Here is a 57,671-nt window from a genome sequence, read left to right as displayed (position 1 = left end):
GTGCCGGACGCCCAGGTAGACCGCGCCCATCAGCCGGGCAGCAGGTGTCGGGCCTGGTGCAGCTCGGACCACTGCTCGCCCTTGCGGCGACCGGCCTGCTGCTCCAGGTAGCGGCGCAGCTTGGCCAGGTCGTCCGGGCTGTCCTTGGCCGCCGTGCCCGCCAGGCACTCGACCACGTCGGCGGCCGTGCCCGCCTCACCGCGCAGGTACCAGCCGCGCAGGCCCACCGCGTGCGCCACCGACACCGCCTCCGCCGTGCTCATCACCGTGCTCAGCCGGTCCGCCTGCCCGCTGCCGCCCTCGCGCAGGTCGCGGAACGTGCGCACCAGCACCTCCAGCACGTCCCGGCGCGGCGGCACGCCCACCCCGGACCGCTCCAGCAGCTTCGCCGACTCCTGCTCGACCAGCTCCAGCTCGGTGCGCAGGTCCGCGATCGGGAACACGGTCTCGAAGTTGAACCGCCGCTTCAGCGCCGCGCTCATCTCGTTCACGCCCCGGTCGCGGGTGTTCGCCGTGGCGATCACGTTGAACCCGGCCTTCGCGAACACCATGCTGTCGCGCCCGATCAGCTCCGGCACCGCCACGACCCGCTCGGACAGCAGCGACAACATGCAGTCCTGCACCTCGAGCGGACAGCGGGTGATCTCCTCGAACCGCACCACCTTGCCCTCGGCCATGCCGCGCAGCATCGGCGCGGGCACCAGCGAGCGCGGCGACGGGCCCTCGGCGACCAGCAGCGCGTAGTTCCACGAGTACTTGATCTGGTCCTCGGTGGTGGCCGCGCCGCCCTGGATGGTCAGCGTCGACTCGCCGCACACCGCCGCCGCGATCAGCTCGGACAGCAGCGACTTGGCCGTGCCCGGCTCGCCGACCAGCATCAGGCCCCGGCTGGTGGCCAGGGTGACGAGGGAGCGGTCGACCAGCGACGGGTCGCCGACGAACTTGCGGCTCACCCCGAGCCTGTCGTCGCCCACCACGAACCGGCGGGCGGCGTCCAGGCTCAGCGCCCAGCCCGGTGGCCGGTGCGCCCGGTCGGACTCGCGCAGCCTGGCCAGCTCGTCGGCGAAGCGCACCTCGGCAGGGGGGCGCTGCAGGTCGTCGGGGAAGTCGGTGTCGGACACGGCGGAACCCTCGGTCTCCTCGGTGCGGACGGGTGGTCTTCGTGCGGGGCCTGCGGTGGGACGGGTGCTGCGCTTGGGGAAAGTACCTGGTCAGGCGGGTTCGAACGGGTCAGCGGATCAGCAGGTCAGCGGACTAGCCGGGCGAGGTCGCCCAGCACCTCGGACACCGCCACCGGGTCGGCGGTCCCGAACCGGTGGACGTGCTCGCGCTCCGACTCCGGGGAGCCGTCGGTGATCCACACCCCGGTGATCCGCTGCTCGTCCTGCGTGGTGGCGGGGTCGCGATCCAGACCGGGGTCGAACTCGAGCACGACCGCGCGCCCGTCCGGCAGCGGACGCCGCACCCGGTCGACCACCCCGCCGTTGCCCCGGCTGTCCTGCTCCCACCCCGACCGGAGCAGGCCGTGGAACAGCCCGGACTGCCCCAGCCGGTCCTGGAACCGGACCAGCGCGGTCGCCCCGGCCTCCTCCTCGGTCAGCCGGTGCACGGGTCTGCTGAGCTGGCGGAACGGTTGCAGCACCTCGTAGTCCGCGAGCAGCGCCGTCCAGGCCGCGAGGTCCGCGCCCAGCCGCACCGGGTGGGCGAGCAGCACCCGCTCGTCGGCGCCCAGCTCGACCGGGTTCTCGTCCAGGTCGCTGAGGGTGCGGTCCTCGGCCAGGCGGAACGCCACGCCCGACTCGGTGATCCAGACCAGCCTGCGGGCCAGGTGCCACACCAGCGGGTGACCGGCGAACAGCGTGGTGAACTCCTCCGCGCTCCACGTCCGGCCCGTCACCATCGCCTTCTCCAGGCGGGCGATCTGCCCGGTGGCCGCCGTGCGCACGTCCTTCTTCAGCGCCGCGAACCGCGCGTGCGCCTCGGGCGCGAGCACCCGGTTGTCGCGCGCGCCGGGCTTGGGCAGCGCCTTGAGCCGCTTGCCGTCCCCGTCGACCACGTACGGGGTGAGCTGCTCGTCGAACCCGACCGTGAACCGCCTCGGCCCGTAGTCCAGCACCAGCGTGCCGTCCGGGGACAGGTCGAAGTCCGGCACCAGCCGGTCCGACAGCTGCTCCGACGTCAAACCCCGCCCGGTCGCCACCTCGTCCAGCCTGGCCTGCGCCCTGGCCCGCACGCCCTTGTGCTTGACCCGCCTGACCAAGGAGTCCAGGTGCAGCAGCGCCACGTCCGTGCCGAGCCGCGCCAGCACGTCCAGCGCGGTCGCCGCCCGCGCGTGCCCGCCATCGGACGGCCACATCCGGATCAGCGGGCTCAGCTCGCGCACCACCTCGTCGTCACCGACCAGGCCGAGCCCGGTGAGCGCCCAGCCCTCCTTGGCGGGCATCCCCGACAACCGCCACAGCTCGAACACCTCCTGCGCGAACCGGGCCAGCGACGTCGGGTCGCACACCTGCCGCACCTGCTCCAGCCCCGCGTACGGCTCGTCCGGCGTGGACAGCGCCAGCACCACCAGCACGTTCCGCACCGCCTGCGTCGGCAGCGCCCGCTCCCCGCCGCGCAGCAGCAGCTGCGGCAGCGCGTCCTCGTCCACCCAGTCCGGGAGCGCGGGGACCTTCGCGGGCAGCACGTCCAGCGGGTCCACCGCCAGCGACGCGGCCACGATCGTGGCCACCCGCTCGCCGTGCTCGCGCGCGGCGGTCAGCGCGTGCTCGGGGATCTGGCGGAGCGCGTTCTCCGCCGCCCGCCGCCTCGCCCCGGCGGGCCCGACCGCGACCGGCACCAGCAGCCGGGCCGCGACGACCCCGTGCCGCTCCAGCCAGTGCCGCGCGACCGGGCGGACGGTCCGCACCCGCACCAGCCAGTCCGCGACCAGCTCGGCCACCTCGGGCGTCGCGCACGGCAGCACCAGCTCGGCGAGAGTCGCGGGCCGCGCCCTGGCCAGCGCCAGCGCCTGCGGCAGCGCGTCCAGCCCGTACCGGGCGACCAGCGGCCTGCCCCACCGCTCCGCGCCCCTCGGGTCCGGCGTCCAGTCCGCCAGCAGCGGGCGGACCTCGTCCTCGGGGCCGCCCACGAACAGCGGCGGCTCCTCGTGCCTCCAGCGCAGCTCGCCCGCCCGGTAGTCCCGCACCAGGGCCGCCCACTCGGCCGGGGTCCGAATCCCGAACCCCACCGCCGACCAGGTCTCGCGCTCACCCGGCTCCCACACCAGCGCGTTCTCGGCCACAGGCTCCAGCCCCGGCACGACCTCCGGCTTGGCGGCCCGCCCCCGACGAAGCCACGGCGGCGACACCAGCACCGGTGGCAGCTCGTCCACCCCGGCCTCGGGCGCGCTGCGGTGCGCGGCCCGGACGCGCTCCAGCGCCACCAGCACCCGCTCCGGCACCCCGGCCAGGTCCACCTCGCGGAACTTCACCACCAGCGCGCGCAGCAGCCGCGCGGCCTCGCTGGTCGACGGCCTGCCCTCGGCCTCGGCGTGCAGCAGCCGCAGCGCCCGCTCCGGGTCGCGCAGGGACATCTCCAGCAGGACGGCCCGCGCGTGCCGCTGCTTGACCCTGGGCAGCAGGAACTGGAACGGCTCGTCACCCGGCATCGACGCGATCACGTCGAGCACGTCCCGGTGCCCCCGCACCGGCAGGTCCAGCAGCCGCTCCAGCACGGGCAGCAGGTCGTGGCCCATGACGTCCAGCGCGGTGTGCAGCACCACGGGCGTGGTCACGTGCCAGAGCACCCAGTCCAGGCGCAGCAACCGCCGGAGCTGGTCGGCCGTCGCGACCGACAGCAGCACCGCCCAGCCGTTCGCTGAGTTCCGGGAACCGCCCAGGACCTCGGTGACGACCTCCTCCAGCCAGTCCGCCTCGCCCGGCACGAGGTAGCCGACCACCAGCCTGGTCTCGGGGGTGACCCGAAGACCGGCCAGCGCGGCGACCACCTCGGCGTGCTCCTCGTCCGGGCACACCGCCAGCAGCGACCGCACCAGGAGCCCGCCCACCACCTCGGACGGCCGCCCACCGCCCGGCACGTCCCGGCGCAGCCGCCTGCGGGGCACGCCGTCCTCGTCCGGGTGGCCGAACACCGTGATCCGGGACAGCTCCACCACCGCCGCCGCGGCGAACACCAGCCCGTGCGCGTCGACCCAGGCCGCCACCAGCCCCTCCGCGCCGGGGTGCCCCTGGTCCAGCAGCAGGCGGGCGACGGCCGCCGCGCCCAGCGGGTTCGGGTCGCCGTCCAGGTGCGCGTTCGCGGCGTCGACCAGCTCGGGCACGCTCCCGCTCACCCTGGTCGTCCAGGAGCCGCCCCCGGTCTCCGCGATGAGCAGCGCGCCGAGCGCCTGGGCGGACAGCTCCTCGCGCCGGTCCACCCGGCCCGCCGCCGCGCCCGCCACCACCACGTCCTCGGGCCGCGTCCGACCGCCCCGCCTCGGGCGCGCCTCGCTCCGCACGCCCGAGGGGAGCCGGAACTCCCCGATCACGCCCCCCGCAGTCCCCACTGCCGTCCTTCCGAAGTCCTCCGACCGAATCACGGAGAACCGTACGACGGCGGTCTGACAATTCCGGTTCCCGGACCGGTCGCGACGGCGGTCCACATCGGACGAGCGGTCCGGTCGCTCAGGGGGCCAGTCCCAGCAGGTCCGCCACCACCTCGGACACCACCACCGCGTCGGCCGTCCCGAACGGGCCCCGCTCGCCGATCCGCACCCCGGTGATCCGCTGCCCGGTCCCCACCGGGACGCGCCCGCGCGGCAGGGCCGGGTCCAGCCCGACCACCACCTCGCGCCCGTCCGGCAGCGCCCGCCGCACCCGCCCGATCGGACCGCCCAGCCCGCCCGCCTGCCTCCAGGGCCCCCGGTCGAGCAGCGCGACCACCTTCCCGTTCAGCACCGGGAAGTCCCGGAACCGGGCCAGCTCGTCCGAACCGGCCTCCTCGGCGGTGAGCCGGTGCACGGGTCTGCCCAGCTGCGGGAACGGTTGCAGCACCTCGTAGTCGGCCAGCAGCTCCGCCCACGCCTCCAGGTCGTCGCCCAGCCGCAGCGGGTGGGCGATCGCCACCCGCTCGTCCGGGCCCAGCTCGACCCGGTGCTCGCGCAGGTCGCCCAGCGTGCGGTCCTCGGCCAGCCGGAACGCCACGCCCGCCTCGGTGACCCACACCAGCCGGTGCGCCAGGAGCCACAGCAGCGGGTGGCCGGTGAACAGGCGGGCGAACTCCTCCGCGCCCCACGTCCGGCCCTCCACCATCGCCCGCTCCAGCCGGGTGATCTGCTCGGCGGCGCAGGCGCGCAGGGCCTTCCTCAGCGCCGCGAACCGCTCGTGCGCCCGCGCGGCCAGCGCCGCGTCGTCGCGCGCCCCCGGCTTGGGCAGCGACTTGAGCCGCTTGCCGTCCGGCCCGGTCACGTGCGGCCTGAGCTGCTCGTCGAACCCGACCACGAACCGCCTCGGCCCGAAGTCCAGCACCAGCGCGCCGTCCGGGGAGAGCCCGAAGTCCGGCACCAGCCGGTCGGACAGCTCCTCGGCGCCGAGCCCCCGCGCGGTCGCGATCGCGTCCAGCTCCCGCTGCGCCCGCTCCCGCAACCACTTGTGCCTCAGCCGCCGCGAGGCGTCGTCCAGGAAGGCCAGTGCCAGGTCCGTGCCGATCCGCGCCAGCACCGCCAGCCCGACGTCGGCCTTGGCGCACCCGATCGGCCACACCGGGATCAGCGGGCTCAGCGCGCGCACCACCTGGTCGTCGCCGACCAGGCCGAGGCCGGTCAGCGCCCAGCGCTCCTCGGGCGGCGCCCCGGCCATCCGCCACCGGTCGAACACCACCCAGGCGAACCGGGCCAGCGACGCCGGGTCGCACGCCTCCCGCGCCTGCTCCAGCCCGGCGTGCGGGTCCTCCGGGGTGGACAGCGCCAGCACCACCAGCAGGTGCCGCACCGCCTCGTCCGGCAGCGCCGTCCCGCCGACCCGCAGCACCTGCGGCAGCAGGTCCACGTCCAGCCACGACGGGATGGCGGGAACCCGGACCGGCAGCACGTCCACCGGGTCCAGCGCCAGTGACGCGGCCACGATCGCTGCCACCCGCTCGCCGTGCTCGCGCGCGGCGGTCACGGCGTGCTCGGGGATCTGCCGCAGCGCGTGCTCCGCCGCCCGCCGCTCGACCCCGGCCGGTCCGACCGCGACCGGCACCAGCAACCGGGCCGCGTCCACCCCGTGCCGCTCCAGCCAGCCGCGGGCGATCGGCCGCGCGTGCCTGTACCGCACCAGCCAGTCGACCATCACCGCCGCGACCTCGGGCGTCGCGAACGGCGCGAGCAGCCTGCCCAGCGAGGTCGGCCGGACCCGGCCCAGCTCCAGGGCCTGCGGCAGCACGGCCAGGCCGAACCGGGCGACCACCGGCCTGCCCCACTCCTCGGCCGCCCACGGCTCCGGCCGCCAGTGCGCCAGCAGCGGTCGGGCCAGCTCCTCGGGACCCCGCGCGAACAGCGCCGAGCCGTGGTTGGTCGGCTGACCGGACGCGCAGGCCCGCGCCAGCTCCGCCCAGTCGGCCGGGTCCGAGCCCGTGCGGGGCTGCTTCGCCAGCCAGGCCTCCCGCTCACCCGGCTCCCAGACCAGGCGCGGCTCCGCAGGCGCTTCCAGCCCCGCCACGACGACCGGCTCGGCGGCCCTCCGGCGCTCCTGCGCCCACGGCGGCGCGGCCAGCACGGGCGGCAGGCCGTCGGCGGACGCGGGCGCGGCCCGGTGCGCGGCGCGCTCCCGCGCCAGCACGGCCCCGGCGGGCCCGGCCGCGTCCAGGTCGGCCGACTCGACCGCGAGGGAGCGCAGCACCAGCGCCGCGTCCGACAGCGCGTGCCCGTCCTCGGCCTCGGCGGCCAGCAGGCGCACCGCCCGCTCCGGGTCGCTCCCGGCCAGCGCGCGGACCACGGGGCGGACCTCGCGCTCGCCGAGGCGGGGGAGCAGGACCGCGAAGGCCTCGTCCCCCGGCAGCGCCGCCAGGACCGCCGCGACCAGGTCGCGGGTCTTCGCGGGCAGCTCCGGCGTCCCGAGCAGCCGGTCGAGCGCGGGCAGCAGGTCGTGGCCCAGCGCGTCCAGCGCGGTCCACAGGACGTCCGGGGCCGACAGCTCCCCGAGCACCCAGTCCAGGCCCAGCAGGCGGGTGAGCTGGTCGGCGGCGCCGATCGAGGTCAGCAGCGGGGCGTTCGCGGCGGACCCGCCCTCCCGCACGACCTCGGCCACCACCTCCTCGACCCACGCCCGCTCGGTGGGCAGGAGGTAGCCGACCAGCAGCCTGCCCTGCGGGGTGTCCCGCGCCCCGGCCAGCGCGGCGACCACCTCCGCGTGCTCGGCGTCGCCGCACGCGGCCAGCAGCGAGCGCACCCGCAGCGCCAGGTCCCGCTCCTGCCAGCGGATCGGGCGCGAGTCCGGCCGGAGCTCGCGCAGGTGCCAGCCGTGGCCGCCCGCCGGGCGCGAGCAGTGCACCGCCTCCACCCGCGCCAGCTCGGCGATCGCCCGCGCGGCGAACACCAGTCCGTGCGCCTCCACCCAGGCGTCCGCGAGCCGCAGCACGCGAGGGTGCTCCTGGTTCGCCAGCAGCCGCAGCACGGCCGCCGCGCCCAGCGGCGTCGGCGAGCCGTCCAGGTGCTCCTCGGCTGCCCTGACCAGGTGCGGCAGGCTCCCGACCGGCCTGCGGGCCGCGCCGTCGTCGGTCCCGACGCCGGTGAGCGCCGCGCGCGAGCCCTCCGACAGCTCCGCGCGGACGTCCGCCCGGTCGGCAGCCGCGCCCCGCAGCGGAGCGGCGTCCACCGCGGTCCGACCGCCCCGCCTCGGGTGCACGTGGACCCGAGCCTGAGAGGGGAGCGCGAAGTCCCCGCCGCCGTCGTGCACTGCCGCCCCCTGAAGTCGTCCGTCCCGAGTGGAGCGAACCGTACGTCAGGGGTCCGACAGCTCAGCGGGTCAAACCGACCAGATCCCCCAGCACCTCGGACATCGCCACCGGGTCGACCGTCCCGAACCGGTGCGACTGGGCCCGCCACGACCCCGGCTCGTGGTCGGTGATCCACACCTCGGTGGTCTTCTGGTCCAGCTCGGAGTAGTCGTAGCCGCGCGGGACACCGGGGTCCAGGCCGACCACGACCGCGCGCCCGTCCGGCAGCGGTCGCTGCACCCAGTCGACCACGCCGCCGTCCGACGCGTCCTGGTCCCAGCCCTTGTTCAGCAGCCCGAACACCTTCCCGTACGGCACCGCGAGCCCCTCGAACCTGCTCAGCCGGAACGCCCGCGCCTCCTCGGCGGTGAGCCGGTGCACGGGCCTGCCCAGCTGCGGGAACGGTTGCAGCACCTCGTAGTCGGCCAGCAGCTCCGCCCACGCCTCCAGGTCGTCGCCCAACCGCATCGGGTGGGCCAGCGCGACCCGCTCGTCGGCGCCCAGCTCGACCGGGTTCTCGTCCACATCGCCGAGGGTGCGGTCCTCGGCCAGGCGGAAGGCCAGTCCCGCCTCGGTGATCCAGACCAGCCTGCGCGCCAGGTGCCACACCAGCGGGTGACCGGCGAACAGGGTCGTGAACTCCTCCGCGCTCCACGACCGACCCGCCAGCATCGCCTTCTCCAACCGGGCGATCTGCGCGGTCGCCGCCGTGCGCACGTCCTTCTTCAGCGCCGCGAACCGCTGGTGCGCCGCCGGGGCCAGCTCCGCGTCGTCGCGCGCCCCCGGCTTGGGCAGCGACTTCAGCCGCTTGCCGTCCCCGCCCACCACGTGCGGCTTGAGCTGCTCGTCGAACCCGACCGTGAACCGCCTCGGCCCGTAGTCCAGCACCAGCGTGCCGTCCGGGGACAGGTCGAAGTCCGGCACCAGCCGGTCGGACAGCTGGTCCGCGGTGAGCCCCAGCGAGGTCGCGACCTCGGCCAGCCGCTCCTGCGCCTTGTTCCGCACGCCCTTGTGCTTCACCCGCCGCGCCACGTCGTCCAGGTGCACCAGCGCCACGCCGCTGCCGATCCGCGCCAGCACGTCCAGCCCGACCACCGCCCTGGCGTGCCCGCCCTCGGCGGGCCACGACCTGAGCTGCGGGCTCAGCGCGCGCACCACCTCGTCGTCGCCGACCAGCCCCAGCGCGGTCAGCGCCCACCCGTCCTTCGACGGCGTGCCCGCGAGCCGCCACTGGTCGAACACCGCCCAGGCGAACCGGGCCAGCGACGCCGGGTCGCACGCCCGCCGCACCTGCTCCAGCCCCGCGTACGGCTCGTCCGGCGCGGAGATCGCCAGCGCCACCAGCAGGTTCCGCGCCGCCTCCTCCGGCAGCGCCGCCGCGCCACCGCGCAGCAGCACCTGCGGCAGCAGGTCAGGGTCCAGCCACGAGGGGGTGGTGGGGATCTTGACCGGCAGCACGTCCAGCGGGTCCAGCGCCAGCGCCTCGGCCACGATCCCGGCCACCTGACCGCCGTGCTCGCGCGCGGCGGTCAGCGCGTGCTCGGGGATCTGCCGCAGCGCGTTCTCCGCCGCCCGCCGCTTGACCCCGGCGGGCCCGACCGCGACCGGGACCAGGAACCGGGCCGCGTCCACCCCGTGCCGCTCCAGCCAGCGCCGCGCCACCGGCCGCGCCGACTTCAGCCGCACCAGCCAGTCCGCGACCAGCGCCGCCACCTCGGGCGCCGCGTACGGCAGCACCAGCTCGGCCAGCGTGCCCGGCCGGGCCTTGGCCAGCGCCACGACCTGCGGCAGCACGTCCAGCCCGAACCTGGCGATCAGCGGCCTGCCCCACCGCTCGGCCGCCCACGGGTCCGGCTTCCAGTCCGCCAGCAGCGGGCGGACCAGCCGCTCGGCGGCGTGCACGAACATCGCCGGGTGGTCGTAGGACGAGCGCAGGTGACCGGCCACGTAGGCCCGCACCGTGGCCTCCCAGTCCGGGAAGCGGCGCGGCCGGTAGTGCTCGGACCGCCAGGCCTCGAACTCCCCCGGCTCCCACACCAGCCCCGGCCGGGCCAGCGGTTCCAGGCCCTTCACGACCTTCGGCTTCGCGGCCTTCCTGCGCTCCCGCGCCCACGGCGGCGAGGCCAGCACCGGCGGCACGCCCTCGGTGGACGCGGGCACGGCCCGGTGCGCGGCCCGCTCCCGCTCCAGCGCGGTCCTGGTCGCCTCGGGGAGGGCGCTCACGTCCAGGTCGGTGAACTTGACCGCGACCGCGCGCAGCACCTTCGCCGCGTCCGAGGTCGCCTGCTTGCCCGCCGCCTCGGCGACCAGCAGCCGCAGCGCCCGCTCCGGGTCGCGCCCGGCCATCGAGTGCGCGGCGAGGCGGACCGGCCGCTGCTTGAGCCGGGGGAGCAGCAGCGCGTACGCCTCGTCGCCGGGCAGCTCCGCCAGCACCTCCAGCACGTGGCCGTGCGCCTGCGCGGACAGGTGCTCGACGTCGAGCAGTCGCGCCAGCGCGGGCAGCACGTCGTGGCCCATCGCGTCCAGCGCGGTCCACAGCACCTCGGGGGAGGGCAGGTACCACATCACCCAGCCCAGGTGCATCAGGCGGACGAGCTGGTCGGGGGTGCTCACCGAGGTCAGCACCAGGGCGCTGTCCGAGGAGTGCGCGGGACCGCCGAGGGTCTCGACGACGACCTCGTCCACCCACGCCCGCTCACCGGGCGCCAGGTAGCCGACCACCAGCCTGCCCTGCGGGGTGTCGCGCGAGCTCGCCAGCGCGGCCACCACCTCGGCGTGCTCCTCCTCCGGGCACGCCGCGAGCAGGGCGCGCGTCCTCCGCAGCAGCTCCAGCTCGGGGGAGGAGACGTCGCGCACGTCGGAGGAGCGGTGGCGCAGGGTCCAGCGGGGCTTGGCGCCGTCGGCGGGCCGGTGCAGCACCACGTCCACCCTGGCCAGCTCGGCCACCGCCCGCGCGGCGAACAGCAGGCCGTGCGCGTCGACCCAGGCGTCCACGATCGCGGGCACGCGCGGGTGCGCCTGGTGCAGCAGCAGCCGCAGCACGGCCGCCGCGCCCAGCGGGGTGGGGGAGCCGTCCAGGTGGGCGTTCGCCGCGGCGGCCAGCTCGGGATCGCCTGCCGGGCCGGTGACGGCGTCGGACCTGACGAGCGCCCAGCGCGCGCCGCTGGACAGCTCCTCGCGCACGTCGGGCCTGCTCGCAGCCGCGCCCGGATCGACCGCCGCGTCCGGGCGCACGTGCCCACCGCGCCTCACGTGCACGTGAGCGCGCTTGCTCGCGGGGATCCGGAAATCCCCGTCCCCGACCCCCGTGGTGCGCACTGCGGTCCTCCCGAAGCGGTCCGTCCGAATTGCGGCGAACGGTACGACGGGGGTCTGACAGTTCCGGTTCCCCGCAGGTCAGGGCACCTGCGGTCCGTCCACGGAGGACCCGGCGCCCCCGCCGCCGCGCCCGTGGCGGCGGGGGCGCGAGAAGCCCGTCAGGTCGCCTCGGCGACGATCTCCGGCCCCACTCCCAGCTCGACGCCCGCCGCCTGCGCGCACACCTGGGCGACCTCGTGCGCCACCCGCTCCCACGCGTAGCGCACCCGCACCCGGTCCGCGCCCGCGATGCCGTAGGCGTCCCGGCGCGCGTCGTCCACCAGCAGCGACCGCAGCACCCCGGTCAGCGCCTTCCGGTCGCGCGGCGGCACCAGCACGCCGGTCACCCCGTCCACCACGGTGTCCGCCAGGCCGCCCACCGCCGTCGCCACGACCGGGACGCCGCAGGCCATGGCCTCCAGCGCCACCAGCCCGAAGTCCTCCGCCCACGGCACCTGCACCACCGCGTCGGCGGAGCGCAGCAGCGCGGGCACCTCCTCGCGCCGCACCCGGCCGGGCAGCCGCAAGCGTCCGGCCACGCCCAGCTCGGCGGCCCGCGCCCGCGCCCGGTCCACGCCGAGCGCGTCACCGCCCAGCACCACCAGCTCCGCCTCGGGCAGCGCCCGCAGCGCCCACATCAGGTCGTCGACCCCGCGCTCGGGGGCCAGGTCGTTCACCGAAACCAGCCGCTGCGGCGCCCTGCGCGGCGCGACCGGGCCCTCCGGGGCGAACCGGGCGCGGTCCACCCCGAACGGCACCACGGAGATCCGCTGCCTCGGCACGCCCAGCCGGACCAGCGCGGTCAGCTCCGCCGAGCTCGACGCGATCACCGCCGAGGCCTCCCGGCCCACCAGGCGCTCGGTGTTCGCCCGCTGCTGATCGGTTCCGGGATCGGCCAGGGTGTGGAAGCTCTGCACCACGGGCGTCCCGGTCCGGCGGGCGCCCAGGAGCGCGGCGAGGCCGGAGGTCCAGTGGTGGGCGTGCACGACGTCGGGGGCGTCGTCCTGCCAGCGGCGGGCCAGCGCGCGGGCGAAGTCGCCGAGGTGCGCGGACGGGTCGGCCGCCCTGCGGGACACCGCCGACAGCTCCACCACCTCGTAGCCGCGCGCGCGGGTCGCCTCCCGACCGGCCTCGCCCGAGGTGTGCACCACGACCTCGTGGCCCGCCGAGGCGAGGGCGGCGGCCAGTTCCGCCACGTGCACCCGCAGCGCGCCACCGGTCCCGGCGTGCAGTGGGTTGGCTGATTCGGAGACCAGGGCGATCTTCACGGGTGCACCTCTCGGTTGCCGGTCGGCTGGCGAGCACGGCTGGGCGCAGAGGTGCCACTACGGAGAGGGCAGCGCTCACCCAACCGGGAAAACGGCTGCTGGGCTGAACCGTCCGCAACCTCACCGTAACCGACCGTCCGGTTGGTGCAACTCGCACACGGGTGGCATGACGCACGGTTGCGATCATCGCTGGACGGGGTAACCCGCGCGCACCACACGGAGGGAGCGACGCATGACCAGCGCAGGCATGACCGCCGCCGAACTGCACACCTCGATCGCCACCGCAGCCGAGGCCGGGGTGGTGGTCGACGGCGCCGAGGCGGGCGAGCTGCCCATCGGCCTGCCCGCGCACCTTGGCGGCCGGGGCGGCGGGTGGGCGCCCGAGGACCTCTACGCCGCGGCCCTCGCCTCCTGCCTGCACCAGACCGTCGTGCGGATGGCCGCGAGCGGCGGGCACAGCACCACCGGCAGCTCGGTGAGCGCGGCCGTCGGGCTGCGGCACGACGGCGCCGAGCGGCAGGACTTCGAGGTGCGGTTCAAGGTCGAGCTGCCGGGGGTCTCGGACGAGGCGGCCCGGAAGGACCTGGTCGACCTGGCCGTCTCGCACTGCCCGATGGTGGGCGGCTGGCCGGTCGACGTGGCGTGATCGGGCTTCCCCCTGCCGAGGGACACCCGGTGGGGAACCGGAGCGGCGCGGGCGCTGTGTTCTTCAACGGCCCCGCGCCGCTCCGGGCGAACCACCAGGGGTGATCCTCACCGCGATCGAACGCGCGCACGCGGCACCAGCGTGATACCCGGCAACCCCTGCGGCCAATCACCGGACCGGGAACGCGTTTCCCCCGAGGTCACCGGTGCGGCTGCTCGCCCGCCTGGCCCTCGCCGAACTGCTCGGGGCCGGGGTAGACGCCCCTGGCCCGCTCGATCGCGGTCGTCGCCACCCCGAGCAGCACCATGGCCAGGCCGAGCGCCAGGTGCAGCAGGTTGTCGGCGGCGTTGAACGGCACGAAGTTCGCCGCGCTGGCCTCGTGCACGGCCGAGCCGAACAGCCACAGCACCAGGTACACGCCGCCGCCCACGACCAGGTAGGCCCTGGACGCGCCCCGGTTCGCCGCCGCCGCGACACCGATCGCGCCGAACAGCAGGTGCACCGCGTTGTGCAGCACCGACACCTGGAAGACGCCGAGCAGCATCGCGGTCGAGTGGGTGCCCGCGAAGGCCAGGTCCGAGTAGTTCGTGGTGATGCCGGGGATGAAGCCCAGCACGCCGACCAGCAGGAACACCGCGCCCACCCCCAGCGCGACGGCCTGGCCGGGGGTTCGGGCGCCCAGGCCGGGGCGCTTGCCGGGGCCGACCTGGGCCTTGGCCCTCGCCTTCGCGGCCCGCGCGCGCAGGGTGTCGGGGTGCACCGGGGCGGCGCCGGAGGCGGCACTGGAACCGGTGGTCGCGCTGGAACCGGTGGCGCTCCCCGGAGTGGCGGTGCTGCCGGAACCGATTGCGCTCCCGGCGCCCGCCCGCGCGGCGGTCTCCCCCGGAGCGGCTGCCTGAGCAGGTCCCGGAGCGTCGGCGCGCGCGGCCCCGGTGATGGTGGGGTTGTCCACCGCAGGGTCTGCGATCCACCCGGCCCCGGCAGGCGCGGCTCCGGCCTGCGCCGGGCCTGCCCCGGCGAACCCGGTCCCCACCTGCGCCGGGCCCGTGCCGGTCGGGTCGGCCCCGATCGTCCCGGTCCCGGTCGCGTCGGCCGCCGCCTGCGCCGACTGCGCAGCCTCCGGCTCCTCCCGGTGCTGGCGGGGGACGTCCACGTCCTGCGGTGGCACGACCCCCGCCCGCTCGTCCCGCCGCGCCCGACTCGTGCCCGCGCCGGCCCGCGCGCCACCCGAGCGGCGACCGTCCTCTTCCGGCATGGCCCGACCTCCTCGCCCGTCGTGAAGTCCGACCCCCGTCACGGAGTCCGACCCCCGCCGCGTACCCGGCCCGGACGAGCGGAAACGGCCGTTCAGCCGACCGTGACCACCCCTGCGGGTGACCTCGTGCAGCGCACCTCCCGGCTCGCGGTCGCCGCCGCGCCCGCCAGGCACTCGCCCAGCACCCCGTGCCCGGCGACCGACGGGTGCCAAGACTCCTGGCACGTCTGGAAGTGGTCCACGCAGGTGCGGGCGATGCGCTGGATGGCGATCTTGTCCTTGCCCGCCAGGTCGGTCACCGGCACCCCGCTCGGCCCGTCCTGCAACCGGATCGGCGTGGCCAGCGCCCCCGCCGGGCTCACGTCGGTCTCGCACAGCCGCGCCCCGTCGAACGCCCGCTGCACGTCCAGCAGCACCAGGTCCGCGCCCGGCCGCTCGGCGGACAGGGTGGCGTGCACGTCGCGCACCAGCGCGCCCAGACCGGCCGAGAACCCGTGGCCGGGGGACAGGCTCGCCCGGTGGATCGGGCAGCCAGCCGCGTACCGCTCCGCGCCCAGCGCGCGGAACTTGTCCCTGGTGTCGTCGCGGTCCTCCTCGGAGTGGTAGCGGGCGGCGAGGTCGGTGGGCAGCGGGTTTGTGTAGTCCTGGAGCACCACCCGGTGCGCGCCGTCCGCGTCGACCTCGGCCAGCACGTCCAGCACCTGCCGCACGGCGGCGACCGTCTCGGCGGTGGCGGCGGCCAGCTGGGCCGGGGTGGCCAGGTCCGACGGGTAGCAGGGCTGCTGCGGCACGTCGCCCGCCCAGAACTCCCACCAGCCGGTCCAGGCGTCCGCGATGAACCGGTTCGCGCACAGCTCGGCGACCTGGCCGAAGGTGAACGAGCTGTTGTTGGAGCCGAGGCCGATCAGCACCAGGTCGACGTCGCCGGTGCGGGCGGTGGCGCGCAGCTGGTCGAGCTGGGAGGCGACGGAGCGGCCGTTCGGGCGGGACGCGGACGGCGCGGCGACGTCCTGGGGCCTGCCGCCGGAGCAGGCCAGGTTCACCCGCTGGGTGATGCCGGGCAGGGCGGCGCGGAACAGGGAGGCGTTCGCGGAGCGGTGGCAGAAGAACGCGTTGCTGTTCGGCGCGGACCACCCGGGAAAGGCCTGGGGGGTTCCGGTCAGGTCGGTGACGGGGAGGTAGTCGCCCGCGCCCTCACCGCTGACGAAGCTGTCGCCGAGCGCGACGGCGGTGGGTGGGAGAGCGGCTGCCCCCGCTGCGGGGCGTGCTGCGGCTGACGGGGCTAAGGCGCAGGTCAGGATGGCCGCGAGCGCTGCGGCGAGCGTGCGGGACGGGCGGTTTCGCACGGGTTTCTCCTCGGTGCGGGAAATGCATTCCCGGTCGATCCGAGCACGATTCCGGTTCGGTGGTCAAGGAAGTCGGCGGGTTTGCGGGAAAGCCTTTTCGGAGGGTTCGCGGGGTGCGGGCAGGGTTTTCCCGGATGGTGTCGAGGGCGTTCGACGGGGGCGGTCGCCGAGCGGGGCCCGTCCGATGCCGTGTTGCTGATACGGCAAAAAACTTTGCCGATGACGCACGACCGGAGGCACAGTCGTCGGCATGGAGAACACGGGTGGGACGCAGGAGCACGACGTCGTGGTCATCGGTGGCGGGGCCGCCGGGCTGAGCGGGGCGGTGGCGCTGGCGCGGTCGCGCCGCGACGTCCTGGTGATCGACTCGGGGGCGCCGCGCAACGCGCCCGCCGAGCACATGCACAACTTCCTCTCCCGCGACGGGCTCCCGCCGCGCGAGCTGCTCGCCCTCGGTCGCGACGAGGTCGTCTCGTACGGCGGCAAGGTGGTGTCCGGGCGGGTGAGCGCGGTCGAGCGGGACGGGGACGGGTTCCTGGTGCGGGCGTCCTCGGGGGTGGTGCGGGCGCGGAAGGTGCTGGTCGCCACCGGTCTCGTCGACGAGCTGCCCGAGGTGCCGGGGCTGCGCGAGCGGTGGGGGCGGGACGTGCTGCACTGCCCGTTCTGCCACGGCTGGGAGGTGCGCGACCAGCGCATCGGGGTGCTGGCGACCGGGCCGATGGCGGTGCACCAGGTCCTGCTGTTCCGGCAGCTCAGCGACCGGGTGGTGCTGCTGCGGCACACCGGGCCGGCGCTCGGTGAGCTGGCCGAGGAGCAGTTGCGGGCGCGCGGGGTCGAGGTCGTCGACGGGGTCGTCGAGGAGGTCGTGAGCGCGGACGACCGGCTCGTCGGGGTGCGGCTCGCGGGTGACCGGGACGTGGCGCTGGACGCGCTCGTGGTGGCGCCGAGGTTCGTGGCGCGGGCCGACTTCCTCGCGCCGCTCGGGCTGCACCCGGTGGACGAGGTGCGGGACGGGCACGTGATCGGCTCGGCGGTGCCGTCCGGTCCGGCCGGGGCGACGGCGGTGCCGGGGGTGCGGATCGCCGGGAACGTCACCGACCTGTCCGGGCAGGTGATCACCTCGGCGGCGGCCGGGCTGATGGCCGGGGCGGCGCTGAACGGGGAGCTGGTGAACGACGAGACGGCGGCGGCCGTGGCGGCGCTGCGGGAGCCGTTCTCGCACGAGGCGGAGCGACGGCTGGCCGAGGTCGTCGCCGGTGGTCGTCGGCACGGGCTGTGACCGGGCGTGGTGGGGGTCCGGTCGATCGCCGGACCCCCGTCCGGGTCAGATGTCGCGGAAAGTGCTGATCTCCGCGCCGAGCTGGTTCAGCCGCTCGGCGAGCTGCTCGTAACCGCGGTTGATCACGTACACGTTGCGCAGCACCGACGTGCCCTTCGCGGCGAGCATCGCCAGCAGCACCACGACGGCCGGGCGCAGCGCGGGCGGGCAGATCACCTCGGCGCCGGACCAGTGCGTGGGGCCCTCGACGTACACCCGGTGCGGGTCCATCAGGGTGACCTTCGCGCCGAGCTTGGTCAGCTCGGTCAGGTACAGCGCGCGGTTCTCGTACACCCAGTCGTGGATCAGGGTCGAGCCCTGCGCGACGGCCGCGATGAGCGCGAAGAACGGCAGGTTGTCGATGTTCAGGCCGGGGAACGGCATGGGGTGGATCTTGTCGATGGGGGCGTGCAGCGCGGAGGGGCGCACGACCAGGTCGACCAGCCGGGTGCGGCCGTTGGCGGCCGGGTACTCGTCGGTGCGGTCGTAGTCCAGGCCCATCTCCTCCAGCAGGGCCAGCTCGATCTCCAGGAACTCGATCGGCACGCGCTGGATGGTGATCTCGGAGGAGGTGACGATCGCGGCGGAGATCAGGCTCATCGCCTCGATCGGGTCCTCGGAGGGGGAGTAGTCGATGTCCTGGTCGACCGCGCCGACGCCGTGCACGGTCAGCGTCGTGGTGCCCACGCCCTCGATGCGCACGCCCAGCTCGGTCAGGAAGAAGCACAGGTCCTGGACCATGTAGTTCGGGCTGGCGTTGCGGATGACCGTCGTGCCCTCGTGGCGGGCCGCCGCCATGAGCGCGTTCTCGGTCACCGTGTCACCCCGCTCGGTGAGCACGATCGGGCGCTTGGGGGCGGTGCGGTCCACCTCGGCGTGGTAGCTGCCCGCGGCGGCCTTGACCTCCAACCCGAACGGGCGAAGCGCGACCATGTGCGGCTCGACCGTCCGCGATCCCAGCGCGCAGCCGCCCGCGTAGGGGAGCTCGAAGCGCTCCTCGTGGTGCAGGAGGGGGCCGAGCAGCATGATGATGCTGCGGGTGCGGCGGGCGGCGTCGACGTTGATGCCCGCGAGGTCGAGGCGCTTGGGCGGGATGATCTCCAGGTCGTTGTCGTCGTTCAGCCAGCGGGTGCGGACGCCGATGCTGGTGAGGACTTCGAGGATGCGGTTGACCTCCTCGATGCGGGCGAGCTTGCGCAGGACGGTGCGACCGGAGTTCAGCAGCGACGCGCAGAGCAGGGCCACTCCGGCGTTCTTGCTGGTCTTGACGCTGATGGTGCCGGACAGCTGACGGCCGCCGGTCACCCGCAGGTGGGTGGGGGCGGGCTGGCCGATCGAGACGATCCCGGAGTCGAGCGCCTCGCTGATCCGGGAGAGCATCTCCAGGCTCAGGTTCTGGCCGCCCTGCTCGATGCGGTTGATCGCGCTCTGGCTGGTCGACACCGCCGAGGCGAGCTGGGCCTGGCTCCACCCGCGCTGCCTGCGGGAGGCGCGGATGAGCCCGCCGACGCGGGTGAGGTAGTCGCGGTCAAGATCCTTGGTCACGGGAGGACGCTATCTCACATGTGAGATAGGCGTGGGGGTGGTGGGGGTTTGGTGAGGAGGGTCGCATGTCACCGGATGGTGTAACGGGTTTCGCTCGGTGGGGTGAGGGTGGTTCACCCGCGCGGGGTGGGTGGGGCGGCCTAGCGTCGGGGACGTCCGTGCCTTCGCCGTCGGGGAGGCGGTGCGGTGGCGTCGATCGGGGAGGTCGCCGACCGGCTGGCTCAGGTCGTGGAGCTGGTGGGGCGCTGCCGGGACGCCTTGGCGACGGCGCGGGCGTTGGTGGAGGAGGCGCGCGCCGGGCTGGCGCTGGCGCTCGAGGGCGCGGCTGGGCTGGAGGAGGACGCGGCGCGGGCGCTGGACGCGTTCGCGGGCGTGGCGGACGGCGTCCGGGACGAGCTGGGGCCGCTGCTGGAGGGGATCGAGGCGCGGCTGGAGGCCGTGCGGGCGGCCCTGCTGGGCGAAGGGGGAGGGGCGCGTGACGACGAGCCTCCGGCCGTCCCGTGGGACCGGGTCGAGCGGCTGCGCCGCGAACTGCCGCCGCCGGTGGTCCCCAACACGGGGCAGAAGACGCACGGCCGGTGGATCGGGCCCGACGGGCAGGCGCGGCCGATCGTCAGCGGGCGCGACGACAAGTCGGTCCTGGTGAACCCCCAGCTGGTGGAGAAGGGGATCCCCGACCTGGTGCAGCGCAGCAGCGACGTGGAGATGAAACTGGCCGCCCACATGGTCGCGAAGGGCATCCGCCACGCGACCGTGGTGATCAACCACGAGCCCTGCAAGGGGAAGTACAACTGTGACACCCTGGTGCCGATCATCCTGCCCGAGGGGAGCACGCTGACCGTGCACGGGACCAACGCGGGCGGGATGCGGATCCGGGTCCGCTACACGGGAGGGGCACGGCCTTGGTGGACCTGACGGCCTGGTACGACCAGGGGCAGGACGAACCCGAGGTCCTCTCGTCCCCCGAGGACCTGGACCGGGTGCTGGACGTCCTGGCCGGTCGGGACGCGCGGGTCCTGGTCGAGCTGGACCTGGCGGACGAGCTCGTCGCGCCCAGGCTCACCGTGGGTGTGAACGCGCGAGACCGGGTCGGATCGCTCTGCTACAGCTTCAACCGGGAGGCGTGGTTCAGCACGCGCGCGCCGGGATCACCCCAGCGGCACGAGGACCACGTCCTCTACTACTACATGATGTCCGACACCGAGTACCCGCCGGACTGCGAGATCCCGCTCGACGTCGTGCGCCGCGCCGCGCACGAGTACATGCGAACCGGCGGGGAGCGCCCGGCCGAGCCGCGGTGGCGGGACGCGCTCGCCTGGCTGCTGTGACGCGAAAGCCGCGCCCGGCTCCCGGACGCGGCCTCCACCGCCTGCTTCCTCAGCTCACCCGGCCCACGCCAGCAGCCCCCGGTTGTGCTGCGGGTCCCGCAGGAACCGCAGCGACTCCTTCTCCAGCTGCCTGATCCGCTCCCGCGTCAGCCCCAGCTCCTCGGCGACCTCCTGCAGCGTGTGCACCCGCCCGTCGGTCAGCCCGTACCGCCTGCTCACGATCAGCGCCTGCCGCGCGGGCAGCGTCTCGACCAGGGCCCGCAGCTCCGACGAGAACGCCGCCTGCTCCACCGCGTCGTACGCGCTCGCCGCGTCCGCGTCCTCGATCAGGTCGGCCACCGACGCGCTGCCCTCGTCGCCCACCGGCGTCTCCAGGCTGATCGTGGCCCGCCCGGCGTCGCGCAGCTCGGCGACGCGCGGCGCGCGCAGGCCGGTCACCCCGGCCAGCTCCTCGACCGTCGGCTCGCGGTCCAGCTCGGCGCGCAGCTTGCGCTCCGCCTTCTTGATCTTCGACAGCTCCTCGACCACGTGCACCGGCAGCCGCACCGTCCTGGTCTGCTCGGCCAGCCCGCGCTCGATCGCCTGCCTGATCCACCAGATGGCGTACGTGGAGAACTTGTACCCCTTGCTGTAGTCGAACTTCTCGACCGCGCGGATCAGCCCGAGGTTGCCCTCCTGCACCACGTCCAGCAGCGGCAGCCCCCGGAACGAGTGCTTCTTCGCCACCGACACCACCAGGCGCAGGTTGGCCCGGATCATGTGGTCCTTGGCGTCCCGCCCGTCCGCCACCACCTGGTTCAGCGCGCGGCGGCGCGCGGGCGTGGGGGCGGTGTCGGCGAGCAGGTGCTCGGCGTACACGCCCGCCTCGATGCGCCTGGCCAGCACGACCTCCTCCGCCGCGGTGAGCAGCGGCGTCGAGCCGACCTGGCGCAGGTACTGGCCGAACAGGTCGGCGTCGGCTGACTGCTCCGACGCTCGGCGACGGCTCTGGTCGGCGGTGGGCTTCGTCAGCGGCATGACCGTCTCCCTGTCTGGTCGCACCCCACGCGCGGGCGGCTGGTAGCACTGGCGCGCGGAGGTCACGGTTGGGCGCCCGATCCGGGCAACCACGGTGTCAACGCACCTGCCGTGGCGCTCATTCCACGTCAGGTTCCGTCTTCCGGGTGCAATCCCGGACCGTGGTCCGGGTCGGGGATGGGCGCGATCGGCGTCGGGCTCAGCGAGGACTCGTCCTCCCCCTCCTCCAGGAGCGTGGCGGCGGCCCCGATGATGCGCAGGTCGGGGTCGCCCACCGCCTCCCGGTCCTTGTCCGCGTAGTCGAACCTGGCGAGGACGCTGCGCATCGCCTCGACCCTGGCCCGCTTCTTGTCGTTGCTCTTGACCACCGTCCACGGGGAATACCCCGTGTCGGTCGCGCGGAACATCGCGACCTTCGCCTCGGTGTACGCGTCCCACTTGTCCAGCGACTCCAGGTCGTTGGCGCTGAGCTTCCACTGGCGCACCGGGTCGACCTGGCGGATGAGGAACCGGGTGCGCTGCTCGGCGCGCGACACCGAGAACCACAGCTTCACGAGCAGCACGCCGTCGTCCACGAGCATCTGCTCGAACTGCGGCACCTGCCGCAGGAACCGCTCGTAGTCCTCGTCGGAGCAGTACCCCATGACGCGCTCGACGCCCGCGCGGTTGTACCAGGAGCGGTCGAACAGGACCATCTCACCGGCGGTGGGCAGGTGGTTGACGTAGCGCTGGAAGTACCACTCGCCCTGCTCGCGGTCGGTCGGCTTGCCCAGCGCCACCACGCGCGCGCCGCGCGGGTTGAGGTGCTCGGTGAACCGCTTGATCGTGCCGCCCTTGCCCGCCGCGTCGCGCCCCTCGAAGAGGACGACCATCCGCTGGCCGGTGTCCTTGATCCAGTACTGGAGCTTGAGCAGCTCGATCTGGAGCAGCCGCTTCTGCAGCTCGTAGCGCGCGCGGTCCAGGCGCTCGCGGTACGGGTAGTTCTCCCGCCACGTGTCGACCTCGGAGCCGTCGGCGCGCAGGAGGACCGGGTCGTCGCCGTCCTCGTAGTCCACGACGAGCTCTTCCTCCAGCTCGGGGAAGAGGGATTTCGCGCGATCAGACTGGGCAATCACACGTTCAGGGGTACCCGCTGGCGGGGTCGGAAAAACGGCTGAAGTTTTTTCGCGAAGAGGTGTGGGAGCGCGCCCAGGGGGGCATCCTCGGTTCAGCAAGCAGCACGACGACGAAGCGCGCCGCACCATCCGTTACGGCGCGGCGGCTGATTGAAAGGAAGCAGCACAGTGGGCATCCTGGGTTGGATCGTTCTGGGTCTCATCGCCGGCGCCATCGCCAAGGCCGTCATGCCCGGTAGGGACCCCGGTGGCATCATCGTGACCATGCTTCTCGGCGTCGTCGGCGCCATTCTGGGCGGGTTCATCGGCAGTGCGCTGTTCGGCACCGGCATCGGCAGCTTCTTCGACCTGAGCACCTGGCTCCTGGCCATTCTCGGTTCGCTGATCGTGCTCGCCATCTACCACGTGGTGACCAGCCGCGGTCGCCGCGTCCACGGGTAACACCCGACGCAATCCTCCTGAAGACCCCGCCCGGTGTGGCGGGGTCTTTTGGTGTGCGCGGGTGTTCGGTGGGGTGGAATTGTTAATTCGGGGGATTCGGTTTAAGTCGGAAGGGTGAACTTCCGGGGGTGGGCGCGCGGGGGGCGTTAGAACGGTGGGGTGCCCGGAGCCGCGCTGGGGGAGGTCGTGGCCGCGCTGCGGCTCGTGGTCGACCGGGCGGGCGAGGTGCAGTCGGCGCTGCTGGTGGCGGCGGACTCGGCGGCCGAGGCGGCGGCGCTGATCGAGAGCGCGGGCGCGGGCAGCGGCCAGGAGGACGTGGTGGTCGCCTCGGCGACCTTCCGCGAGGTCGAGCACGACGCGGCCCGCACGCTCGGGCGCTGCCTGGACGCCGCGATCCAGGCGGTGCAGCGGGTCGTCGACGCCCTGGTGGGGGAGGGCGGGCCCGCGATGTCGGGCGCGGCCCCGGCGGTTCCTGCGGGGGAGAGCGAGGACGAGCGCGTCGAACGGCTGCGCCGGGAGCTCCCCCCGCCCGTCGTGCCCAAGACCCGCACCAAGACGCACGGCCGCTGGTGGGCCCCAGGAGGGCGGGGCGGCAGCCTCGTCAGCGGAGAGGAGCCCGACGCCAAGGCCGTGGACGTCGCGCTGCGTGAAACCGGCTACTGGCCGCGAGGCGTGCTCTGGGTCACGACCCACGTGGAGATGAAGCTCGCCGTCCACATGCGCACCGCCAACATCCGGCACGCGACCCTAGTCATCAACTCCGTCCCCTGCGCGGAGGTGCTCGGCTGCAAAAATCTGATCGGCGTCCTGCTGCCCGCCGGGTACTCGCTCACGGTCCACGGGACAGGCGGGTACCGGCACACCTTCACCGGAGGGCAAGAACCACCGTGGTGACACTACATGCGAGCTTCGACCGCGAGACCGCCAAGACCCCCATCCCCGTCCGGACGCAGGACGACCTCGACGCGGTCATCGAGCGGGTGCGGTCCGAGTCGGCGGGGTGGCCCTGCCCGCCGATCCTGATGATCTACAACGCCGAGAACCCCTGGAAGCACCCGATCGTGAGCGCGGGGTTCCGCGAGGACGAGGGGATCGGCTTCGTCCAGGAGAACGGGCACCGGCTCCGGGCCACTCGTGGGAACGGGACCGGGGAGGTCGTCTACGACTACCAGGCGAACGAGGCGATCGTGCCCGCCGACCAAGAGGTTCCCTTCGCGGTGGTGCGCGCCGTGCTCGGGGTGATCGTCGCCAACGGCGGGCAGGCGCCCGACGACTGCCCCGACCTGCACGACGTCCCCGTCGAGCGACCTGACCAACCCCGGTCGTAGCGAACCGCCCCCGGAACCCACTGACCGGGGGCGGTCCTCCTTGCGCACGTGGGCGCGGTCGGGGGGCGCGCGCCACGTGGGGTCTCCGCCAGGGCCCCAGGCCCCGGCCTACCTACCTCAGTACCAGCTCTCCTCGGCGTTCCACGCCAGCGTCCCGTCCTCCACCATCGCCACGAACTCCGCCGCCCCCGGCGCCAGGTCCCGCCCGCCGACCACCACCAGCGGGTTCGCCGGGCGCTCCAGGTCGAACGCCAGCCAGCCGTCCGAGCCGAGCTCGCCGACCACCAACCCCGGCCGCACCTCCCGGATCTCCTCCGGCCCGTACAGCCTCAAGTACTCGCCCGACGGCCGCAGCCCCCGCCGCAGCCACGACGTCCCGCCCAGGTACTCGACCCACGCGGCGGGCAGCCCGGCCACGGCCGAGGCGTCCACGCCCGACCGGTACTCCGCCTCCACCTCGATCCGCCCCACCACGTGCCGGTTGAACTCCTCCAGCTCCTCCGCGGGCACCCAGTGCTCGTCGATGCCGCTCCCGCCCGCCGACTGCACCGGGTACCGCCCCAGGAACTCCCCCTCCACCGCGAACCGGGTCACGTACCCGACCCCCTCCGCCCCCGAGGCGTTCCACTCGCGGGCGATCCTGGTCGCGTACTCCCGGTTCACCACGGGGTAGAAGATCGGCTGGTCCGGCAGCCGGGGCGGCCACTCCCGCCACCCCGAACCGGCCACCAGGTCCAGCTCGGCCTGCCCGGTGGGCCGCCACAGCACGACATCGTCCATTCGTGGGAACTTAATCGCCCACGCGGGGCCGGGGAATCCGGCGTCCCTCCCCTGGGGTGCAGACGACCTCGCAGCGGGTCAGGTCGTAGTGCGCGTACGCGAACTCGCCGGACGGCAAATGCCACACCGACAGCACCCGGCGCGGTCGCATCCGGTCGCTGTCCAGGAACCAGCCGTCGTCCACCGCCGCCGACCACCTGGTCCGCGCCAAGCCCTCGGGCAGCTCCGCGAAGCGGTCGTTGGAGGTGAGCTCCCGCACCGCCCCGCGCTCGTCCACCACGACCCGCGCCCGCACCGAGCGGCCATCGCCGGTCAGCACCAGGTCGAACGCCTCGTCGGACACCGGCTTCCACAGCACGTCCAGCGACAGCAGCACGGACGGCGCCAGCAGCACCGCGTCGCACAGGAAAGCCACCAGCTCGTTCGACTCGTGCTCCGGCCCGCTCTCCCGCGCGACCGTGAACACCCGCAGCGCCGTGGACCTGCGCTCCACGTGCCCGTCCCGCAGCACGTCCGTGGTCTGCACGAGCCTGCCGACCCGGTTCTCCACGACCCGGCTCAGGTCCTCCGCGCTGGCGCGCTGGTGCGTGCGGCACGGCGTCCAGTGCTGGTCCGGGCGCTGCCTGCTCCACCCGTTCAGGTGGGCCTCGAACCCGATGTCGAGCGGTCGGCCGAGCACACCGGTGAACTCCAGGTAGCGCTGGGCGGGTTCCGGCAGGTGGGCGATGTCGGCTGCGGTGACCGCCGGCTGGGTCGCTGTGCTCTGCATGGTCGTACCTCCACCACCCAGGGTGCCGATGGGCCGAACGGGCGGTCAGAGACCAAGGGGCCCTGTGCGGCGGGACCTTCGGCCGCAGGCGCGGGAGCTGCGCTCTTGCAGACTTCTGTGTCGCGGACCACGGGGGAAAGACGATGGGAGCGCGACATGAGAGCAGCGGTCGTCACCGAGTTCGGCAAGCCACTCACCGTGGGGGAGGCCCCGACACCGGAACCCGGCCCCGGTGAGGTGCTGGTGCGGCTGGAGGCGTCGGGCATCTGCCACACCGACATCCACGCCGCGCACGGCGACTGGCCGGTCAAGCCGACCCCGCCGTTCATCCCCGGCCACGAGGGCGTCGGCGTCGTGGAGGCCGTCGGCGAGGGCGTCGACGCGGCCAAGATCGGCCAGCGGGTCGCGATCCCGTGGCTCGGCACCGCCTGCGGCGAGTGCGCGCACTGCGTCTCCGGCTGGGAGACCCTGTGCGAGGGGCAGCAGAACACCGGCTACTCGGTCGACGGCTGCTACGCCGAGCTCACCGTCGCGGACGCCCGCTACGCGGTGCCCGTGCCCGACGGCGTGTCCAGCCTGGACGCGGCGCCGCTGACCTGCGCGGGCGTCACCACGTACAAGGCCGTGAAGGTCGCGGGCATCACCCCGACCGAGAAGGTCGCCGTGTTCGGCATCGGCGGGCTCGGCCACCTCGCGCTCCAGTACGCGCGGATCGCGGGCGGCGTCACCATCGCGGTCGACGTGGAGGACGACAAGCTCGAACTCGCCACCGGGCTCGGCGCCGACCACACCGTCAACGCGGCCACCGAGGACCCGGTCGCGGCCGTCCAGGCGCTCGGCGGGGCGGACGTGGCGATCGCGCTGGCCGCGTCACCGCGCAGCTTCGAGCAGGCCTTCGCGTCGCTGCGGCGCGGCGGGCGGCTGGTCTGCGTGGCGCTCCCGGCGGACGGCGTGCTGCCGGTGCCGGTGTTCGACCTGGTGCTCAAGGGCATCAAGGTGATCGGCTCGATCGTGGGCACCAGGGCGGACCTGGCCGAGGTGTTCGAGCTGCACGCGGCCGGGCGCACCGAGGTCATCGCCAAGGGGACCACGCTGGACCAGGTCAACGAGGCCTTCGAGGACGTCCTCGCGGGCAAGGTCCCGGCCAGGCTGGTCATCGAGCTGTGAGCCGCCGGTGGTGAGGGGTGACGGGCGACCGGGCCGAGCGCTGGTTCGGCCCGATCGCCCTGCGCGGGTGATGAGGTGCGATCTCCGGTTGGTTCGATGCACCTCGGGCCCGCGCGGTCTTCAGCCGGTCGTCGACCGGCGCCGCTCACCCGCCCGCGTGCCCGTTCACCTGCCCGTTCGCCTCCGGGGACACCAGCATCTCCAGCACCTCGCGCCGGGGGCTGGCCGGGATGGGGGAGCCGAAGCCCACGCGCAGCACCGTCTGCGGCACCACCGTGCCGCCGAGCGCGCGCCGCAGCTCCTCGCGGACCGGCCGCACCTCGATGGCCTGCGACATGAACGACACCGCGAGACCCAGCGTGGTCGCGGTCAGCAGCACCCGCTGCAGCGCCTGACCCGCCTGCACCTCGGCGAGCGGCCCGTCGTAGAACGAGCACAGCACCAGCACCAGCGGGTCGGACTCGTAGTCCTTCCCGGACGGGCGCTCGCCGCCGTCGGCCGCGAGGAAGTCCCGCATCGCCCACTCGTCCTGCGGCGCGGGCCGCAGCCCGGCCGAGCGCGGCGGGACGCCGTCGCCCGAGGTGCGCTCCCCGGTCCACTCGCCCAGCTCGTCCAGCACGCTCCGGTCGGCCTGCTGGATGCGGTGCGCCTTCGACACGTACCGCTGCAACCGGGCGCGCTCCTCGGCGTCGGTCACCACGTGCAGCCAGGACCGCTCGCGCTCGGCGGCGCGCAGCAGCGCCTGCCGGTGCCGCACCGGGACCGGCACGTCGTGGAACGGCTTGCGGTTCGAGCGGCGCGCGGGCACCGCGTTCAGCAGCTGGTGCGTCTCGTCGTCCAGCAGCAGCTTGCCGCCCCGCCGCACCACGGCCAGCGCGCCCGGCGCGTCGTGGCCGGGCATCAGCGTGACCAGCGGCCGGATGCCGTGGCCCTGCAGCGCCAGGCGCAGGTTGAACAGCGCAGCCCCGCAGGCCAGCCGCAGCTCCCGGTCCTCGGGGTCGGTGGCGGGCAGCCTGCGGTCCAGGTCCGCGTGCAGCTCGATCCGGTCGGCCTCCAGCCGGAACCGCCACGGCTGCGTGTTGTGCACCGACGGCGCCAGCGCCGCCGCTGTCAGCACCGACTCGACCTCGTCCTCGGAGAGCCCCAGAACCCCGGTGACCCCGCTCACCCCAACGACCTGACTCAACGTCCTCACCCCGGCACCCGCCACTCGATCGAACCAACCACGATCCACTGTCCGACCAGATCGGCGGCGGGTACACGGTCGAAGGTCCCTAGTCAGGGAGGGACCAGGGCTTTGCGGCGGCGAACGCCGCGTGACAGGGTAGGGGCGTGACAGGACCGGCTGAGGACTCCTCCTCGCAGCGGCTCCTGGCGGGCCTGAGGCTCGACGAGCTGCTGGAGGAGATGCGGGAGCGGCTCACCGAGATCGGCTCCACCAGGGACAAGATGCAGCGCCTGCTGGACGCGGTGCTCGCCGTGGGCACGGGGCTGGAGCTGGACTCCACGCTGCAGCGGATAGTGCAGGCCGCCGTCGACCTGGTCGGCGCGCGGTACGGGGCGCTGGGCGTGCTGGGCAACCGCGACGACCTCTCCGAGTTCGTCCACGTCGGCATCGACCCGCACGAGCGCGCCCGCATGGGGCACCTGCCGCAGGGCAAGGGCCTGCTCGGGCTGCTGATCAAGGACCCGAAACCGGTGCGGCTGCACGACCTGGGCGCGCACCCGGCGTCCGTCGGCCTGCCGCCGAACCACCCGCCGATGAAGTCCTTCCTCGGCGTGCCCGTGCGGGTGCGCGACGAGGTGTTCGGCAACCTGTACATGGCCGAGAAGGCGGACGGCGGGGACTTCACCCCGGACGACGAGATCGTGCTGTCGGCGCTGGCCGCCGCGGCGGGCGTCGCGGTGGAGAACGCCCGGCTGTTCGAGAAGTCCCGGATGCGCGAGCGCTGGCTGGAGGCCGCCGCCGAGGTCAACGCCGAGCTGCTGGGCGGCGCGTCCGCCGAGGACGCGTTGCGGCTGATCTCCCAGCGCACCCGCGAGCTGGCGGCGGCGTCCGTGTCGCTGATCGTGCTCGCCGAGGAGGGCAAGGCCGGGCGGCGGCTGCGGATGGCCTCGGCCGCCGGTGGCGACACCGACCGGCTGGTCGGCGCGCTGCTGGAGGGCGAGCACACGTTCGCCGAGCAGGTCCTGGACTCCGGGGTGCCCGCGCTGTTCGAGCACCTCGACGGCAGGCTCGGCCACGGCGACCTCGAACTGGGGCCGGGCGTCGCGGTGCCGCTGCGCACCGCCTCGCAGGTGACCGGCGTGCTGCTCGCGGCCCGCGACAAGGGCGCCGCCCAGTTCGGCGCCGAGCAGGTGCCGCTGCTGGCCTCGTTCGCCGCGCAGGCGGCGGTGGCGCTGGAGCTGGCCGAGACGCAGCGCAACCGGCGGCTGGTCGACGTGCTGGAGGACCGCGACCGGATCGCCCGCGACCTGCACGACCACGTCATCCAGCGGCTGTTCGCCACCGGCATGAGCCTGCAGGGCGCGCTGAACCGGGTGGAGGACCCGAAGCTGCGCGAGCGGGTCGACAGCGCCGTGCACCAGCTCGACCAGACCGTGCTGGAGATCCGCACCACGATCTTCGACCTCCAGGCGGCCGACGACGAGCCGGGGCTGCGGCGCAGGCTGCTCGACATCGTCTCGCAGGTGACCGAGCACTCCTCGCTCACGCCCGCCGTGCGGATGAACGGCACGGTGGACAACTCGGTGCCCGACCACGTCGGCGAGCACGCCGAGGCGGTGGTGCGGGAGCTGGTCAGCAACGCGGTGCGGCACTCCGGCGCGAGCGAGCTGACGGTGACCATCGAGGCCGACCGCGAGCTCACGATCTCCGTGGTGGACAACGGGATCGGGATGCCGGAGAAGGTCGCGCGCAGCGGGCTGCGGAACCTGGACGAGCGCGCGAGGCGGCTCGGCGGCAGCGCGGCGGTGGAGGCGTGCGCGGGCGGCGGGACGCGCGTCACGTGGCAGGTTCCCCTGGAGTGACCGGGGATCGGGCGGCGTCCACTGTGGACGTTCGTCGGGAGCTCGACCTGCCGGTGGACCTCGCCGGGTACGGTGGGCGTGCGCGGTCGTCGGAGCCGCCGGACCGGGGAGGGCCGCGGTGCTCGAAGCCGCCGAACCCGCGCCGTGGGGCGTGGTCGCGCTGGTCGTCGCGGGACAGCTGTTCGCCGCGTCGCTGATGTTCGTGATGGCGCGCCTCGGCGCGAGGGGGAAGCTGAAGCGGAACCCGTTCTTCGGCATCCGCACCAAGCGGTCGCTGGCGGACGACGAGTCGTGGGACACCGTGCACCGGGTCGCCGCTCCGTGGGTGTTCCTGGCCGGGGTGCCGGAGTTCCTGGGGGCCGTCGCCCTCCCGTTCACGCCGCGCGACTCGGGAACCGCCTTCCTCGTCGTGGTCCTGCTCTCGGCCGCGTTGATGATCCTGTTCTTGATCATCGGTACTGTGCTCGGCACCGGCGCGGCGGGACGCGCGCGCTGACCCGAGCGAGGACGAGCAGGAGCACATGAAGGTCAACCTGAAGATGAAGCTCGACCTGGCGCACCTGGTCTTCTCCGCGCTGGTCGTCGCGGGGATCGTCGTGGGCCAGTTCCACTTCACCTGGTTCCCGCCCGCGCTGATGTGGCTGGTCGTCGCGGGCGCCGCGGTCGGGTGGGCCTTCTACGCCAACAAGAAGCTGCTCAAGGACAAGCCGAGGCGCCCCAGGGGCAAGGTGAGGGTCGGCGCCGCGAACGAGGACTGAGCCCGACCCGGACCCGCGGGCAAGCGCTTCCCCGCGCCGTGCCCCGGACGTCCGCCGAACGTCCCCCGAACGCACGAGGGGCGCGCCACCCGGCGCGCCCCTCGCGGCTCTTCCGCTCACCCCGGCGGCCTCAGTCCGCCTCGACCCCGCCCGGCCGCTTGCGCAGCTTGCTCGCCAGCACCGCGGCCTGGGTGCGCCGCTCCAGCCCCAGCTTCGCCAGCAGGTGCGACACGTAGTTCTTCACCGTCTTCTCGGCCAGGAACATGCTCTCGGCGATCTGCCGGTTCGTCATGCCCTGCCCGATCAGGTCGAGCACGGTCCGCTCCTGCTCGGTCAGCATCCGGACCGGGTCGCCCTGCTCGCGCTCGCGGCGGATCCGGTTCAGCAGCGCGCTGGTCGAGCGCGCGTCCAGCAGCGACTGCCCGGACGCGACCGTGCGCACCGCCGTGCACAGGTCCGTGCCCAGGATGCGCTTGAGCACGAAGCCCGAGGCGCCCGCCATGATCGCGTCGAACAGCGCCTCGTCGTCGGTGAACGACGTCAGCATCAGGCACTGCAGGTCGGGCATGAGCGACTTCAGCTCGCGGCACAGCTCGATGCCGTTGCCGTCGGGCAGCCGGACGTCCAGCACGGCCACGTTCGCGCCGCTCGCGGGCACCCGCGCCAGCGCCTCCGCGACCGAACCGGCCTCGCCGACGACTTCCAGCTCGTCGTCGCTGTTCAGCAGTTCCCTCACCCCGACGCGGACGACCTCGTGGTCGTCCACCAGGAACACCCGTGCGCTCACCGCACCCACCTTCCGTCAAACCCGTGCACAACATCCCTCGCCCCGGACCCCGCCTGACAGGGTCCAAGGTCCCGGTCCCCCTTCGTAGCGCCCTCACCACGCTGCGCAGGCGCCCAGGGGCCCACCGAGAGTGTTCCAGCAGGCCGCGCGGCCACCGGCACACCGTGCCCCACCCGGCCCCCGGCCGCACCCCGGACCGGTCCGCCCGCCCCCGCCCGGCCGGGACCTACGGCCCTGACCCGACCCGCCCTGCGCCCCTCGCGGAGCCCCCGCGCGCGGGCGAGGGTGACCGCCATGAACGCAGCGGATGTGATGACCAGGCCGGTGGTCTCGGTCGAACCGGGGACCACCGTGCGCACGGCGACGGCGCTGCTCGTCGACCACGGCTTCTCCGCCCTCCCCGTCTCCGACGCCGACGGCAGGCTCGTCGGCATCGTCTCCGGCTCGGACCTGCTCCTGGCGGGCCTCGGCCGCACCACCGGCGACCTGGAGGTGCGGCAGGTCATGCGCGCGCCGGTGATCAGCGCGCCGCTCACCGCCAGCGCCACCGACCTCGCGGGCACCATGCTGGGCAACCACCTTCGCTGCCTGCCGGTCGTCGACCACGTCGGTACGCTCGTCGGCGTGGTGAGCCGAAGTGATCTGCTGCGCGTGCTCACCCCGGACGACGACGTGCTCGCGGCGCGCATCGACCGGGCACTGCGCGCCTACGACCCCGCCGGGCACTGGCACGTCGCCGTCGAGGCGGGCAGAGCGGTCGTCCGGGGCGCGATCGACGACGAGGCGGAACGACGCGCCGTGACGGCCCTGGTGCGCACTGTGCCAGGGACCACAACCGTCGACGTCTCGATCGCCACCCCCAGGTGAACCCGCTCTGACCTGCGGCAAGACCACCCGTCGAGCGCACGGCCCGAGCCCGAAGGGCCGAAGGTCCCAGCCGCTGCGGGCCCGCCGTCACTGACCGCGCGGCAGGCCCCGGAGGGACGCTCGAACCAGAGCACCGGAGGAGGAGGGAACATGGACGACAAGGCGATCGTGGTCGGTGTCGACGGCTCGCCCGCCGCCCGTTCCGCACTGCGCTGGGCGGTCGAGGAGGCCGCCCTGCGGGGCTGCCGCGTCGACGCCGTTCTCGCGTGGCACATCGAGTACGGGCAGGTCATGGCGCCCGCGCCGGTCGGGATCGACCGCGACGAACTGCGCGCGGCGCACCGGGCGGCCCTGCAGGACGCCATCGCCGGACTGGACGACGTCCGCGGCGTCCTGGTCGAGGGCGACGCGCGCGACGCGCTCGTCAACGCCTCGCGCGACGCGCAGCTCCTGGTCGTCGGCAGCAGGGGAATGGGCCTGCTGCGGACCGCCCTGCTCGGATCGGTCAGCTCGCACTGCGTCCACCACGCGGCTTGCCCCGTGGTGGTGCTCCGGGCCCCACAGCCCGAGAGCGACGAAGAACCCCGTCCCGTCATCACACCTGGACCGCTGCTGTGACCACGCACATCGAGACCCGCGCCCTGCTCTCCGACGGCACCGTCATCGCGCTGCGCGAGGCGAGCCCCGAGGACGCCCAAGCGCTGCGCGAGCTCCGCCGCGAACTGCCCGACCGCTACCCGCTCGCCGAGAACGACACCGTGCTCTGCGCGTTCTCCGACGACGAGCTCATCGGCGCCGCCGCCTACGCGCCGTCCGCCGAGGACGAGACCAGCGCCAACGTGGTGCTGGTCGTCGCCTCGGCGAGCCAGTCCAGAGGCGTCGGCACCCTCCTGCTGGAGCACCTGGTCTCGCTCGCGCGGGGCCGGGGCGTGCGCCGGTTCACCGCCGACCTGCTCAGCAACAACCCGAGGATGCTCGCGCTGTTCAGCGAGCTGGGCCTGGTCATGACCGCCACGCCCGAGACCGACGTCGTGCGCGTCGACCTCGGCCTCGACGGCGGCGAGGACTACCTGGACGCGGTCGCCAACCGCGAGCTGACCTCCGGCGTGGCGAGCCTGCGGGCGGTGCTCAAGCCGTCCTCGATCGTGGTCATCGGCGCGGGCCGCAACGCCACCTCGGTCGGCCACGCGGTGCTGGCGAACCTGGTCAAGGGCGAGTTCGCGGGCGAGCTGTACGCGGTCAACCCCAAGGCCGACGAGCTGCTCGGCGTCACCTGCTACCCGTCGGTGGCCGAGCTGCCCGTCGCGCCCGACCTCGCCGTGATCTGCGTGCCCGCCGCGGCGGTGCCCGCCGTCGCCGAGGACTGCGGCAAGCGCGGCGTCAAGGCCATGGTGGTCGTCACCTCCGGCGTCGACCCCGAGCCGCTGCTGGCGTCCGTGCACAAGCACGGGATGCGCATGGTCGGCCCGAACTGCATCGGCGTCGCGTCCACCGACCCCGAGGTGCGGATGGACGCCACGTTCACCCGCAAGGGCTCGGGCGGCGGCGGCATCGGCCTGGTGACCCAGTCCGGCGGCGTGGCCATCGCGGTGCTGGAGCAGCTCTCCGCGCTCGGCATGGGCACCACCGACGTGGTCTCCACCGGCGACAAGTACGACGTGAGCGGCAACGACCTGCTGCTGTGGTGGGAGCGCGACGAGCGCACCACCTCGGTGGTGCTCTACCTGGAGTCGTTCGGCAACCCGCGCAAGTTCTCCCGGCTGGCCCGCAGGGTCGCCAGGCAGAAGCCGGTGCTGGCGATCCGCTCGGCCACCAGCGAGGCGGGCCAGCGGGCGGCGGCGTCGCACACCGCGTCCACCGCGACCCCGGCGGTCACCCAGGAAGCCCTGTTCCGGCAGGCGGGCGTGATCGTGGTCGACGGCATCGCCGAGCTGGTCGAGGTGCTGGCCGCGCTGGAGAACACCCCGCTGCCGCAGGGCCGCTCGGTCGCGGTCGTCAGCAACGCCGGTGGTCTCGGCGTGCTCGCGGCGGACGCCTGCTCGCACAACGGGCTGACCGTCGCCGACCTGTCCGAGGACACCACGGCGAAGCTCGCCGCGCTGCTGCCCTCGGTGGCCAGCACGACCAACCCGGTCGACACCACCGCCGTGCTCGACGCCGACGTCTTCGCGCAGTGCGTGGACGTCGTGGCCGCCGACCCGGCCGTGGACGCGGTCATCGCGGTCACCGTGCCCACCGCGCTGGGCAACCCGGCCGAGGGCATCCGCACCAGCTCCAAGCCGGTGCTCGCGGTCGCCGCCGACCAGCTCGGCTCGGTCGCGATCCTGGAGAACGGCATCGCCTCCTACGCCGACCCGGTGCGCGCCGCCGAGTCGCTGGCCGCGCTGGTGCAGCGCGCCGAGTGGCTGCGCAGGCCCGCGCCCTCGGCGGTGGACCTGCCCGGCATCGACGTGCCGCTGGCCCGCAAGGTCGTGGCCGAGCACTTCGCGGTCGAGCCCGAGGGCGGCTGGCTGGAGCCGGACCAGGTGGTGCGCCTGCTGAGCGCGTTCGGCCTGCCGATCCTGGGCGGCGTGCTGGCCTCCGACGTGGAGGGCGCGGTCGCGGCGCAGAAGTCGTTCGGGCAGCCGATCGCCATGAAGGCGGTGGCGCGCGGCGTCCTGCACAAGAGCAAGGCCGGTGGCGTCAAGCTGAACCTGGGCACCCCCGAGCGGGTCGCCGAGGAGTTCACCGGGATGCAGGAGCGCTTCGGCGACCGCCTGCAGGGCGTGTTCATCCAGCCGATGGCCGAGAGCGGTCGCGAGCTGCTCGTGGGCGTCGTGAGCGACCAGCGCTTCGGGCCGCTCGTGGTGACCGGCCTGGGCGGCGTGGACACCGACCTGCTGGACGACCGGGCCGCCGCGCTGGCGCCGCTGACCTCGGCGGACGTGGACGACCTCTTGCGCGGCTTCCGGGCCTCGGCCAAGGTGTTCGAGCAGCACCCGGAGGAGCCGGTGCACGACGTGCTGCTGCGCGTGTCGCGGCTGGCGGAGATGGTGCCGGAGATCGCCGAGCTTGACCTCAACCCCTTGGTGGTCAAGGGGGAGCGGGTCATCGCCGTGGACGCGCGGGTCCGCTTGGAACCCGTCGCCCCGGTCGACCCGTACCTGCGAGCGTTGCGGAGGGCCGGGGCGTGAACATCGGGGCGATCGTGGTCGGGGTCGACGGGTCGGAGAGGTGCCGCAAGGCGCTGGCCTGGGCGATGGACGAAGCGGTGGCGCAGGGCAGGCCGCTGCACGTCGTGAACGCGTGGGAGCTGTGCGACGAGGGTGAGCGCGCTTCCCGCGCCCGCTCGGTCGCCCTGGTGGAACGCCTGCTGCGGCAGGTCTGCGACGGCCGCGACGTGGTGCCGGAGGTCGTGCGGCACAGCGTGCGCGGGTGCGCGTCGGAGGTCCTGTCCCGCAGGGCTCGTGGTCAGGCGATGCTGGTGCTGGGCGAGGAGGGCAAGGTGTCGGCGTCCGCCCCGGTGGTCGTGGCGCCCGCTCCGCGCGGCCCGGTCGACTGACGGTTCTTCCGGCGAAGGCCCCACCCGCTGCGGGTGGGGCCTTCGCCGTGCGAGGGTGTCGGCGTGGTGACGAGCACGCCCGAGGGGGCGGTGACCGGGGTGGCCGACGTGCTGGCCGTGCTGGACCTGGCGGAGGCGGCGGGCGCGCGGCTGCGGGTCGACGGCGGGTGGGGCGTGGACGCCCTGCTCGGCGAGCAGACCCGGCCGCACGGGGACCTGGACGTGGTGGTGGAGAAGCGGTTCCTCGGGGCGTTCCTGGGGGCGCTGGAGGGTGCCGGGTTCGCGCGCGTCGGGGAGCCGGGGGCGGTGGCGTGGAACTTCCTGGTGGCGCGCGGGGGAGTGGTGGTGGACCTGCACGTGGTGGAGCTGGACGCGGAGGGGCGCGGGGTGCTGGGACCGGCCGAGCGCGGGGTGGCCTACCCGGCGGGGTCGTTGCGGGGGCGCGGCGTCGTCGGCGGGCGCGAGGTGGACTGCGTCGCGGCCGAGTGGGCGGTGCGGTTCCACGACCAGTACACCGGGGACGCGGACGACCGGGCCGACGTGCGGGCGCTGTGCGCGCGGTTCGACCCGAATGGCGAGAGGTGTGGGCCAAGAGCGAAGAGCGAACCTGTTGAGTCGCACTGTGGGGCCGCAGTGCGTCATTTCGTGGTTTCGCACTGCTGCGCAGCGCGGGAGCAGTACCGGTGAGCGCGTGGATCCTGGACGGGCGCCCGGTGGCGGCCGACGAGGTCGGGGAGCTGCTGCGCGGGCGGATCGCGGCGGGCGCGCTGGAGGCGTGGTTCGCCTCGGACGGCGGGCGGTCGCTGGCGGTGGTGAGCAACGGCGAGCGCGCGATGGTGCTGCTGCTGGAGCGCGAGGGCGATCCGGGCGAGCACGCGGTCGACCCCGACGCGGACCCGGACGACTGGAGCGACGGGTACGAGCTGGCGAACGGCCAGAGCGACGAGTACCCGGACGCGGACACCGTGCCGCTCGCGGAAGCGCTGCGGATCGCGGAGTGCGTTGTGGCGAAAGGGACTTGGCCGGCCGACGCGCGGTGGGTGGTCGACCGCTAGGGGCATGAGGGCGTGAGCCGCAGAGGGGCACCACGAACCCGAAGTCCGCCGTGGACTCCGGGTTCGACCTCGTCCCGCTCCGCTCCGCTCCGCGCCTACGACCGCGACACCGCTGTCCCGTGCCCGCTCAGCCGTGCATCTTGACCAGTTGCGCCTTCAGCCTGTCCTGCAGCAGGTCCACGACCTCGATGAACGTCTCCGCGCCCGCGTCCGCGTTCACCGCGTGCCCGTCCACGTGCAGCGTCCCGTGCGCGACCAGTCTGCGCGGGCCGTCGTACGACAGCCGGACCATCGCGAACGGCACCACTCCGGGGGCGTACTTGCCGAGCCCGCCGATCTTCACGCCCGCGTACTCCCGCGCCGCCTCGGGGACCCTGCGGGCCAGGCTCAGCTGCATGTTCACGATCTCGCGCGCTTTGCTCATACCACGATCATGGTCAGCGCGCGAACCGAGACCCAGTGCCCAAGGTCCCCCACGGGCTAGGACCCTTACCGGGGACCGAATCCGCGCCACGACGGCACCCCGCAGCCGACCCCGCAGCCCACCCCGCAGCCCGTCCTGCAACCCACCCCGCAGCACCCCGGAAAGCGCCCTGGAACCCACCCCGCGCGCACGAGCGCGCCCCGGCCGGACAACCCGACCGGGGCGCTCCACCAACCCCGCTCACCCCCGCTGAGCGCTCACCACTTCACCAGCACCTCGTCCAGCGCCCGCCTCGGCGTCGGCGGCAGCGGGTCGGCGTCGAAGGACGCCCAGCCCACGCGCAGCGCGATCTGCGGGAACACCGACCCGTCCAGCACCTCGTCGCGCACCCGCTGCCTGGCCTCCGCCACCTCCAGCGGCTGGCTCAGCGGGCACGCCACCAACCCCGCCGCCGTCGCCTCCAGCAGCACCGCGCTCATCGCCTCACCGGCCTTGAGCCGCGACAACCGGTCGTCGGACGTGGTCCCCAGCACCAGCAGGGTCGCCCCGTCCTCCTCCCACGTCCCGTTCTCCGGGCACAGCAGCTCCCCGCTCGGGAACTCCCGCATCCCCACGTCCCCGTACCGGTGCTGCCCGAGCGGCGCGTTCGCCGCGGGCACCCCCTCCGGCTCGACGTGCCCGCCGCTCCACCGCCGGATCTCCCACCGGTACGCCGGGTCCGCCTCCTGCACGGCCGCCGCCCGCGCCACCGCCAGCGACAGCTCGAACCGCGCCCGCGTGCCCAGGACCTCGCGCGCCACGACGCCTTCCTCGACCGCGCGGTCCACCAGCTGCTCCAGCACCGCCCTGGGCACCGCCCACGACGAGTACCGCCTGCGGTCGGTGCGGCGCCGCTGGATCGCCGCCGCCAGCGCGATCTCCTCCGCCTGCGGCTCCTGCCGGGACAGCTCGACCGACGCCAGGTGGTCCGGGTCGGAGGGGTTCGGCAGCCTGCGCACCGAGGCCCGCAGCCCCATCGCGGCCAGCGCCACCCGCAGGTGGTGCAGCGCCGCGCCGCAGCTGAGCACCAGGTCCGCGCCGTCGGGGTCCGTCGCGGGCAGGCAGCGCTCCGGGTCGGCGTACAGGTGCACGCTGCTGTCGCCCAGCTTCCACCGCCACGGCTGGGTGTTGTGCATCGAGGGCGCGCGGCAGGCCAGTGCCACCGCGGCCCGGATCGTCTCGTCGTCGGGCAGACCGCGGTCCATGCGGCTCACCTCCATGTGTTCGTCGCCGACGACGTTGCCGGCAGTCCCAGGCCCCCTCTCAGGGCCACAAGTCCCTGTGCGACGGGGACCGGCGGACCTTCAACCGAACGGGTCGGCGCGGGAGGGTGTGGGTAGCCCCCCGTGGACATCGGACGGCAACCGCAGTCGAGGAGACCTGGATGTCAACGCAGACCGGTAGAACCGGTGCAGACCTCAAGCTGATCGATGCTTACTGGAGGGCGGCGAACTACCTGTCAGCGGGGCAGATCTACCTGCTGGACAACCCCTTGCTCAGCACACCGCTGGAAGCGGCGAACATCAAGCCGAGGCTGCTCGGGCACTGGGGCACCACCCCCGGCCTGAACTTCGTCTACGCGCACCTGAACCGCGTCATCAAGCAGCGGGAAGCCGAAGTCCTCTTCATCACCGGCCCCGGCCACGGCGGTCCCGCGCTGCTGGCCAACACCTGGCTGGAGGGCACCTACAGCGAGACCTACGCCGAGGTGCCGCAGGACGCGCGGGGCATGGCGAAGCTGTTCCGGCAGTTCTCGTTCCCCGGCGGGGTCCCGAGCCACGTCGCGCCGGAGGTCCCCGGCTCCATCCACGAGGGTGGGGAGCTGGGCTACTCCCTGGCGCACGCGTTCGGCGCCGCCTTCGACAACCCCGACCTGGTCGTCGCCTGCGTCATCGGCGACGGCGAGGCCGAGACCGGCCCGCTCGCCGCGAGCTGGCACGCCAACAAGTTCCTGGACCCGGCGCAGGACGGCGCGGTGCTGCCGATCCTGCACCTCAACGGCTACAAGATCGCCAACCCCGCGCTGCTGGCCCGCATCCCGCACGAGGAGCTGGACAGCCTGCTGCGCGGCTACGGCTACGCCCCGGTCTACGTGGAGGGCCACGAGCCGGAGGCCATGCACGCCGCGATGGCCGAGGCGCTCGACCAGGTCTTCGACGCCATCGAGGGGATCCAGTCCCGCGCCCGCTCCGGCGAGGACACCACCCGCCCGGCGTGGCCGATGATCGTGCTGCGCAGCCCCAAGGGCTGGACCGGACCGTCCGAAGTGGACGGCGTCCAGGTCGAGGGCACCTGGCGCTCGCACCAGGTCCCGCTCTCCGGCGTGCGCGACAACCCGGAGCACCTGCGGATGCTGGAGCAGTGGCTGCGCTCCTACCGGCCCGAGGAGCTGTTCGACGCGGACGGCGCCCCGGTCCCCGAGCTCGGCGAGCTGGTCCCGCCCGGCGACCTGCGGATGGGCGCCACCCCGCACGCCAACGGCGGAACCCTGCTGCGCGACCTGCGGATGCCCGCGCTGGGCGACCACGCCGTCGACGTGCCCCGGCACGGCGGCAGCACCTCCGAGCCCACCAGGGTCCTCGGGCAGCTGCTGCGCGACGTGGTCGAGCTCAACGACGCCCAGCGCAACTTCCGCCTGTTCGGCCCGGACGAGACCGCGTCCAACCGGCTCGACGCCGTCTACCAGGTCACCGGCAAGCAGTGGCAGGGCGAGACCCTGCCCGTCGACGACCACCTGGTGCGCGCGGGCCGCGTCGTGGAGGTGCTGTCCGAGCACCTGTGCCAGGGCTTCCTGGAGGGCTACCTGCTCACCGGGCGGCACGGCCTGTTCAACTGCTACGAGGCGTTCACGCACATCGTCGACTCGATGTTCAACCAGCACGCCAAGTGGCTGGGCACGCACCGCAAGCTCGGCTGGCGCCGACCGGTCGCGTCGCTGAACTACCTGCTCAGCTCGCACGTGTGGCGCCAGGACCACAACGGGTTCTCCCACCAGGACCCCGGTTTCATCGACCACGTCATGAACAAGAAGGCCGAGGTCGTCCGCGTCTACCTGCCGCCGGACACCAACACCCTGCTGTCGGTCGCGGATCACTGCCTGCGCAGCCGCGACTACGTGAACGTGGTGGTGGCGGGCAAGAACCAGACCCCGGACTGGCTCGGCCCGCAGGAGGCGGCGCTGCACTGCGCCAGGGGCCTGGGCATCTGGGAGTGGGCCAGCAACGACGACGGCGTGGAGGAGCCGGACGTGGTCATGGCCTGCGCCGGTGACGCCCCCACGGTCGAGGTGATGGCCGCGGTGTCCCTGCTGCGCGAGCACCTGCCGTCGCTGCGGGTCCGCGTGGTCAACGTGGTGGACCTGATGCGGTTGCAGCCGGAGAGCGAGCACCCGCACGGCCTGTCGGACCGCGAGTTCGACGCGATCTTCACCACCGACCGGCCGGTGCTGTTCGCCTACCACGGCTACCCGTGGCTGATCCACCGCCTGACCTACCGGCGCACCAACCACAACAACATCCACGTGCGCGGGTACAAGGAGGAGGGCACCACCACCACGCCGTTCGACATGCTGGTGCTCAACGACATGGACCGCTACCGGCTGGTCATGGACGTGATCGACCGGGTGCCGGGCCTCGGGCCGCGCACCGCCCGGCTGCGCCAGCTGATGACCGACCAGCGCACCCGGCACCACGCGTGGATCCGCGAGCACGGCGAGGACCTGCCCGAGGTCACCGAGTGGAGCTGGCAGCGCTGATGAACGTGCTGGTGGTCAACGCGGGCTCGTCCAGCCTGAAGCTGCGCGTCATCGGTCCAGGGGATGAAGTCCTGGCCGAGCACGACGTGGAGCGCTGGGACGGGCGCGGGCACTTCGGCGACCTCCTCGACGGCGGTCCCGAGGTGCACGCGGTCGGCCACCGCGTCGTGCACGGCGGGGCCCGGTTCACCGGGCCCACCCTGATCGACGAGGGGGTGCGGGCGGGGCTGGCCGAGCTGGTCCCGCTCGCGCCCCTGCACCAGCCGCGCGCGCTCGACGGCGTGGACGCGGTGCGCGAGCTGCTGCCGGACGTGCCGCACGTGGCGTGCTTCGACACGGCCTTCCACGCGTCCCTGCCCGAGCACGCGGCCACCTACCCGCTGCCGCCGGAGTGGCGGGAGCGGTGGGGCCTGCGCAAGTACGGCTTCCACGGCCTGTCGCACTCCTACGCCGACCGGCGGGCGCGCGAGCTGGCGGGCGGCGGCGACCGGGTCGTCGTGGCGCACCTGGGCTCAGGGTGCTCGCTGTCGGCGGTGCGCGGCGGGCGGTCGGTGGACACCACGATGGGGTTCACGCCGCTGGCCGGGCTCGTCATGGGCACGCGCAGCGGCGACGTCGACCCCGGCCTGCTGCTGTGGTTGCAGCGGCGGGGCGGGCTGAGCGCCGACGAGGTCGCGGACGGGCTGGAGCACCGCTCCGGGCTGACCGGGCTCAGCGGCGTCGGCGACGACCTGCGGGACGTGCGCGCGGCGGCGGCGGGCGGTTCGGCTCAGGCCCGGCTGGCGCTGGAGGTGTACGAGCACCGGCTGCGGCAGGGGATCGCCGCGATGGCAGCCTCGCTGGGCGGGCTCGACCTGCTGGTGTTCACCGGCGGGGCGGGCGAGAACGACGCGGCCCTGCGCGAGCGGGTCGCGGGAGGGCTGGGGTTCCTCGGCGTGCGGCTCGACCGGAGCCGGAACGCGGTGTGCGCCCCGGACGCGCGGATCAGCGGCGACGGGTCCGCGGTGGGCGTGTGGGTGCTGGCGGCGGGCGAGGACGTGGAGATCGCCAGGCAGACGCGCTCCGCGCTGTGACACCCCCGGCGCGGCGGCGCTCCGACACCAGCCGCCGCGCCGGGGGCTCCCGCGAGGGGACCCGAATCGGGTCCCCTCGCCGGGGAGGACGCACCGGGGTGTCGGTGGGATCGGCGGAGGACGACGTGGGACGCAACGGCGCGGGACGCGGAACGGGTGGCGCGGGGCGGGGTGGCGCGATCGCGCGCAACAACGCCGCGGAGAAGCGGTGGGGTCCGGGCTGCCGGGTGCCCCGACCCGCTTCCGGGGGAGTGGGCGGCCGAGTGCCGCGCTGAACCCCCGGCCGCCGAGGAGGCCGCTGGAGCAGGTCAGCAGGAGTGGACAGCTGGAGGGTGGACAGCTAGAGCAGTACCGCAGGAGCAGGGCCGCTGGAACGAGGGCCGGCCGCGCGCAGCCCGATCCGGGAACCGGTCAGAGGAACCGGTCCTGACGGCTCGCCGGACGACCCGGTCCTGGAGCACCCGGTCCTGGAGCACCCGGCGCCGGACGACAACCGAATCCGCGCGAACCCTTGTCGGGCGGGCCTTCGAGCCCCGTCCGGCTTCCGCGCGTCCGGCCCCGTCCGGTGCTGCCCGCGCGGTCCCGCGCACCGGGCCCCGCGCACCGCACCCCGAAGGCTCCCGCGCGGCCCGAGCGGACCGCGCCGCGCCGTCCGTGCCGAGGGGAACCTCCAGCTCAGGGCTACCCGAGCGGTCCCGGTGGAAACCACGCGGGCCGGATTCGCCCCGCACCCCCGCGCGCCGCCCGAAGGGCGTTCGCCCGCCCGGTGTCTCAACTCGGCGCGGTGAGTTTGTCGACCTCGGACTGCGGGCACCTGACCCACAGCACGAACGAGCGAGGGTGAGCGGTCCCGCACCGGGTGTGCCCGGCGGGAGACCGGCGCGAGTGGGAGGGTGCGGGTTGTGTCCCTGTCTCTGTCGACCAAGACCACGGACGAGGTCGCGGTAGGACCCGAGTGGTCCGCCGCGGACACCGGAGAGCTGGAAGCGGGCAGGTTGCTGGCCGGGCGCTACCGGCTCGACGGCCTGATCCGCACCGGCGGCACCGCCCAGGTGCACCGGGGTTGGGACACCCTGCTGAGGCGGGCGGTCGCCGTGAAGCTGGTCGCGCCAGGGGCGGGCCGGGCCGCGTACCGCCGGTTCGACAACGAGATGCACGTCCTCGCCGCCCTCGGTCACCCCAACGTGGTGTCCGTCTACGACGTCGGCGGCCGGGGACGGGACTCGTTCGTGGTCCTCCAGCTCGTGGACGGCCCCACGCTGCGCGACCACCTCGACCGGGGCCCGTTCAGCGAGGCCCAGACCAGGCTGCTCGGCGTGCTGCTGTCCGACGCGCTCGCCCACGTGCACGAGCACGGCGTGGCGCACCGCGACCTCACCCCCACCGGCGTCCTGTTCGACCACGCGGGCAAGCCGCACCTTGCCGACTTCGGCCTCGCCGGGCCGGGTGGCTCGCGCACCCGCCGCACCGACCGCCGCGTCGGCACCACCGCCTACCTCGCGCCCGAGCAGGTGCGCGGCGACGCGGTGGGGGAGCCCGCCGACGTGTACGCGCTCGGCCTGGTCCTGCTGGAGTGCCTGACCGGCCGCCCGGCGTTCACCGGCCGCACCGCGCTGTCCCGGCTGGGCCGCTCGCCGGAGATCCCGCTGTCCGCGCCGTCGGACCTGGCCCACCTGCTGGCCGCGATGACCGCGCGCCGCCCCAAGGACCGCCCGACCGCCGCCGCGTGCGGGCTGGCACTGCGCGGGTTCGCCGCGCCCGTGCCGCCGCCCGCCGCACCGTCCCGGCACCGCGTGCTGGTGGGCGCGGCGACGGCGGTCACCCTCGCGGCGATCGCGCTGGCCGTCGGCCAGACCCCCGACCCGACCATCGCGGCCCCGGCCGCCCCGACCGCGATCGAGGCGCCCCGAGGCCTGTGACCCGTCCCACCGATCGTTCCCCTCCCCACCGGTTTGACCCCCGTCCCCACCGGGTAATTGCTGACGCGCCTTGAAAAACCAGGGTGCTGCGTTGTGCTGTGCTGGGGGTGCCTAGGGATGAACACCACCGGGGTCGCGGACCTCCGGATCTCGGGGGGACTGCTGCTCCCGCACGAGGTGCGGGAACGGGTGGCCGCCGCGCTGCCGGGGGCCGAGCGGGACCGGCTGCTCGACCTGCTGATGGTGGTGAACGCCCTGGTGGAGAACGCCCTGGAGCACGCCGAGGGCCCGCGCGAGCTGCGCCTGACCCGCTCGCCGGTGCGGGTGGAGGTCGACGACGCGAGCCCGCAGCTGCTGCCCGTGCTGGGCAGGCCGGGGCGTCGTCACCGGGGGTTGCTGCTGGTCAACCGGTTGGCGAGCCGGTGGGGGGTGCTGCCGTCCGCCGGGGTGAAGACGGTGTGGGCCGAGGCGGGCTGGAGCCTGCCGGGGGCGGGGGCGGGGCCGGGGCCGGGGGTGACCGGGTGGCGCTCGAACGGTTCCGACCCGAACGAGTCGAGCCCGAACGGTCTGACCCCCGGCGACCTGAGCGGCGAGGGGCTGCACCTCGACTAGCGGACCGGTCGCCGCGCGATCTGGAACTCACCCATTCGGACAAGGCTGGTCACCGAATAGCCCGATTCGGTGACCGGATCTCGGTCGGATCAAGAAAAGAAAACGCTTGCGGACCCTTGTCTCGGTCAAGTCGATGTGCTTGACGCCCCTTGCGCATCACCGGCCCCCTGGTTTTCCCACCTCACGAGTCACACGTGATTCCTGCTCGGTCGCCCGATTGATATACGGTCCACGAGATCGCGGATCACGCCGGGCCGTCGCCCGGTGAACGCGAGCGGTGGCGCGCCCACGCAGGCGCGCGCAATCGACGGCGACAGCGACAGCAGCGCGAACGGGCGCTCGGGGATCTTCCGGGAAGCGCCGAATCCGAACGCACGGGGAGAACGATGACGTCCACCGAGACGCTCCGGGAGGCCGCACCTCGCGGCGTGGAGCACCGGTCCAGACAGCGGGACGACATCCAGGGCCTGCGGGCGCTGGCGGTCGGCCTCGTGCTGGTCTACCACCTGCGGCCGACCTGGCTGCCCGGCGGCTTCGTCGGCGTCGACGTCTTCTTCGTCATCTCCGGCTACCTGATCATCGGCGCCCTGGTGAACGAGCTGCGCCGCAACGGCCGGATCAGCCTGTTCTCCTTCTACGCCCGGCGCGCGAGGCGGCTGCTCCCGGCGGCCACGGTCGTCCTGCTCGGCGTCGCGCTGACCACCGCGCTGCTGCTCCCGGTGTCCCGGCACCCGGACGTGCTGCGCGAGGTGGTCGCCTCGGCGCTGAACGTGCAGAACTGGCAGCTGGCGATCTTCGCGGGCGACTACGCCAACGCCACCGCCGAGGCGTCCCCGGTCCAGCACTTCTGGTCGCTCAGCGTCGAGGAGCAGTTCTACCTGGTCATCCCGCTGGTGCTGATCCTCGCCGGCATGCGCGGCGCCCGGCCGGGCCGGAACGCGTTCGCCGCCGTCCTGGCCATCACGGTCGCCTCGCTGGCGTTCTCGGTCTACTACACGCCGCTCGACCACACCGCCGCCTACTTCATCACCCCCACCCGCATGTGGGAGCTGGGCATCGGCGGCCTGCTCGCGATCGGCCTGCCCCGGCTCGCGCTCTCCCGGACCGCGCGCCTGGTCACGGGCTGGCTGGGCCTGGCCGCCGTGCTGGCCGCCGCCTTCCTGTTCACCACCGCCATGCAGTTCCCCGGCTGGATCGCCCTGCTCCCCGTGCTCGGAGCCGCCGCCCTCCTCGCGGCGGGCAGCGGCACCGGCGACGGGGGTGTCTCCGCGCTGCTGGCGCGGCAGCCGCTGCGCTACCTCGGCGACATCTCGTACAGCCTGTACCTGTGGCACTGGCCGGTGCTGGTCTTCCTGCTGGAGTTCCAGGGCGCCGCGCACCTGTCGGCGGAGTGGGCGCTGGTCGCGGCGGCGGCGAGCGTCGCGCTGGCCGCGCTGTCCACCCGGCTCGTGGAGACCCCGCTGCGGCACCTGCGCCCGCGCGCCGCCTACGCGCTCGGCGCCACCATGATCGTCGCGTCCGTGCTGGCCGCGGCGGTCCCGTGGTACTCGGCGCAGGCCAGGATCGACGACCTCAAGGCCAACTCGGTGCTCGGCAGCGACCACCCCGGCGCGCTCGTCATGGACCCGGCGTTCCCGGCCGGGCTGCCCACCGCCACCCCCGTGCCCGACCCGGTCATCGCGGGCGACGACATCGCCAAGGCCTGGGACGACGACTGCGGCAAGGTCGCCGTCGACCGCGAGGACTGCTGGTACGGGCCCGCCGACGCCCCGAAGACCATGGTGCTGCTCGGCGACTCGCACATGACCCAGCTCTCCGGCGCGCTCATCGACCTCGCCGAGCGCTCGGGCCAGTGGCGGGTCCGGATGCTCGTGCACGACGCCTGCCCGTTCAACGCCGAGGCGCCCAAGGTCGCCGCCCCGGACGGCAAGCAGCGGCAGAACACCGAGCCGTTCGCCAACTGCCCCGCCGACGACCGGGCCAAGCGCGACTGGATCGTGCGGGAGAAGCCGGACATGGTGGTCACCGCCGCCATGACCCCCGAGGTCTACAAGCAGGACATGAACTGGGAGTGGCCCTCCTACCAGCGGGCCGTCGACGGCTACCGGGAGATCCTGCGGCCGATCGCGGAGGCGGGCGTGACCGTCGTGGGCATCCGCGACACGCCCCGCAGCCGCCCCGACGTGCTGGCCTGCCTGATCGAGACGCCCGGCCAGTGCGACCGCACGCGCGCCGAGGCGGTCACCCCCGACCCGGTCACCGAGGCGGTCGCGACCCTGCCCGGCGGCAAGCCGGTCGACCTGACCGACTGGTTCTGCGACGCGACCACGTGCCCGGCCGTGGTCGGCAACGTCGTGGTCTACCGGGACAACCACATCACCGACACCTACGCGAGCACCCTGGTGGGGCCGCTGGGCGAGGCGCTGGGCATCGAGCGCCGCTAGCCGGCCCCGGCCGCCCCCGAGTCCCGCACGACGAGCGCCCCGCCACCCGAGCAGACCGGGTGGCGGGGCGCTCGTGCGCGTGACCGCCGTCACGCGGCTGTGGCGGCGCGCACAGCCGGTCCACAGGTTGCGCACACGATCCGTCCAGGCGGCGGCACGAGAGTTGTCGCCATGACGACGAACGCGACCGAGCCGGTGGACCTCGGGAACGGCACCCCGGTGCTGGACGTGGTGGTGCCGGTCTACAACGAGGAGCGCGCGCTCGCGCCCAGCGTGCGCAGGCTGCACTCCTACCTCGGCGCCACGCTCCCCTTCGCGTTCCGGATCACCGTCGCGGACAACGCCAGCACCGACCGCACCCCGGACATCGCCGCCGAGCTCGGCCGCGAGCTGGACGGCGTGCGGGTGCTGCGCCTGGCCGAGAAGGGCCGGGGACGGGCCCTCAAGGCCGCCTGGCTGGGCTCGGAGGCCGCCGTGGTCGCCTACATGGACGTGGACCTGTCCACCGACCTGGCCGCGCTGCCCGCCCTGATCGCCCCGCTGGTGTCCGGGCACTCCGACGTCGCCATCGGCAGCAGGCTCGCCAGGGGCGCCCGCGTGGTGCGCGGCCCCAAGCGCGAGTTCATCTCCCGCGCCTACAACGTCATCCTGAGGCTGGCCCTGCGCGCCCGGTTCACCGACGCGCAGTGCGGCTTCAAGGCGATGCGCTCGGACGTCGCCGCCCGGCTGCTGCCGCTGGTGCAGGACACCGGCTGGTTCTTCGACACCGAACTGCTCGTGCTGGCCCAGCGGTCCGGGCTGCGCACCCACGAGGTCGCCGTCGACTGGGTGGACGACCCCGACTCGTCGGTGGACATCGTCGCCACCGCCGTGGCCGACCTGAAGGGCGTCGCCCGGCTGTGGCGCACCCGCCTCGCGCTCCCGGCCGACCTGCGGCGGGCCCCGGCCCGTGACCTGGTCCGGGCCGCCTGAGACAGCGCAGTCCGAGGCAAGCGCAGTCCGAGACCGCGCAGTCCGGGGCCGCGCAGCCTGAGCCCCCGCCCGCCGCACCCCTCCCGCAGACCACACCGCACAGGAGAGCCGACCATGACCGCCCTGCTCACCGAACCACCGGCCGTCCCGGCCGCCGAGCCGCCCGCGCGTGGCCGCCTGGCCAGGCTGGTGCTCGGCCCGGCCGACGCGCCCCGGTACGCGCGGCCCGCGCTGCTGGTGCTGCTGGCCGCCACCGCCGCGCTGTACCTGTGGGACCTGACCTCCTCCGGGTACGGCAACAGCTTCTACGCCGCCGCCGTGCAGGCCGGGACGCAGGACTGGAAGGCCTGGCTGTTCGGCTCGCTGGACTCCGGCAACGCGATCACCGTCGACAAGCCGCCCGCCGCGCTGTGGCTGACCACCGCGTTCGCCAGGCTGTTCGGGTTCTCCAGCTTCACCGTGCTCGCCCCGCAGGCCCTCATGGGCGTGGCCTCAGTGGCGCTGCTGCACGCGACGGTCAAGCGCACCAGCGGCCACCTGGCCGGGCTGCTGGCGGGCGCGGCGCTGGCCGTGACGCCGGTCGCGGTGCTGATGTTCCGGTTCAACAACCCGGACGCGCTGCTCGTGCTGCTCATGGTCGCGGGCGCCTACTGCCTGGTGCGGGCGCTGGAGCGGGCGAGCCTGAAGTGGGTGCTGCTGGCCGGGGCCGCGATCGGGTTCGCGTTCCTGACGAAGATGCTGCAGGGCTTCCTGGTGCTGCCCGCGTTCGCCCTGGTGTACCTGGTCGCCGCGCCGACCACGCTGGGCAGGCGCGTCGCGCACCTGTTCGCGGCGCTCGGGGCGGTCGTGGTGTCGGCGGGGTGGTTCATCGCGCTGGTCGACCTGTGGCCGACCGACTCGCGGCCGTACATCGGCGGGTCGACGGACAACACGCTGCTGGAGCTGGCGCTGGGGTACAACGGGCTCGGCCGCATCCTCGGCGGGCAGGGCAACGGCGGCGGTGGCGGCGGTGGCATGGGCGGCGGCAACACCGGGTTCGGCGGCGAGACCGGGGTCTTCCGGATGTTCGGGACCGCGTTCGGCGGCGAGATCTCCTGGCTGCTGCCCGCCGCGCTGGTCGCGCTGGTCGCGGGCCTGTGGTTCACCCGCCGCGCGCCCCGCACCGACCGCACCCGCGCCGCGCTGCTGCTGTGGGGCGGGTGGTTGATCGTCACGGCGGTGGTGTTCAGCTTCATGAGCGGGACGGTGCACCCGTACTACTCGGTGGCGCTGGCCCCCGCGATCGCGGCGCTGGTCGCCATCGGCGGGCGGGAGCTGTGGCGGGCCAGGAGGTTCGCGACGGCTCGGGCGTTCCTGGCGGCGATGGTCGGGGTCACGGCGGTGTGGGACCACGTGCTGCTGGCGCGGTCGTCGGACTACGCGCCGGTGATCCGGTACGCGGTGCTGGTGGTGGGGTTCGTGGTGGTGCTGGCGCTGCTGCTGGACCCGAGGCGGGTGGCGAAGGGCGCGGTGGCGCTGGCGGTGGCGGCGGTGCTGGTGGTCGGCGTCGGCGGCGGCGCGTGGGCGGTCAGCACGGCCGGTCAGGCGCACACCGGGTCGATCCCGTCGTCGGGGCCTGCGGGGAGTTCGATGGGCTTCGGTGGTGGGGGTGGTGGCGGTGGCGGCGGCCAGATGCCCGGCGGTGACGGGCAGGCGCAGGACGGGCGGGCGCAGGACGGGACCGGTCAGCGCGGCCAGGCGGGCGATGGTGAGGCGCAGGACGGCCAGGCCCAGGACGGCCAAGCCCAGGACGGCCAGCAGGCCCAGGCCGACGGGATGCGCGGCGGCGGTCCCGGTGGCGGGTCGAGCAGCGAGGTGGTCGAGCTGTTGAAGAGCACGGACTCGAAGTGGGCGGCGGCCACCACCGGTTCGCAGTCGGCGGCGGAGCTGGAGCTGTCCACCGGCAAGGCGGTCATCGCGATCGGCGGCTGGAGCGGTTCGGACAACGCCCCGACGCTGGAGCAGTTCCAGCGGGCCGTCGCGAACGGTGAGATCGCGTACTACATCAGCGGCGGCGGGATGGGCGGCGGCATGGGCGGTCGCGGCGGCTCGGACTCGTCGACGTCGGCGATCGCCACGTGGGTCCAGGAGAACTACACCGCGCAGACGGTCGGTGGGAGCGCGGTCTACGACCTGAGGTGATCCACGGTGGACCGGGGCGGACCGACTTGCGGTCCGCCCCGGTTTCCTGCGTTGAACTGCTCATGGTCCGGCGGGCCGGGCGGGCGGGAAAATGCCTGATGACGCAATCGACGCCCCCGCCGGAGCTGGCCGCGCTGCGGATGAGATCGGGATCGCTGGACGACCTCTTACCGGGATACGCGAGCCGGTGGAGAACCATCGCGGCCACGCTGCACAAGACCTTCCCGGTTGACCCCGCCTCTGAGGGAGATGTGTGGCGCCTGTTCACCTCCTACCACGCGCACGGCGAGGTGGACGGTGCGGAGAAGTCGGCGATCGACTCCCCGCGCGAGGTCGACCCCCCGCTGGCCGGGGCGATCTCCATGCTGCTGGGCGCTCTCATGAACGCCAACGGGCAGTGGGACTACCTCCGGAAGCAGCCCTGGTACACCGACGGCGGACACCTCGTCGCCATCGACGTGAACTACTACCCGGACCGGTTGGGGAAGGCCGCGCAGCCGTCGTTCCACAAGGACACGGCGGGCAACAACATCTTCGTCAACCTGCTGTTCGACAACACCGAGCGCATCCCGGCCACCGAGTGGTTCGTGGACGTCAACGACCCGAGCCTGCACAGGCGGCGGGTGCAGATGGCCCTGCTCCCCCCTGAGCACCTGGCGGACCTCGACCGGGCTCGCCGCCACCTGCGCGCGAGCCTGCCTGCGGGCGAGCTGGTCGGAGGTGGCCTGACCGATGGCGCGGACACCTACGTCTCCTGGGTCGACGACCTGATCTGGCACGCCACCCCGACCCTGCTGAACCGGCACCGGTACAGCGCGGACCAGGCCCTCAAGGCCTACGAGGAACTGGACGTCAAGCGGCAGTTGGACGAGCTGCCCGAGTCCTACCACGACGTGGTCCTCGACCAGAGGATCTCCGTGGTCGAGCTGCTCGGCTCCATCGCGGAGAGCGAGAACACCCACCTGAGCCGCTTCCTCAGCCCGCGCTTCGCCCCGCAGGACCTCGATCCCGGCCTCGCCTCGCTGGCCTGGGACCGCCTCTACGCCGGGACCGGGGGCCTGGTCCGCTACCGGGCCGACGTCGAGGAGCGGGACCACCTCCCGTGGCACCTCACCGGGCTCCTCTCGGTCGCGAACACGTACGACAGCCTCACCCCCGGCAGCGCGCTGGTCGTCGAGCCGACCACGGGCCTGGCGAGCCGAGGTCGGCGCAACAGCTCCCCGGAACCGGGGCTGGCCGAGGCCGAGGCCCGGCTCGCCGCGCGTTCCTTCATCCGCGCCTGGGTGCGCGCCATCCCCAAGGGCAGCAGGGAAGTGCGAGAACTGGGTGTCCCCTTCTGACCGGCGGCGGGCGGTCTACCCGACCGCCCGCCCCAGCGTGCTCTCCCGCGCCACCAACCGGTGCGCCGCCCGCACCTCCACCCCCGCGACGTCCTCCGTCCCCCGCCCCAGCCCGATCCGCATCAGCAGCCGCTCCACCGCCGTCGCCGCGATCGCCTCCTTGTCCGGCGACACCGTGCTGATCGTCGGGTTCGAGTACCGCCCCTCCTCGATGTCGTCGTACCCGATCAGCGCCACGTCCTCCGGCACCCGCACCCCGCGCTCCAGCGCCGCGTGCAGCGCCCCCAGCGCCACCAGGTCGCTGTAGCAGAACACCGCGTCCGGCGGGTCCGAGCGGTTCAGCAGGCGGCGCATCGCGCCCGCGCCGTCGGCCCGGTTGAACCTCGGCGTGCCGATCACCAGCGCCTCGTCCACCTCCAGCGCGGCGTCCAGGTGCGCCTGCCTGAACCCGGTGGTGCGCAGCTGCGCGGCCTCCCCGGTCGGGTAGGGCTGGTCGCCTATCGCGGCGATCCGCTTGCGCCCCAACGAGATCAGGTGCGCGGTGGCCTCCCGCGAGGCCGCCACGTCGTCGATGCCCACGTGGTCGAACGAACCCGCCGCCGACCGCTCGCCCAGCACCACCAGCGGCAGCGTCGGGTCGGCGTCGGCGAGGTCGCGCTGCGCCAGGCCGAGCGGGCTGAAGATCAGGCCGTCGAACGCGAAGCCCCGCGCGCGCCTGCGGATCAGCTCGCGCTCGTGCTCCGGGTCGCCGTCGGTCTGGTCGATCAGCACGTTGTACCCGCCCGCGCGCGCCCTCGGGATGATGCCCTGGAGCAGTTCGGAGAAGTACGGCGTGTCCAGGTACGGCACCACGACCGCGATCTGACCCGACCGCCCGCGCGCCAGGTTCCGCGCCACCACGTTCGGCCGGTAGTCCAGCTCCGCGATCGCCTTCTCCACCTTCGCGCGGGTGGCCTCGGTGACCGGCGCGTAGCCGTTCACCACGTTCGACACGGTCCTCGGCGACACCCCGGCGAGCCGGGCGACGTCGCGCAGGGTGGCCTCGCGCATCTCACTCCTCGTGATCGCAACCGCTCGCAACCGGTGACCGAGTGTGCTCCGCGCGAGTCCCGGCGACAACCCCGTCCACGACACTGCGCACGTCCGTAGCGGCTTTATTTCGTCCGCGTGACGTCTTGCAGCGCGGCAGAGCGAGCACCATGCTGCTTTGCAGCGCAGCAAGACGTACCTCCTGCACACCGCCGCCCTGGTGACAGAAAGGCGCTGCCATGCGCGGAAGCCCGTTCAAGACCGCATCGCTGCTCGCCGCCGCCCTCCTCACCGCAACGGCCGTCACGGCCTGCGGGAGCGATGACGGCGGACCGGGCCCGGACGGCAAGATCCACGTCTCCGTGTGGGCGTGGTACCCCGAGTTCAAGGGCGTTGTGGACGCCTTCAACGCCTCGCACGACGACATCCAGGTGGACTGGACCAACGTCGGCACGGGGCCCGACCAGTACGCCAAGCTCAAGACGGCGTTCACGGCGGGCAAGGGCGCGCCGGACGTCGCTCAGGTCGAGTTCCAGCAGATCCCGACGTTCATCATCCTCGACGCCCTCGCCGACATGGGCGAGCACGGCGCGAACGAGGACGAGGAGCTGTACGCCGACTGGGCGTGGAGCCAGGCCACCGACGGGGACAAGGTCTACGCGATCCCGGTGGACGGCGGGCCGATGGCGCTGATGTACCGGAAGGACCTGTTCGAGCAGAACGGCATCCCGGTGCCGAAGACCTGGGACGAGTACCGGGTCGCGGCCGAGCGGATCAAGCAGGTCGACCCGGACGGCCACATCGCGAGCTTCGGCAGCGACGGCGGGTGGATCAACGGGTTGATGTGGCAGGCCGGGTGCCGTCCGTACGGGTACTCGCAGGCGCAGGCCCGCGACCAGGTGCGGATCAGCCTGACCAGCCCGGAGTGCGTGAAGGTGGTGGAGTTCTACGGGGACCTGGTGTCGCGCGGGCTGATGGCGAAGGACCCGTTCTTCACGGCGGACGCCACGGCCGCGCTGGACTCCGGGAAGTACTGGACCTGGGCCGCCGCCGGGTGGACGCCGGGGTACGTGGCCGGGTCGCTCAAGAACACGGCGGGGAAGTGGGCCGTCGCGCCCATGCCGCAGTGGAACGCGGGCGAGGACGAGCAGGGGGACTGGGGCGGGTCGACGTTCACGGTCACCAAGCAGGCGCGCAACGCGGAGGCCGCGACGAAGGTGGCGCGCGAGCTGTTCGGGAAGTCCGAGGCCGCCTGGGACATCGGGTTGAACAAGGCGTTCCTGTACCCGCTGGTGAAGGAGGTCGCGGCGAGCGCGGAGTTCACCGGGAAGGCGTACGACTTCTTCGCCGGGCAGAAGGTGAACGAGATCTTCGTGCCGGTGTCGGACAAGCTGGGCGAGTTCCAGTACACGCCGTTCCAGGACTTCGTGTTCGGTGACCTGAACGACCGCAGCGCGGAGGCCATGGCGGGGACGCGGCCGTGGAGCGAGGTGCTGTCGGAGACGGAGAAGAACGTCGTCGCGTACGCGGAGAAGCAGGGCTTCAAGGTGACGCGGTGACCGGTTCGGTAGGCGGGAAGGCGCCGCGGCGGAGGTGGGGTGGCGCGGCGCACCCGGTCGCCGGGATGTTGTTCGTGCTGCCGTTCTTCGTGGTGGTGCTGGTCTTCTTGGTGGCGCCGCTGGCCTACGCGTTCTGGTTGAGCCTGTCGACGCGGAGCCTGGCGCTGGGGACGCGGTTCAGCGGGCTGGACAACTACGTCAGGGCGTTCACCGACCCGGTGCTGCTCGACGGCGCGCTGCGCGTGGTCGGGTTCGGGCTGGTGCAGATCCCGGTCATGCTGGGGCTGGCGCTGCTGGGCGCGTTGTTGCTGGACGCGGTGTCGGGGCGGGTGGCCAAGGTGTTCCGGCTGGTGGCGTTCATGCCCTACGCGGTGCCCGCGGTGGTGGGCGCGCTGATGTGGGGGTTCCTGTACAGCAGGACGTTCGGGCCGTTCGCTGACCTGCCGGTGGTGGTGGGGGGCGAGCCGCTGGACTTCTTCGGGCCGGGGTTGTTGCTTGTGTCGCTGGGGAACATCGTGACCTGGGCGTGGACCGGGTACAACATGATCGTTCTCTACTCGGCGCTGCAAGGGGTTCCGCGCGAGGTGTACGAGGCGGCGGTGGTGGACGGGGCGTCGCCGGTGCAGGTGGCGCTGCGGGTGAAGGTCCCGGCGATCCGGGGGGCGATCGCGCTGGCCGCGGTGTTCACGGTGATCGGGACGATGCAGTTCTTCACCGAGCCGTACGTGATGGCCCGGTTCGCGCCGCAGGTGTCGGGTGGGTACACGCCGAACCTGTACGCCTACAACCAGGCGTTCGCGTACTCGGACTTCCACTACTCGGCGGCGATCTCGTTCGTGCTCGGGTTCGCGGTGTTCGTGGTGTCCTACGGGGCGGTGCTGGTCAACCGGTGGAGGTCGCGGGCGTGAGGCGGACCTCTGCGGTGCGGCGGGCGGGCCTCGGGGCGAACCTGGTGCCGAACCTGCTGATGGGCGCTGGGGTGCTGTACTTCCTGGTGCCGTTGTTGTGGGTCGTCGTGGCGGCGACCAAGAGCCAGCCGGATCTGCTGTCCAGCCCGGCGCTGTGGTTCGCGGAGTTCAACCTCGTGGAGAACGTGGGGTTGTTGTTCCGGGAGGACGGCGGGGCGTACGGGAAGTGGTTGCTGAACACGGCGGTCTACTCGGGCGCGAGCGCGGTCGGCGCGACGGCGCTGGCGGCGCTGGCGGGGTACGGGCTGGCGCGGTTCTCCTTTCCCGGCAAGAAGTTGTTCGAGACCGGGTTGCTGGGGATGGTGATGGTGCCCGCCACGGCGCTGGTGCTGCCGACGTACCTGATCCTGGCCGAGCTGGAGCTGGTGAACACCCGGTGGGCGGTGATCCTGCCGTCGTTGCTGCACCCGTTCGGCGCTTACCTGATGCGGGTGTACATCGCGCAGAGCGTGCCGGAGGAGCTGGTCGACGCGGCTCGGGTCGACCGGGCCGGGGAGGCGCTGATCTTCTGGCGGGTGGTGCTGCCGGTGGTCAGGCCCGCGCTGGTGACGGTCTTCCTGTTCACGCTCGTGGCAACCTGGAACAACTACTTCCTGCCGCTGGTCATGCTCAGCGACAGCGACCTGTACCCGCTCACGGTCGGGCTCACGACCTGGTTCAACACCGCGCAGCAGGAAGCCGGGACCAGGATGCTGTTCAACCTCGTCATCACCGGGGCGCTGTTCGCGGTCGTCCCGCTCATCACGGCTTTCGTCCTGCTGCAGCGGTTCTGGCGCAGCGGTGCGAGCACCGGCGCGTTGAAGTAGGGGAGCGGTTGGTTGTGCTGAGGGCTGTTGTGTCGTTCCGGGGCGACGACGTGGTCGGGGCGGTTCGGAGGAGGCTGTTCGGGTCGTTCGTGGAGCACCTCGGGCGGTGCGTGTACGGGGGGATCTACGAGCCGGGGCACCCGAGCGCGGATGAGGAGGGGTTCCGGCGGGACGTGCTGGAGCTGACCCGCGAGATGGGGGTGTCGGTGGTCCGGTACCCCGGTGGGAACTTCGTGTCGGGGTACCGGTGGGAGGACGGGGTCGGGCCGCGCGAGCGGAGGCCGGTGCGGCGGGACCTGGCGTGGCGGAGCATCGAGAGCAACGAGGTCGGGCTGGACGAGTTCGTGCGGTGGGCGCGGAAGGCCGAGGTCGAGGTGATGTACGCGGTCAACCTCGGGACACGGGGGGTGGCCGAGGCGCTGGACGTGCACGAGTACGCGAATCATGGTTCGGGGACGGCGCTGTCGGACCTGCGGGTGGCGAACGGGAGCGCTGAGCCGCACGGGATCTCGTTGTGGTGCTTGGGGAACGAGATGGACGGGCCGTGGCAGCTGGGGCACAAGACGGCGGAGGAGTACGGGCGGCTGGCGGCGGAGACGGGGCGGGCGCTGCGGCAGGCCGAGCCGGACCTGGAGCTGGTGGCGTGCGGGAGTTCCAACTCCGGGATGCCGACGTTCGGGCACTGGGAGGGGGTGGTGTTGGAGGCGGCGTACTCGCAGGTGGACCACATCTCGTGCCACGCGTATTACGAGGTGCTGGACGGGGATGTGGATAGTTTTTTGGCGTCGGCCGAGGACATGGACCGGTTCATCGGGAGTGTTGTCGCCACGGCTGATGCTGTTGGGGCGAAGTTGAAGGACCCGAAGAGGATCGGGATTTCGTTCGACGAGTGGAACGTGTGGTCGATCAAGGATTTCGAGGCGTCGCGGACGTTGGAGTGGCGGACGGCGCCGAAGCTGATCGAGGACACGTACGACGTGGCTGACGCGGTGGTGGTGGGGAACCTGCTGATCTCGTTGCTGCGGCACACGGATCGGGTGGCGGTGGCCTGCCAGGCGCAGTTGGTGAACGTGATCGCGCCCATTCGGTGCGAGCCGGACTCGGCGGCTTGGCGGCAGACGACGTTCTACCCGTTCGCGTTGACGTCGAGGTTGGCGCGGGGGGACGTGCTGCGGACTTTCGTGGACGGGCCGGTGCAGGACACCGGGCGGTTCGGGGAGGTTCCGGTGGTGGACGCGGTGGTGACGAGGGAGGGGGAGGAGGTGGTGGTGTTCCTGGTCAACCGGCATCGGCACGAGTCGGTCGAGGTGGGGTTCGAGGGTGGGGAGCGGGGGGTTGTCGAGGCCTGGGTGCTGGGGGACGAGGACAGCGGGGCGATCAACACGGCTGTGCAACCGGAGAGGGTGAAGCCCAGGGGGTTGGAGGTTGAGCGGGACGGGACGGCGGTGAGGGTTGTGCTGCCGCCGGTTTCGTGGGGGGTGGTTCGGTTGGGTGGGGGTGGGTGAGGGTGAGGGTGAGGGTGAGGGGAAAAGCTTAATACGACAACAACAGGTTGTTATTTATTGACCAGGGGCGGGTATACCGTCTTGATGGTGGTCGAGGACGTGTGGTCGTGGTCGGCGGGGTTCGACGCGTTTGTGGTCGGTTTCGCGGCCAGGTTCCCGCGTGTGGAGTCGAGACGTCAGATGCGTTGCCACGTAAGAGGATTATTGTCCGAAGTGGAGCGTAAGAACGGATGGGCCCTGGCGGAGGCGACCGGACAGTCGGGGCCTGAGCGGATGCAGCGGTTGCTGAACTTCTACGCCTGGGACGAGGACGGCGTCCGTGACGACCTGCGGGCGATGGTGACGGAAGTACTGGGTGATCCGGAGAGCGGC

At 73.5% G+C, this 57,671-nt stretch carries 47 protein-coding genes and 1 pseudogene (1 of these 48 running past the window's edge); 30 read left to right on the top strand and 18 right to left on the bottom strand.

Annotated features, from left to right (window positions below; translation table 11 throughout):
* The 6 genes from LV78_RS35995 to LV78_RS35970 all read right to left on the bottom strand — a co-directional run.
* Positions 1–30, bottom strand: partial view of a DUF5682 family protein gene (locus LV78_RS35995; RefSeq protein WP_253850579.1) — the beginning only. It extends 2,715 nt beyond the left edge of the window; 30 of the gene's 2,745 nt are visible here — the first part of the coding sequence; it begins with the start codon at positions 28–30; its stop codon lies off the left edge, out of view.
* Entirely contained in the window at positions 30–1,121 is a 1,092-nt protein-coding gene (locus LV78_RS35990) for an ATP-binding protein (RefSeq protein ID WP_253850578.1), read from the bottom strand. The genes LV78_RS35995 and LV78_RS35990 overlap by 1 nt, the downstream gene beginning before the upstream one ends.
* 125 nt (positions 1,122–1,246) lie before the next feature.
* On the bottom strand, positions 1,247–4,528 hold the full coding sequence (locus LV78_RS41900) for a DUF4132 domain-containing protein (protein WP_253850577.1): 3,282 nt from the start codon (positions 4,526–4,528) through the stop codon (positions 1,247–1,249).
* A 136-nt stretch (positions 4,529–4,664) separates the two neighbouring features.
* Positions 4,665–7,835: a DUF4132 domain-containing protein gene (locus LV78_RS35980; RefSeq protein ID WP_253850576.1), complete on the bottom strand. Its 3,171-nt coding sequence runs from the start codon at positions 7,833–7,835 to the stop codon at positions 4,665–4,667.
* A gap of 142 nt (positions 7,836–7,977) precedes the next feature.
* Positions 7,978–11,274 carry a DUF4132 domain-containing protein gene (locus LV78_RS41895; RefSeq protein ID WP_253850575.1) on the bottom strand — a complete coding sequence of 1,099 codons (3,297 nt, stop codon included), beginning with the start codon at positions 11,272–11,274 and terminating at the stop codon, positions 7,978–7,980.
* A gap of 158 nt (positions 11,275–11,432) precedes the next feature.
* A complete protein-coding gene (locus tag LV78_RS35970; RefSeq protein WP_253850574.1) occupies positions 11,433–12,581 on the bottom strand; it encodes a glycosyltransferase in 1,149 nt (382 codons plus the stop codon).
* 232 nt (positions 12,582–12,813) lie between these two features.
* Between LV78_RS35970 and LV78_RS35965 the strand changes: the two genes are divergently transcribed.
* Positions 12,814–13,227 (top strand): OsmC family protein, encoded by a 414-nt coding sequence (locus tag LV78_RS35965; protein WP_253850573.1) that lies wholly within the window; start codon positions 12,814–12,816, stop codon positions 13,225–13,227.
* A 199-nt stretch (positions 13,228–13,426) separates the two neighbouring features.
* Here the strand turns inward: LV78_RS35965 and LV78_RS42125 are convergent, their stop codons facing one another.
* The gene (locus LV78_RS42125; RefSeq protein WP_372495023.1) at positions 13,427–14,482 is read right to left on the bottom strand and encodes a DUF4383 domain-containing protein; all 1,056 of its coding nucleotides are present in this window, start codon (positions 14,480–14,482) and stop codon (positions 13,427–13,429) included.
* Positions 14,483–14,574: 92 nt separating this feature from the next.
* Positions 14,575–15,828: an SGNH/GDSL hydrolase family protein gene (locus tag LV78_RS35955; RefSeq protein WP_253850572.1), complete on the bottom strand. Its 1,254-nt coding sequence runs from the start codon at positions 15,826–15,828 to the stop codon at positions 14,575–14,577.
* 250 nt (positions 15,829–16,078) lie between these two features.
* On the opposite strand from LV78_RS35955, the gene LV78_RS35950 reads away from it, so the two are divergent.
* Positions 16,079–17,107: an NAD(P)/FAD-dependent oxidoreductase gene (locus LV78_RS35950; protein ID WP_253850571.1), complete on the top strand. Its 1,029-nt coding sequence runs from the start codon at positions 16,079–16,081 to the stop codon at positions 17,105–17,107.
* Positions 17,108–17,152: 45 nt separating this feature from the next.
* Here LV78_RS35950 and LV78_RS35945 read toward each other — a convergent pair whose 3' ends face one another.
* On the bottom strand, positions 17,153–18,691 hold the full coding sequence (locus LV78_RS35945) for a UDP-N-acetylglucosamine 1-carboxyvinyltransferase (RefSeq protein ID WP_253850570.1): 1,539 nt from the start codon (positions 18,689–18,691) through the stop codon (positions 17,153–17,155).
* 186 nt (positions 18,692–18,877) lie between these two features.
* Between LV78_RS35945 and LV78_RS35940 the strand changes: the two genes are divergently transcribed.
* Together LV78_RS35940 and LV78_RS35935 are read left to right on the top strand one after the other, a co-directional pair.
* Positions 18,878–19,606, top strand: coding sequence for a DddA-like double-stranded DNA deaminase toxin (locus LV78_RS35940; RefSeq protein WP_253850569.1), 729 nt, complete (start codon positions 18,878–18,880; stop codon positions 19,604–19,606).
* Entirely contained in the window at positions 19,597–20,019 is a 423-nt protein-coding gene (locus tag LV78_RS35935) for an Imm1 family immunity protein (protein ID WP_253850612.1), read from the top strand. The genes LV78_RS35940 and LV78_RS35935 overlap by 10 nt, the downstream gene beginning before the upstream one ends.
* Before the next feature lie 54 nt (positions 20,020–20,073).
* Here the strand turns inward: LV78_RS35935 and LV78_RS35930 are convergent, their stop codons facing one another.
* Together LV78_RS35930 and ppk2 are read right to left on the bottom strand one after the other, a co-directional pair.
* Positions 20,074–21,036 carry a sigma-70 family RNA polymerase sigma factor gene (locus LV78_RS35930; protein WP_253850568.1) on the bottom strand — a complete coding sequence of 321 codons (963 nt, stop codon included), beginning with the start codon at positions 21,034–21,036 and terminating at the stop codon, positions 20,074–20,076.
* A gap of 128 nt (positions 21,037–21,164) precedes the next feature.
* Positions 21,165–22,091, bottom strand: a complete 927-nt coding sequence (gene ppk2 / locus LV78_RS35925) for a polyphosphate kinase 2 (protein WP_253850567.1) — start codon at positions 22,089–22,091, stop codon at positions 21,165–21,167.
* A 228-nt stretch (positions 22,092–22,319) separates the two neighbouring features.
* On the opposite strand from ppk2, the gene LV78_RS35920 reads away from it, so the two are divergent.
* From LV78_RS35920 to LV78_RS35910, 3 genes are all read left to right on the top strand, one after another.
* The gene (locus LV78_RS35920; RefSeq protein WP_015800738.1) at positions 22,320–22,592 is read left to right on the top strand and encodes a GlsB/YeaQ/YmgE family stress response membrane protein; all 273 of its coding nucleotides are present in this window, start codon (positions 22,320–22,322) and stop codon (positions 22,590–22,592) included.
* 159 nt (positions 22,593–22,751) lie between these two features.
* On the top strand, positions 22,752–23,486 hold the full coding sequence (locus LV78_RS35915; protein ID WP_253850566.1) for a DddA-like double-stranded DNA deaminase toxin: 735 nt from the start codon (positions 22,752–22,754) through the stop codon (positions 23,484–23,486).
* A complete protein-coding gene (locus LV78_RS35910) occupies positions 23,480–23,920 on the top strand; it encodes an Imm1 family immunity protein (RefSeq protein WP_253850565.1) in 441 nt (146 codons plus the stop codon). Before LV78_RS35915 ends, LV78_RS35910 begins: the two co-directional genes overlap by 7 nt.
* Positions 23,921–24,037: 117 nt before the next feature.
* On the opposite strand, the gene LV78_RS35905 is transcribed toward LV78_RS35910, so the two are convergent.
* Positions 24,038–24,700: a hypothetical protein gene (locus tag LV78_RS35905; RefSeq protein ID WP_253850564.1), complete on the bottom strand. Its 663-nt coding sequence runs from the start codon at positions 24,698–24,700 to the stop codon at positions 24,038–24,040.
* Positions 24,701–24,710: 10 nt separating this feature from the next.
* Positions 24,711–25,469, bottom strand: a complete 759-nt coding sequence (locus tag LV78_RS35900; protein WP_253850563.1) for a DUF6544 family protein — start codon at positions 25,467–25,469, stop codon at positions 24,711–24,713.
* 156 nt (positions 25,470–25,625) lie between these two features.
* Here LV78_RS35900 and LV78_RS35895 point away from each other — a divergent pair, with 156 nt between their 5' ends.
* Positions 25,626–26,636 (top strand): zinc-dependent alcohol dehydrogenase, encoded by a 1,011-nt coding sequence (locus LV78_RS35895; RefSeq protein WP_253850562.1) that lies wholly within the window; start codon positions 25,626–25,628, stop codon positions 26,634–26,636.
* Positions 26,637–26,781: 145 nt separating this feature from the next.
* On the opposite strand, the gene LV78_RS35890 is transcribed toward LV78_RS35895, so the two are convergent.
* Positions 26,782–27,804: an Acg family FMN-binding oxidoreductase gene (locus tag LV78_RS35890; protein ID WP_253850561.1), complete on the bottom strand. Its 1,023-nt coding sequence runs from the start codon at positions 27,802–27,804 to the stop codon at positions 26,782–26,784.
* A gap of 164 nt (positions 27,805–27,968) precedes the next feature.
* Here LV78_RS35890 and LV78_RS35885 point away from each other — a divergent pair, with 164 nt between their 5' ends.
* The 3 genes from LV78_RS35885 (at position 27,969) to LV78_RS35875 (ending at position 30,424) form a co-directional block, all read left to right on the top strand.
* Entirely contained in the window at positions 27,969–29,666 is a 1,698-nt protein-coding gene (locus LV78_RS35885; RefSeq protein ID WP_253850560.1) for a GAF domain-containing sensor histidine kinase, read from the top strand.
* A 118-nt stretch (positions 29,667–29,784) separates the two neighbouring features.
* Positions 29,785–30,162: an SdpI family protein gene (locus LV78_RS35880; RefSeq protein WP_253850559.1), complete on the top strand. Its 378-nt coding sequence runs from the start codon at positions 29,785–29,787 to the stop codon at positions 30,160–30,162.
* Between the two features lie 25 nt (positions 30,163–30,187).
* Positions 30,188–30,424: a hypothetical protein gene (locus LV78_RS35875; RefSeq protein ID WP_253850558.1), complete on the top strand. Its 237-nt coding sequence runs from the start codon at positions 30,188–30,190 to the stop codon at positions 30,422–30,424.
* Positions 30,425–30,554: 130 nt separating this feature from the next.
* On the opposite strand, the gene LV78_RS35870 is transcribed toward LV78_RS35875, so the two are convergent.
* Entirely contained in the window at positions 30,555–31,211 is a 657-nt protein-coding gene (locus tag LV78_RS35870; protein ID WP_096492445.1) for a response regulator, read from the bottom strand.
* 294 nt (positions 31,212–31,505) lie between these two features.
* Between LV78_RS35870 and LV78_RS35865 the strand changes: the two genes are divergently transcribed.
* From LV78_RS35865 to LV78_RS35840, 6 genes are all read left to right on the top strand, one after another.
* Complete coding sequence (locus LV78_RS35865; RefSeq protein WP_253850557.1) at positions 31,506–32,078, top strand: CBS domain-containing protein; 573 nt, start codon at positions 31,506–31,508, stop codon at positions 32,076–32,078.
* Positions 32,079–32,228: 150 nt separating this feature from the next.
* A complete protein-coding gene (locus tag LV78_RS35860) occupies positions 32,229–32,696 on the top strand; it encodes a universal stress protein (RefSeq protein ID WP_253850556.1) in 468 nt (155 codons plus the stop codon).
* Positions 32,693–35,251, top strand: coding sequence for a bifunctional acetate--CoA ligase family protein/GNAT family N-acetyltransferase (locus LV78_RS35855; protein WP_253850555.1), 2,559 nt, complete (start codon positions 32,693–32,695; stop codon positions 35,249–35,251). Before LV78_RS35860 ends, LV78_RS35855 begins: the two co-directional genes overlap by 4 nt.
* The gene (locus tag LV78_RS35850; protein WP_253850554.1) at positions 35,248–35,619 is read left to right on the top strand and encodes a universal stress protein; all 372 of its coding nucleotides are present in this window, start codon (positions 35,248–35,250) and stop codon (positions 35,617–35,619) included. Before LV78_RS35855 ends, LV78_RS35850 begins: the two co-directional genes overlap by 4 nt.
* Before the next feature lie 63 nt (positions 35,620–35,682).
* Positions 35,683–36,306, top strand: coding sequence for a nucleotidyltransferase domain-containing protein (locus LV78_RS35845; protein ID WP_253850553.1), 624 nt, complete (start codon positions 35,683–35,685; stop codon positions 36,304–36,306).
* Entirely contained in the window at positions 36,303–36,674 is a 372-nt protein-coding gene (locus tag LV78_RS35840) for a hypothetical protein (RefSeq protein ID WP_253850552.1), read from the top strand. Before LV78_RS35845 ends, LV78_RS35840 begins: the two co-directional genes overlap by 4 nt.
* A gap of 127 nt (positions 36,675–36,801) precedes the next feature.
* Here LV78_RS35840 and LV78_RS35835 read toward each other — a convergent pair whose 3' ends face one another.
* Both LV78_RS35835 and LV78_RS35830 read right to left on the bottom strand, forming a co-directional pair.
* Complete coding sequence (locus LV78_RS35835) at positions 36,802–37,098, bottom strand: HPF/RaiA family ribosome-associated protein (protein ID WP_253850551.1); 297 nt, start codon at positions 37,096–37,098, stop codon at positions 36,802–36,804.
* 257 nt (positions 37,099–37,355) lie between these two features.
* Positions 37,356–38,342, bottom strand: coding sequence for an Acg family FMN-binding oxidoreductase (locus LV78_RS35830; protein ID WP_253850550.1), 987 nt, complete (start codon positions 38,340–38,342; stop codon positions 37,356–37,358).
* A gap of 179 nt (positions 38,343–38,521) precedes the next feature.
* Between LV78_RS35830 and LV78_RS35825 the strand changes: the two genes are divergently transcribed.
* The 8 genes and pseudogenes from LV78_RS35825 to LV78_RS35790 all read left to right on the top strand — a co-directional run bounded on the left by LV78_RS35825 (position 38,522) and on the right by LV78_RS35790 (position 51,432).
* Positions 38,522–40,891: a phosphoketolase family protein gene (locus tag LV78_RS35825; protein WP_253850549.1), complete on the top strand. Its 2,370-nt coding sequence runs from the start codon at positions 38,522–38,524 to the stop codon at positions 40,889–40,891.
* Positions 40,891–41,964 (top strand): acetate/propionate family kinase, encoded by a 1,074-nt coding sequence (locus LV78_RS35820; protein ID WP_253850611.1) that lies wholly within the window; start codon positions 40,891–40,893, stop codon positions 41,962–41,964. The genes LV78_RS35825 and LV78_RS35820 overlap by 1 nt, the downstream gene beginning before the upstream one ends.
* 902 nt (positions 41,965–42,866) lie before the next feature.
* On the top strand, positions 42,867–43,883 hold the full coding sequence (locus LV78_RS35815; RefSeq protein ID WP_253850548.1) for a serine/threonine-protein kinase: 1,017 nt from the start codon (positions 42,867–42,869) through the stop codon (positions 43,881–43,883).
* Positions 43,884–44,000: 117 nt separating this feature from the next.
* Positions 44,001–44,495, top strand: coding sequence for an ATP-binding protein (locus LV78_RS35810; protein WP_253850547.1), 495 nt, complete (start codon positions 44,001–44,003; stop codon positions 44,493–44,495).
* A 386-nt stretch (positions 44,496–44,881) separates the two neighbouring features.
* Entirely contained in the window at positions 44,882–46,939 is a 2,058-nt protein-coding gene (locus LV78_RS35805) for an acyltransferase family protein (protein WP_253850546.1), read from the top strand.
* A gap of 171 nt (positions 46,940–47,110) precedes the next feature.
* Positions 47,111–47,884 (top strand): annotated as a pseudogene (locus tag LV78_RS35800) (dolichyl-phosphate beta-glucosyltransferase); the annotation flags it as partial.
* A 141-nt stretch (positions 47,885–48,025) separates the two neighbouring features.
* Entirely contained in the window at positions 48,026–50,092 is a 2,067-nt protein-coding gene (locus LV78_RS35795; protein ID WP_253850545.1) for a glycosyltransferase family 39 protein, read from the top strand.
* A 98-nt stretch (positions 50,093–50,190) separates the two neighbouring features.
* On the top strand, positions 50,191–51,432 hold the full coding sequence (locus LV78_RS35790) for a hypothetical protein (protein WP_253850544.1): 1,242 nt from the start codon (positions 50,191–50,193) through the stop codon (positions 51,430–51,432).
* Between the two features lie 15 nt (positions 51,433–51,447).
* Here LV78_RS35790 and LV78_RS35785 read toward each other — a convergent pair whose 3' ends face one another.
* Entirely contained in the window at positions 51,448–52,482 is a 1,035-nt protein-coding gene (locus tag LV78_RS35785) for a LacI family DNA-binding transcriptional regulator (RefSeq protein WP_253850543.1), read from the bottom strand.
* Positions 52,483–52,700: 218 nt separating this feature from the next.
* On the opposite strand from LV78_RS35785, the gene LV78_RS35780 reads away from it, so the two are divergent.
* The 5 genes from LV78_RS35780 to LV78_RS35760 form a co-directional block, all read left to right on the top strand.
* Positions 52,701–54,020, top strand: a complete 1,320-nt coding sequence (locus LV78_RS35780; protein ID WP_253850542.1) for an ABC transporter substrate-binding protein — start codon at positions 52,701–52,703, stop codon at positions 54,018–54,020.
* On the top strand, positions 54,017–54,928 hold the full coding sequence (locus LV78_RS35775; RefSeq protein ID WP_253850541.1) for a carbohydrate ABC transporter permease: 912 nt from the start codon (positions 54,017–54,019) through the stop codon (positions 54,926–54,928). Before LV78_RS35780 ends, LV78_RS35775 begins: the two co-directional genes overlap by 4 nt.
* Positions 54,925–55,794, top strand: coding sequence for a carbohydrate ABC transporter permease (locus tag LV78_RS35770; protein ID WP_253850540.1), 870 nt, complete (start codon positions 54,925–54,927; stop codon positions 55,792–55,794). The genes LV78_RS35775 and LV78_RS35770 overlap by 4 nt, the downstream gene beginning before the upstream one ends.
* Before the next feature lie 14 nt (positions 55,795–55,808).
* A complete protein-coding gene (gene arfA / locus LV78_RS35765) occupies positions 55,809–57,299 on the top strand; it encodes an arabinosylfuranosidase ArfA (protein WP_253850539.1) in 1,491 nt (496 codons plus the stop codon).
* Positions 57,300–57,386: 87 nt separating this feature from the next.
* Positions 57,387–57,671, top strand: a 285-nt coding sequence (locus LV78_RS35760; RefSeq protein ID WP_253844361.1) for a transposase, incomplete at its 3' end; no start/stop codon positions are given.

Origin of the sequence: Actinosynnema pretiosum (assembly GCF_024171695.1) — a bacterium.
GTDB classification, from domain to species: Bacteria; Actinomycetota; Actinomycetes; order Mycobacteriales; family Pseudonocardiaceae; genus Actinosynnema; species Actinosynnema pretiosum.
Note: the sequence above shows the minus strand (reverse complement) of the source record. Positions and strands in the feature narration are given on the sequence as shown.

Coding starts and splice junctions, on each gene's coding strand:
- LV78_RS35965 (WP_253850573.1), top strand. CDS start 12,814: ATGACCAGCGCAGGCATGACCGCCGCCGAACTGCACACCTCGATCGCC.
- LV78_RS42125 (WP_372495023.1), bottom strand. CDS start 14,482: ATGCCGGAAGAGGACGGTCGCCGCTCGGGTGGCGCGCGGGCCGGCGCG.
- LV78_RS35950 (WP_253850571.1), top strand. CDS start 16,079: ATGGAGAACACGGGTGGGACGCAGGAGCACGACGTCGTGGTCATCGGT.
- LV78_RS35930 (WP_253850568.1), bottom strand. CDS start 21,036: ATGCCGCTGACGAAGCCCACCGCCGACCAGAGCCGTCGCCGAGCGTCG.
- LV78_RS35905 (WP_253850564.1), bottom strand. CDS start 24,700: ATGGACGATGTCGTGCTGTGGCGGCCCACCGGGCAGGCCGAGCTGGAC.
- LV78_RS35900 (WP_253850563.1), bottom strand. CDS start 25,469: ATGCAGAGCACAGCGACCCAGCCGGCGGTCACCGCAGCCGACATCGCC.
- LV78_RS35895 (WP_253850562.1), top strand. CDS start 25,626: ATGAGAGCAGCGGTCGTCACCGAGTTCGGCAAGCCACTCACCGTGGGG.
- LV78_RS35875 (WP_253850558.1), top strand. CDS start 30,188: ATGAAGGTCAACCTGAAGATGAAGCTCGACCTGGCGCACCTGGTCTTC.
- LV78_RS35865 (WP_253850557.1), top strand. CDS start 31,506: ATGAACGCAGCGGATGTGATGACCAGGCCGGTGGTCTCGGTCGAACCG.
- LV78_RS35860 (WP_253850556.1), top strand. CDS start 32,229: ATGGACGACAAGGCGATCGTGGTCGGTGTCGACGGCTCGCCCGCCGCC.
- LV78_RS35835 (WP_253850551.1), bottom strand. CDS start 37,098: ATGAGCAAAGCGCGCGAGATCGTGAACATGCAGCTGAGCCTGGCCCGC.
- LV78_RS35830 (WP_253850550.1), bottom strand. CDS start 38,342: ATGGACCGCGGTCTGCCCGACGACGAGACGATCCGGGCCGCGGTGGCA.
- LV78_RS35825 (WP_253850549.1), top strand. CDS start 38,522: ATGTCAACGCAGACCGGTAGAACCGGTGCAGACCTCAAGCTGATCGAT.
- LV78_RS35820 (WP_253850611.1), top strand. CDS start 40,891: ATGAACGTGCTGGTGGTCAACGCGGGCTCGTCCAGCCTGAAGCTGCGC.
- LV78_RS35810 (WP_253850547.1), top strand. CDS start 44,001: ATGAACACCACCGGGGTCGCGGACCTCCGGATCTCGGGGGGACTGCTG.
- LV78_RS35805 (WP_253850546.1), top strand. CDS start 44,882: ATGACGTCCACCGAGACGCTCCGGGAGGCCGCACCTCGCGGCGTGGAG.
- LV78_RS35795 (WP_253850545.1), top strand. CDS start 48,026: ATGACCGCCCTGCTCACCGAACCACCGGCCGTCCCGGCCGCCGAGCCG.
- LV78_RS35790 (WP_253850544.1), top strand. CDS start 50,191: ATGACGCAATCGACGCCCCCGCCGGAGCTGGCCGCGCTGCGGATGAGA.
- LV78_RS35785 (WP_253850543.1), bottom strand. CDS start 52,482: ATGCGCGAGGCCACCCTGCGCGACGTCGCCCGGCTCGCCGGGGTGTCG.
- LV78_RS35780 (WP_253850542.1), top strand. CDS start 52,701: ATGCGCGGAAGCCCGTTCAAGACCGCATCGCTGCTCGCCGCCGCCCTC.